Consider the following 54,721-nt stretch of genomic DNA (forward strand, 5'->3'; position numbering starts at 1 on the left):
TCGCGCTTCGACGGCGTGAAGTTCGGGCACCGCGCCAAGACCTACGGCAACCTGATCGACATGTACGAGAAGACCCGCGCCGAAGGCTTCGGCGCCGAGGTCAAGCGCCGGATCATGATCGGCAGCTACGTGCTCTCTCATGGCTACTACGACGCCTACTACCTGCAGGCGCAGAAGCTGCGCCGCATGATCGCCGACGACTTCCAGCAGGCCTTCCAGCACTGCGACCTGATCGCCGGCCCGGTCGCGCCGACGGTCGCCTGGAAGCAGGGCGAGGGCGCGGACGATCCGGTCAAGGCCTACCTCGCCGACATCTTCACCCTGCCGGGCTCGCTGGCCGGCCTGCCCGGCATGAGCGTGCCGGTGGGGCTGGGCGAGGGCGGCATGCCGGTGGGCCTGCAGCTGCTGGGCAACTACTTCAAGGAAGGCACGCTGCTGCACGCCGCGCACGCGCTGCAGCAGGCCACCGACTGGCATCGCCAGACCCCGGCCGGCGTGTAACGACAACGAGTCTGTGATGAGCAAGAACAGCCAACTGGTGCGGGGCTACGAGGTCGTGATCGGCCTGGAGAACCACGTCCAACTCTCGACCGTCTCGAAGATCTTCAGCGGATCGTCGACCGCCTTCGGCGCGGCCCCCAACACGCAGGCCAGCGCGGTGGACCTGGCACTGCCGGGCACGCTGCCGGTGCTCAACCGCGGCGCCGTCGAGCGCGCGATCCGCTTCGGCCTGGCCGTGGGCGCCAAGGTCGCGCCGCTGTCGATCTTCGCCCGCAAGAACTACTTCTATCCCGACCTGCCCAAGGGCTACCAGATCAGCCAGTACGAGATCCCGGTGGTCCAGGGCGGCCAGATCGAGTTCTTCGTCGGCAACGAGAAGAAGGTCGTCAAGCTGACGCGCGCCCACCTCGAGGAGGACGCCGGCAAGAGCCTGCATGAGGATTACCACGGCCAGTCGGGCATCGACCTGAACCGTGCCGGCACGCCGCTGCTGGAGATCGTGTCCGAGCCCGAGATGCGCTCCGGCGCCGAGGCCGTCGAGTACGCGAAGACGCTGCACGCGCTGGTGATGTGGCTGGGCATCTGCGACGGCAACATGCAGGAGGGCTCGTTCCGTTGCGACGTGAACGTGTCGGTGCGCAAGCCCGGCCAGCCCTTCGGCACCCGCCGCGAGATCAAGAACCTCAACAGCTTCCGCTACCTCGTGGACGCGGTGAACTACGAGGTCAACTGGCAGATCGACCAGATCGAGGATGGCCTGGAGATCCAGCAGGCGACGGTGCTCTACAACCCCGACACCGGCGAGACCCGCTCGATGCGCACCAAGGAGGATGCGGCCGACTATCGCTACTTCCCCGATCCGGACCTGCCGCCGCTGATGATCGGCGCCGACTGGGTCGAGCGGGTGCGCGGCGAGATGCCGGAGCTGCCGTCGGTGATGGCCGCGCGCTTCCAGGAGGTCGACGGCCTGCCGGCCTACGACGCGACGATGATGACGCAGAGCCTGGCGACGGCTCGCTTCTACGAGGCGGCGCGGGACGCCTGCGGCGCGCCCAAGCTGGTGGCCAACTGGGTGATGGGCGAGATCTCGCGGCGTCTCAACACCGAGGAGCGCGCCATCGACGACGCCCCGGTGACGCCGGCGCTGCTGGCCGCGCTGATCAAGCGCATCCAGGACGGCACCATCTCCAACAACGCGGCGAAGCAGGTCTTCGAGGCGCTGTGGACCGGCGAAGGCCGGGATGTCGATGCGCTCATCGAGGCCAAGGGCCTCAAGCAGATGAGCGACACCGGCGAGCTCGAACGCATCCTGGACGAGGTGCTGGCGGCCAACGCGAAGTCGGTCGAGGAATTCCGCGCCGGCAAGGAGAAGGCCTTCAACGCGCTGGTCGGCCAGGCGATGAAGGCGACCAAGGGCAAAGCCAATCCTTCGGCCGTCAACGAGCTGCTGAAGAAGAAGCTCGGCGCCTGATCAGGGCCCTGAAAGCACAACGCCGGTGGAGCGATCCACCGGCGTTCTCTTTTTTGGAGTCGCCGCTGTCAGCGACCGCTGGCGGACGGCGCCTGCGGCGCCGCTTTTTCCAGCGAGCCCGGCGCGGCGCCGGCCCACAGCCGTTTCAGGCGAGCCAGCTCCTCGTCATAGAACCTGTTCACGCGGCCGATCTCGGCTTTCTGGTTTTCGATCGATTCACGCTGTGCCGCCGCCGCGGCGTCGTTGGCCTCGAGCTGATGCTGCAGCTTGAACGGCACCCGCTTGCCCTTGTAGAACTCGGCCTCGTCGAGCAGCGGCTTGCGCTCGACGGCGAGCGCCTGCAGGCGTTTCTCGGACTGCCGCATCGCCTCGCGGATGTCGTCGAGCGCGGCCTCGCGGGCCTTCTGGTGCGCGGCCTGATCGGCGTAGCGCTGCAGCAGGTTGCGGTCACGCCGGATCGCGTCCTGCTGGGCGGCACGCTGGACTTCCTCGGCGCGTCGGCGTTGCTCCGCGGACGCCTGCTCCTCGGGTGACATCGCGGGCGGCAGCATCCGGCGCACCGAGCCGTCGGAATTCAGCACGCGCTGCTCGCGCGTCTGGCACTCGGGAATCGGCCGGTCGGAGGTCAGCCGGCGGCCGTCGGGCGTCGTGCAGGTGTAGATGGTCGGCGCCGGCGCCTTGGTCTGCGCCACGACCGGACTCGCCAGTCCGCAGCCCAGCATCAGGACGCTGGCGAGGGCCGCGGGCGCGGCCGGTCGGGACAGCAGGCGGCGTGAGATCGAAGGACGCATCAGACTCCGTAGCGATCGCGGTAGGCATGGACCGCCGCCGCATGCGCGGAGACGGCGGTACTGCTGGTCGTCTGCAGATACTGGAGCAGGTCCGACAGCCCTGCAATCGCGACCACCGGCAGCTTCAGCTGGTCGCGCACGTACTGTACCGCCGACCACGGCAGGTCCTGCCCGTTCTCGGCGGCCTTCTCCTGGCGGTCCAGCGCGATCGTCACGCCGCAGGGCGTGGCACCGGCCGCTTGGATCATCGAGATGGACTCGCGCACCGAGGTGCCGGCCGAGATCACGTCGTCGATGATCAGCACCCGGCCCTGCACCTTGGCGCCGACCAGCGTGCCGCCCTCGCCGTGGTCCTTGGCTTCCTTACGGTTGTAGGCGAAGGGCTTGTTGTGACCCAGCCGCGCCAGCTCGATCGCGACGGCCGCGGCCAGCGTGATGCCCTTGTAGGCGGGGCCGAAGATCATGTCGAACTCCAGGCCCGAGGCCAGCAGCCGCTGCGCATAGAACTGGGCCAGGCGACCGATCTTGAGGCCGTCGTCGAACAGGCCGGCGTTGAAGAAGTAGGGGCTGAGACGACCCGCCTTGGTCTTGAACTCACCGAAGCGCAGCACGCCGGTCTCCACGGCGAAGGCGACGAATTCCTGGGCCAGGGTGTCCTGGGGTGCGGCGGTGGTCATGGCGGGCGCGACGTCGAGACGTGACAGTGAAAGTGGGGCGGAATTGTAGGACGCGGGTTCGCGCGGCCTGGGGGCTTCACAGGACAGGCTGTCGCTGGAATCGAGGCCTACCAAGCAAAAAGAAGGCCCGCTCCGTCGCCGGAGCGGGCCTGCTTCTTGCAGGGCGGCCACGGCCGCCCCTTGAGGGGAACAGCGTCGGCCGATCAGAAGATCGCCTTGAACTGCACGCCGTAGGTCCGCGGGTCGTTGATGAAGCCCGTGTTGTTGTTGAAGTCGATCGCGCCGGTGATGCGGATCTGGTTCGTGATGTTGCGGACGAAGATCGCCGCCTCGTACTTGCCGTTGTTCCAGATGTAGCCGCCGCGCAGACCGCCTTCGGTCAGCGCCTTGCCGGTGAACTCCTTGGCCTCGTACAGGAAGAAGTTGACCTTCGAGCGGTAGGCCCAGTCGGTGTAGATGTAGAACTCGTTGCCGGCCGCGGTCGGGAACGCGTAGCGCGCGGTCAGGTTGGCGACCCACTTCGGCGCGTTCGGCAGCGGATTGCCGTCGATGCTGTAGTTGGTCGTCGAGCCCGCCACCAGCGGATCGGTCATCGTGCAACCGCCGCCGCAGGCCGGCAGCGACAGGCTCGGGTCCTTGATCTTGGTGTTGTTCAGGCTGCCGCCGACGGTGATCAGCAGCTGGTCAATCGGCAGCAGCTCCAGGTTGAGCTCGACGCCGTTGCCTTCGGCCTTCTTCGCATTCAGCAGGCGGTTGGCGTTGCTCTGGCCGCCGACGGCGGTCAGCTGCAGGTCCTTGACGGTGTAGGTGAAGGCGCTGGCCGACAGGCGCGCGCGACGATCCCAGAAGTCCGACTTCACGCCCACCTCGTAGGAGGTGACGTTCTCGGGCGTCGCCTGCGACTGGCCGGCGAAGCGCGAGGCGCCCTGCACCGACGACGCGCGGAAGCCGGTGGCCACGCGGGCATACAGGTTGGTTTCCTTGGTCAGCGCATAGGTGCCCGACACGTCCCAGTTCCACTTGGAGTCGCCGGTGTTGGCGGTGACGCCGGTGCTGGTGTTCAGGTCGGTGTAGCTGCTGGTGACCTTCACATCCTTCTTGTCATGGGTGAAGCGCAGGCCGCCGCGCAGCTGGAAGTCCTGCGTGACCGCGTAGTTCACCGAGCCGAACGCGGCCCATGCGGTGTTCTTCTGGTACGTGTCGACGTAGCCGGCGGCCGCGCCGGTGGAGGTCGTGTAGTCGGTGCTGCGAGCGGTGTAGCGCTCGTCGAAGAAGTACAGGCCGCCTTGCCAGCGCAGCGGGCCGGCCGCCGCGGACTCGACACGGAACTCCTGCGTGATCTGGCGATGGCCGCTCATCGAGCTGGAGGACTCGGCCGGGAAGCCCGCCTGGCCTTCCTGGGTGTACGGCTTGGTGCCGCCGTAGAGATAGCCGCCGTCCACATCGCCGCGGCTGAACGGGCGCACCGACTCGTAGCCGGTGATCGAGTACAGGTTGATCGCGCCCAGGCCCCACCGCAGGCGTGCGCTGCCGCCGGTGGCATGCAGGGTCTGCTCGTTGACGCCGTCGGTGTACGCCTTCTCGGGATCGAAGCCGTCGACCAGGTCGTTCGTGCCGGGCTTGATGATCGACGCGCGGAACAGGCGAGCGCTGCCCTTCAGGTCACGGCCGTGGAAGTTGAACAGCGCGCTGAAGTCCTTGTGCGGCTGGTACAGCGCCTGCAGGCGCACGGCGCGGTCGTCGTAGCCCTCGAGCTCGCCGGTCTTGCCGGTCGGGACCTGGTTCTTGACCCAGTCGTCGCGGTGCTGGATCTGCGCCGAGATGCGGGCGGCCCAGTCGCCGGTCAGCGGCACGTTGGCGGCGCCTTCCAGGCTCATCGTGCCGTAGTTGCCATAGGAGACGTTCAGGTAGCCCTCCTGGCGCTGCGACGGCTTCACCGAGTCGAACTTGACCACGCCGGCCGGCGTGTTGCGGCCGTAGAGCGTGCCCTGCGGACCGGCGACCACTTCGACGGCGGCCAAGTCGAAGGCGGGGAAGCCCTTCAGGATCGGGTTCTCCTGCACCACGTCGTCATAGACCAGCGAGACCGGCTGCGACGCGTTCAGGCGGAAGTCGGTGTTGCCGTAGCCGCGGATGTAGAAGCGCGGGAAGGCACGGCCGAACGAGGATTCGATGTTCAGGCTGGGCACGCGGCCCGACAGGAAGCGCACGTCCTGACCGCCGGAGTTCAGCACGTCCAGCTTCTCGCCGGAGATCTTGCTGACCGCGTTCGGCACTTCCTTGATGTTCTCGACCCGGCGCTCGGCGGTGATGGTCACCGTCTCCAGCTGGCCTTTCTCCTTGGCCGGCGCGTCGGTGGCTTCCTGGGCCAGCGCGGGCCAGGCGAGCAGGGCCAGCGACACGGCCGCGGCGGCCTCGCGCAGGGCCGGGACGGCAGCGCGCTGGGTGGCGAATCGATTCATGAATGGAACTCCGGGGGAAGGATGGGAAACCGGGGAGGCCGGCGGTGTCCCGACGCGTGCTCCGGGTTCACAGCTGGCAAAAATGTGGGCGCGGGGTAGCGCGGTGGACGCGAATCTAGCAAGTTCGTCATAAACACGTCACCCCACGCACCGCGATGGTGCGGTTTGTGTTGCCCAAACACTGCACCCGCTCGCGTGTCGCCCGAATGGGCGTCGACGGCGCACGGGGACCGCGCCATGTGGTGCAGCCCCTGAGGCTGCCGCGGCCCCGGTTCCGCCGCTGCTGCCATCTTTGGCGGGAGGCTTTGCGATACTGCCGCCCTCTTCCAGGGCCCCCTCCATGCGCTTCATCACCCTCAACCTCAATGGCATTCGCTCCGCCGCCACCAAGGGCGTCTTCGACTGGCTGCCGCCGCAGCAGGCCGACGTGGTCGGCGTCCAGGAGCTGAAGGCGCAGGCCGATGTCGTCGAATCGCAGTTCGCCGGCTACGACACCCTCAGCGGTCACTTCCATTACGCCCAGAAGAAGGGTTACTCCGGCGTGGGCCTCTATACGAAGGAGACGCCCAGCGACGTGATCGTCGGCTTCGGCAGCCCGGAGTTCGACCTGGAAGGTCGCTGGGTCGAGAAGCGCTTCGACAAGCCCGGCCGCAAGCTCAGCCTGATCAGTTGCTATTTCCCGAGCGGCTCCAGCGGCGAGGAACGCCAGGCGGCGAAGTTCCGCTTCCTCGCGGAGATGTACCCCTACCTGATGGCGCTGCGGGCCGAGCGCGAGTTCATCCTGGTGGCCGACGTCAACATCGCCCACAAGGAGATCGACCTCAAGAACTGGAAGGGCAACCAGAAGAACAGCGGCTTCCTGCCGGAGGAACGCGCCTGGATGACCAAGCTGCTCGAGCAGGACGTCGGGCTGGTCGACGTCTTCCGCGTCCTCAACGACAAGCCCGAGCAGTACACCTGGTGGAGCAACCGCGGCCAGGCCTGGGCGAAGAACGTGGGCTGGCGCCTGGACTACCACCTGGCCACGCCCGGCATGGCCCACCTGGCCACCCGCGAGGCGATCTACCTCGACCAGCGCTTCAGCGACCACGCACCGCTGACGATCGACTACGACTTCAAGATCTGAAGCTGGCGCATCTGGTCACGCCCCCTCCCCCTGCGGGGCGAGGGGATGAGAGACGGCCGACGCCGTCCCAAGGTGTCAATCCACCTTCGCGCCGGAAACCTTCACCACCTTCGCCCACTTGGCGGTCTCGCTCGCGATGAGCGCGGCGAACTCCGCGCTGGAGCCACCGCCCGGCACGGCGCCCTGTGAAGCCATCCGCTCCTTGATCGCCGGCGTCGCCAGCGCCTTCGCGGCCTCGCGCTGCACCCGGGCGACCTGGTCGGCCGGCTGGCTGATCGGCGCCAGCAAGCCGAACCAGGACGAGGCCTCGAAGGCCTTGAGCTCCGGCACGCCGCTCTCCGCGATGGTGGGCAGGTCGGGCAAGGCCTCGCTGCGGCGCGCGCTCGTGACCGCGAGTGCCTTGAGCTTGCCGGACCGGATGTGCGGCAGCGCCGAAGGCAGGTTGTCGAACATCAGGTCCATGTTCCCGCCCATCAGGTCCAGCAGCGCCGGGCCCGAGCCGCGATACGGGAAATGGATCATGTAGGTGCCGGTCAGGCTCTTGAACAGCTCGCCCGCGAGGTGGATCGACGTGCCGTTGCCGCTGGAGCACATGTTGAGCTTGCCCGGCTGGGCCTTGGCCACCCGCACCAGGTCGGCCACGGTCTGGATGCCGTATTTTTGCGCGTTGGCCGGATTCAGCACCAGCACATTGGGCACCGCGGCGACCAGCGTGACCGGCGCGAAATCCTTGACCGGGTCGAAGGGCATCTTCGGATAGAGCGAGGCATTGATCGCGTGCGTGCCCACGGTGCCCATCAGCAGCGTGTGCCCGTCGGTCGCATGCGCCACTTCGGCCGAGCCGGTGTTGCCGCCCGCGCCGGGCTTGTTCTCGATGATCACCGGCTGGCCGAGGGCCTTCTGCAGCTCCGGCGCCATCGCGCGCGCCAGCAGGTCGGTGGTGCCGGCCGGCGGGAAGGGCACGACGATGCGCAGCGGCCGCGAAGGCCAGGCCTGCTGCGCGCGGGCCAGGCCCGGCAGGCAGGCCGCGGAGGACAGCGCGAGCAACGCGCGACGGTTCAGGCTCATGGGGCGTCTCCTCGTGGTGATCTCGATGCAGGTCGTCGGGGGGCGATGCGATCTCGATGCGGCGTGGACGTCCGGCCCGCCTGGCTAGTGCGCCGCCTCCGGCGTCTCGGGCGGTTCCGGGCCCAGGAGGGTCTGCAGCTGCACGCGCTCGGAGCTGCAGGCGGCATCGAAGTCGGCCTCGATCTGGATCAGCGCCTGGGCGTCGCCGGCCTCGACGGTGACGATGCCGCGCGCGCGGTTGCGGCCCTGCGACTTGGCCGTGTAGAGCGCCATGTCCGCCCAGTTGACCGCCTGTTCCCAATGCAGGGCGAGCTGGGCCGGCGGCAGCGGGAAATGCGCGAAGCCGATCGAGCAGGTCACCCGCAGCGCGCCGGCCGCGGTCTGCACCGGCTGCTCGCCGACGATGAAGAGGATGCGCTCGGCCAGCAGCTGCAGCTGGTCCGGCGCGACATTGCGGGCGAAGACCAGGAACTCCTCGCCGCCCCAGCGCACGACCAGGTCCTCCGACCGCACCGCCTGCGCGATGCGCCGCGAGACCTCGACGATCACCGCGTCGCCCGCCGCATGGCCATGGCGGTCGTTGACATGCTTGAAGTGATCGATGTCGATCATCAGCAGTGCGCCGGTGAACATATCCTTGGCATGGCGGTCCATGACCGCGAGGAAGTGGCGCCGGTTGGCGAGGTCCGTCAGCGGGTCGCGCTCGCTCTGGGCCCGCAGCAGGCTCTGCTTGGCCTTGAGCTTGCGGTTGGCCTCGCGCACGCGCGCCAGCATCACGCCCATCAGGATCAGCGACAGCCCCAGCAACGCCGCCAGACCGACGCCGACATACTGCGCCAGCCGCCGGTTGCCGAGCTCGCGGTCCTTGAGCGTCTGCTCGCGGCGCAGCAGCTCCAGGTCGCGCTGCCTGGCCTCGCTGTCGTACTTGAGCCGCAGTTGCTGCAGCGAGGATTCGCGGTTGCGTCGCGCCGTCTCCGCGCTCAGCGCGCGCTCCTCGTGATAGAGCCGCAGGGCCTCCTTCCACTGTCCGACCTTCGCATAGGCCTCGCCGAGCTCGCGCAGCTGCAGCGCGCGCCGCACCGGATCGAAGTCGCCCTGCGCCAGCTCCAGCACCCGCGCGATCTCGCGCCGCGCCGGTTCGAACTGGCGCTGCAGGACCAGCGCGACCGACAGGTTGTGGCGCAGCGTGCGCTCGACCGTCTGGTCGTTGTAGGACTGCACCACCGGCAGCGCCAGCCGCGCGAGCTGCACCGCCTTGGCAGCCTGGTCGGTGTGGATGTAGGCGTCGAGCAGGTTGTTCTGCAGCAGCGCGACGTCACGCCGCCCGCCGGACTGCTGGGCAAGTCGCAGCGCCTCCTCCAGCGCGGCGAGCTGCTGGCTGCGGTCGCCGCGCCGGGACGCGACCATCGACTCGACCATCTTCGCCCGGCTCATCGCGGCCGCGTCGCCCTGCGCCGTCTGCCAGGCCTGCGCCATCCACTGCTGCGCGGTCGCCGTCTCGTCGCGGACCTGGCTGTTCACCGCGAGCGAGCCCATCATCACGCCGGCCGCGGTCGGGTCCTGCAGCGCCTGGGCCAGCGCCAGCGCGCGGCGCAGCGAGGTATCGGCGAAGGCGTACTCGCCGCGCGCGCCCTGCGCGCGCGCGATCAGCCGCAAGGCCTGCAGCGCGACGCGCGCATCGCAGTCCGCGGGCACCGTCTGCGCCGGTTGCGCTGGACACGGCGGCGCCAGCGCCTCGAGCGCCTGTCGCGCCATGTCGCCCGACCGGCCGGTCTGGCCCTGGCGGTCCTGCAACTCGGCCAGCAGCATGCGTGCCAGCGGCTGACCGCCGGGCCGCTGCTCCAGGTCCGACGCGATGCGACGCACCGTCTCCGGGTGGCCAGCGTAGACGGCATTGCGTCCGAGCGCGTAGTCGAGGTGCAGGCGCTGCCCGGCATGCGCCGGATCGGCGGCCAGCGCGCGCAGTTGCTGAGCGGCCTTCTCCGGCTCGTTGTAGCCGTAGCGGTCCAGCTGGGCGAGCTGCGCGTCCAGCGCGCGGTCCGGAATTGCCGCGCGCGCCGCCGTCCCGCCCAGCAGCGGGGCCAGCAGCGCGGCCAGCAGGAACGCGGCAACCGGCCGGGTCATGCGCGCCCCTCCTGCACCGGGCCGAGCAGACTGACCAGCTGCACCTGGCCCTGATGCCAGGCGGACTCGATGCGGCCCGCCAGCGCCAGCAACTGGTCGCGGTCGCGCGCCTGCATCGCCGCGACGCCGTAGGCCTTGTTGCGGCCATGGGCCTTGGCCATGTACATCACGGTGTCGACCAGGTCGATCGCCCGCTCCCATTCCAGCGTCAGGTCCTGAGGCGCCATCGGGAAACTGGCGAAGCCGATCGAGGCGCTGATCGGGATCCGAAGCGGCCCGTGGTCGACCGGCTGCCCGCCGATCTGGTCGAGCAGGCGCTGGCCGAGCTGGCGCGCGTCCTCGGTGGCTTCGGAGTTCACCAGGATCAGGAATTCCTCGCCGCCCCAGCGCACGACCAGGTCCTGCTCGCGCAGCACGCTGCTCAGGCGCCGCGCGACCTCGACCAGCACGGTGTCGCCGGCCGCATGGCCCCACTGGTCGTTGATGCGCTTGAAGTGGTCGATGTCGATCAGGAACAGGCTGCCGCGCAGACCGCCCTCGCGCGTGCGCTGCGCGATGGCCTGCTGGAAGTGCCGCCGGTTCGCCAGACCGGTCAGCGGGTCGCGCTCGCTCTGCACGCGCAGCGATTCGTTGGTCTGCGCAAGCGCGGCGTTGGTGCGGCGAATGCGGCGGTAGGCCAGCGCCAGCAAGGCGCCCGAGAGCAGCACGCAGCCACCGACCTCCGCCCACAGCTTCAGCTGCAGGTCGCGGGTGCGGATCTGCTCGGCCTTGAGGCTGTTGTCCTGGTTGAGCAGCCGGATCTCGCGCTGGCGCTGCTGATCCTCGAAGCGCGCCTGCGCCTCGAGCACCGCCTTGCGGGTCTCGTCGCGCAGCACCGCATCGAATTCCTTCCGGGCGCGGTGATAGGCGTCGACCGCGCCAGGCAGATCGTCGGCCTTCTCGAGGTAGCCGCCCAGCTCCAGCCAGGCCTCGGCGGTGTAGCTGCCGGCCTCGCGTTGCGCGTCCATCGTGATGGCTTGCAGCACATCGCGCTTGCCCTCGTCCAGCCGCTTCAGCCCGATCTTGGCGATGCCCATGTTGTGGCGCGCCAGGATCTCGGTCGAGATCTCGCCATCCTCGTGCGCCAGCGCCAGACTCTGCGTCGACAGCTCCAGCGCCCGGGCGTAGTTGCCGCTGCGCAGTTCGTAGTCGGCCAGGTTGCCCAGCGCCAGCGCCTGCAGGCCGGGCGCCTGCGCCTCGCGGGCGTACTGCAGCGCCTGCTCGCGGGCCTGCTGGCTCAGGCGCGGGTCCTCGTCCTGCGAGTGGACGATGCCCAGGATGGTGTGAACCGAGTACATCAGCACCGGGTCCGGGTCCTGCTGCGCGGCCTCGAGGGCCTCGCGCGCGGCGCGCAGCGCATGGTCGAACTGCTGGCTGCGGAAGTAGTTGAAGGCGAGCGTGGCGTCATTGGTGGCGGCACGCCAGCGCGAGCCCATCGCGCGCGCCTGCTCCAGCGCCTTCAGGCCACTCTCGACCGCCGCGTCGACCTCGCCGTAGTCGCCCTGCATGTAAGCGCGCAGCTCGGTCGCGCGCCACAGCATCCGGCGATCCGCCTTCGCCGCATCGATCTCGGCCAGGCCGCCGAGCAGGCGCACGCCGGCACCCAGCTCGCCATTGGCCTTCAGCCATTGCGCCCGCGCCAGCATCAAGGCCAGCGGGATCTGCGCGCGCACCGGCGAGGTCTCCGGCCAGGCCTTCAGCGCCTCCACCGCGGCCTCATGGCCGGTGCGGTCCCGCAGCTGGGCCAGCAGCGCGGCGCGTTGGCTCAGCGCCTCCAGTCGCTCGCTGCTGCCAGGCGCGGCGCGGGATTCGATCGCCTGCAGCTCACGCAGGTGCTCGCGCGGGTGCGCCGAGGCGATGCGCTCCTGCTGCTCGAGCTCCGCCTGCAGGGCCCGGTCCTGGACGCCGGCGGCCGAAGCCGCCGCGTCGCGGGTGTTGTCGGCGCTGCCCTGCGGTCCGCAGCCGCTCAGCAGCGGCATGGCGAGGCTCAGGGCCAGGGCGAGCACGGCGGCGCCTTCCAGCGCGCGCGCGCAGGGGCGTGCGCCGGGCCGGCCGGCCGCCGTCCTCGCCTGCTCCGTTGCTCGCAACACCCCAAGCATGCTCATCGTGCTGATGTCGAGTTGTAGGTCTGGTGACTTGAGCGCCGATCCCCTGGTTCGCGTGAAGCGTGCACGAGTTGACGCCCATGCACGCGACGCGGGGGTCAGTCGGTGCGGCCGCGCCTCAACAGCGCATGCAGCAGGATCGCGCCGAAGGTGGCAGTTCCGATGCCGCCCAGGGTAAACCCGCCCATCTTCAAGGTGAAGTCGCCGGTGCCGATCACCAGCGTGATCGCCGCCACCATCAGGTTGCGGGGATCGCGGAAGTCGACCTGGTGGTCGACCCAGATCCGGGCGCCGGCAATCGCGATCAGGCCGAACACGACGATGCTGACCCCGCCCATCACCGCCAGCGGGATGGCCTGGATCAACGCGCCGAACTTCGGCGAGAAGCCCAGCGCCAGCGCCATCAGCGCGGCGAAGACGAAGACGGCGGTCGAGTAGATGCGGGTCGCGGCCATGACGCCGATGTTCTCGGCATAGGTGGTGACGCCGGTGCCACCGACGGCGCCGCTGGCGATGGTCGCGAGGCCGTCACCGACGAAGGCGCGGCCCAGGAACGGCGACATGTCGCGGCCGGTCATCGCGCCGACCGCCTTCAGGTGGCCGAGGTTCTCGGCGACCAGGATGAGCGCCACCGGCGCGATCATCAACATCGCCGCGCCGTCGAAGACCGGCGCATGGAAACCCGGCAGGCCGAACCACGGCGCGGCCGCGACCCTGCTGAGGTCGATCGGCGTGCCCAGGCCGAAGCCGTTGGTCAGCAGCGCATAGATCAGGCTGGCCTGCACCAGGCCTGCCAGGATCAGCAGCCGCTGCAACATGCCGCGCGCATGCACCGCCACCAGCGCGACGCTGATGAAAGTCGCGGCCTGCATCCAGGCGTCGAAGGGCGTCGGCGCCATGTTCTTGATCGGGACCGCCGCCAGGTTCAGGCCGATCACCGCGACCACCGCGCCGGTGACCACCGGCGGCATCAGTCGCTCGACCCAGCCGCTGCCGGTGGCCGAGACGAGCAGGCCGATCGCGGTGTAAAGCAGGCCGCAGGCGACGATGCCGCCCAACGCCAGCGGCAGGTTGGGATTGGGACCGCTGCCGGCATAGCCGGTCGCGGCGATGACCACACCGATGAACGCGAAGCTCGAGCCGAGGTAGCTCGGCACCCGGCCGCCGGTCAGGAAGAAGAACAGCAGCGTGCCCACGCCGCTCATCAGCACGGCGACGTTGGGATCGAAGCCCATCAGCAGCGGCGCCAGCACGGTGGCGCCGAACATGGCGATCACATGTTGCAGGCCGAGGGCCGCGGTCTGCGGCCAGGACAGGCGTTCATCGGGGGCAATCGCCTTCTCGGGGCCGACGGTCACGGGCCGCCAGCGCATCAACCACGCCATGGACTTTCCTCAATGGGACAAGCCAGGGAGTGTAAGGAGGCCCCATGACATCGCCACTCCGGGCATATCCCGTGACTGGGCGGCCCGACGGAGGCTTGACGGGGTGGCGCGTGCCATGCACGCGCCGGCGCTCAGAACAGCACCATGTCGCGGTTGTGGCGCGGCAGCATGCGCAGCAGCCGGCGCCACGACACCCAGGCGCGCCACAACGCGCCGCCGGTCAGCAGGCTCAGGATCAACAGGATGGTCATGACGCAACTCCTTGGGGCTCGGGAACACGGAACAATTCGCACGATCGTGCGAAATTCAGGCGAAAGCGTGAAATGGGCATGGCGTGGCGTGGCTGTCAGCGGGACGCGTCGGAGGCCGATGCGGGCAGCGCCGTCAGCATCGGGGCCATCAGGCGTCGGTAGCTGGTCCAGGCCCGCTCGACCGCATCCGGTGTGCGCAGGAAGCGCACCTCCCGGACCAGCGCGGTGAAGAGGCCGTCAAGTTCGAAGATCAGTTGGTCGAGATCAGCGTCCTCGCGCAGTTGTCCCGCGTCCTGCGCCTGGACCAGCGTGCGGCGCAGCGTCGAGCGCCAGCGCCGGACGCCGTCGAGCAGGCGCTCTCGCATCGCGTCGTCGCGATCGTCGTATTCGAAGGCGCCGGCCACATACAGGCAGTTGCCGTGCGGTCCGCCGACGCGCCCCAGCCAGGCGCGCACCATGGCATCCATGCGGGGCAGGCCGCGCGGCTCGCGCAGCGCCGGCAGGATGACCTCCTGCTGGAAAGTCTTCTCGAAGGCATCCAGCACCGCGGCCTGCAGCGCCTCCCGCGAGCCGATGCGCGAGAAGACACCGCTCTTGGACAGGTTCAGCCGCTTGGCGACCTCGCCGATCGACAGGCTGTCCAGGCCGTCGAGGCGGGCCATCTCCAGCGCGACATCGACGATGGCGCTCTGCGTCAGTTCGCTGCGGGCGGTCTTGGCTTCCATGGCGCGCAAGTTAGCACGGTCGTGCGAAACCCGCCGGAGGCCGGGAATGCCACGGATGTCGGCCGGGTTATTCGTCGGGGTGGTCCGGCTCGGTGCGCCCGTCCTGGGGCGACACGCGTGGGGCGGCGACATCGGCGTCCGGCGCCGTGTCGTCCACCGCCTCATCCGGGCCTTCGGTCGCGCCGGCCGGAGGACGCCCGCGGCGCGGTGCCGGGGAAGGCGCCGGCTTGATGCCGCGTCGCTTGAGCGCCTCGCGCAGCAGCAGCTCGATCTGGGCATTGGACGAGCGCAGTTCGATCGCGGCCAGCCGCTCGATCTCCTCCCAGAGCGCGGGATCGAGGCGCAAGGGGAACTGCTTCTTGCCGGGACTGCCCATCGGTGAGTCGCTCCGTCGTCAGGGCGCTTGACGGCGACCGGAGCCGCGCGGCCCGGGTCGTCCGCGAGGCGACGCGGTCGCTGCCTCGGTCGATGCCGTCATGTGCATGCGCGCCTCGCCGCGATCAGTTGTAGAGCGTGCCCGCGTTCACGATGGGCTGCGTGTCCTTGTCGGAGCACAGCACCACCAGCAGGTTGGAGACCATCGCCGCCTTGCGCTCGTCGTCGAGCTGGACGATCTCCCGCTCGCTCAGGCCCTTGAGCGCCTCCTCGACCATGCTGACGGCGCCGTGCACGATCTTCTTGCGGGCGCTGATGATGGCCTCGGCCTGCTGCCGGCGCAGCATCACCTGCGCGATCTCGGGTGCGTAGGCCAGGTGGGTGAGCATCGCCGTCTCGACGCCGACCCCCGCCGGCTGCAGGCGCGCCTGCAGCTCCGAGATCATCGCGGCCATCACCTCGTCGGCGCCGGCGCGCAGGGTGATCTCGCGGCTGTCCAGGTCGTCGCCCTCGTCGTAGGCGAATTGCGATGCGACGTGGCGGATCGCCGCCTCGGCCTGGATGCTGACGTACTGCTCGAAATCGTCGACCTCGAACACGGCACGCGCCGTGTCCTCGACCCGCCAGACGATGGCGGCGCTGATCTCGACCGGGTTGCCGCGCTTGTCGTTCACCTTCAGCGTCGGCGCGTCGAGGTTGCGGGCGCGCAGCGACAGGCGGCGCTTCATCATGAACAGCGGGATCGTCCAACGCAGCCCCGATGTGCGGTCGGTGCCGATGTAGCGGCCGAACAGGGTCAGCACGCGGGCCTCGTTGGGCTGCTGGATGTACAGGCCGGCCAGCACGATGACGCCGCCCACCACCAGCGCCAGCTGCGGCAGGCCGACCGCGCCTTCGCCGAACGCGACGAAGCGCCAGATCGCGACGGCCAGCAGGCCCAGGCCGATCAGCAGCGCGGCATAGCCGTTGGCCGTGCCGGCGCGCCGCTCCAGCGGGGCCGGCGCGGCGCCACGGGCGGGCATGTTCTTCGGGACTGCGGTCGTGCTCATCACCAACTCCTCCAAAAAGGTGATATCACTTTATGCGCAACCGCCCGGGTCGCGCAAGGGTGGAGGTGGAACTCCCCCCAAGCGGGGGATCGGACGAAGGACCGGCCCGGAAAACAGAAAGCGCCCGCGATGAGGGGCGCTTTCGAGGGGGAGCGGGGGCGTCCGCAGGCGCGGCGTCCGCGGAGGCTCAGCCCTTGCGGGCCAGCGGCAGCAGGAAGTTGGCCACCGCGATGCAGCGCTGGCCCAGTTCTTCCTCGCTGACGCGCAGGCCGAAACCGGCCATCGCCGGCGAAGTCAGGAAGCGGCCGCCGATCGCGACGGTCGGCACGCCGTCGATGTTGTACTGGTCCTGCAGCTTCGTCGCCTGCTGGACGCGGGTCTGCACGGTGAAGGAGTTGTAGGTCTCCTTGAACTTGGCCGGATCCACGCCCAGCGGCGCCAGGAACTTGGCCATCGCGTCCACGTCGGTCAGGCTCTGGCCGCCGCGATGGATGGCATTGAAGATGGCCGGACGCACCTGCGCTTCCTTGCCCATCGCCTCGAGCGTGACGAACATCTGCTGGTGGATCTTGACGTTCGCGCGGAAGGCCACGTGGACCTTGCGGTACACCACGTCGGCGGGCAGCTGCTTGGCCCAGGCCTCGATCGTCGGCTCGAAGACGTAGCAGTGCGGGCAGCCGTACCAGAAGAACTCGATCACCTCGATCTTGCCGGGCGCCGAGCCGGGCACCGGCTTGGCCAGGCGCTGGTACTGGCGGCCTTCGATCGGGCCGCCCTGCGCCTGGGCGGGCGCGCCGCTCAGCAGCAGGCCACCGCCCGCGGCGGTCGACAGGGCCGTGAGGGTGTTGAATTCGCGACGCTTCATCTTCGATTCCTTGGTAGTTCCGCGACGACCGGCGCCGCAGCGGCCGGCCATCCTAGAAAGTCAAACTTAGGGTGGCATTAACCACCGCCCGGCGACTCAGCGCTGGATCGCGACGAGGTTGGCCTCGACGCCAGCCCCTTCGAGCTTCTTCTGCTGCGCTTCGGCCTCGTCGCGGGTGTCGAACGGTCCCAGGCGCACGCGGAACACCGTGCGGCCCGCCTGTTCACGTTCCATCACCTTGGCCGAGAAACCCTGGATGGCCAGCTTGGCGCGCTGCTGCTCGGCGTCCTCCATGCGCGTGTAGGCGCCGGCCTGGACGAAGAAGCTGCCGCGCGACCCGTCGGCGCGGGCACCGTCGGCGGTGCGGGTCTCGGCGGGACGCTGCTCGGGCTTGGCGGCCGGCGTGGGCGTCGTCTGGGCCTGCGGCTGCGCGGCGGGCGCGCGCTCGGCGGGGCGACCCTCGACGGCGGGCGCGGCCGTCGGACCGGCGGTGACCTGCGGCGCCTGGGCGGGCGGCGGCACGACCGCCGGCGTCACCACGCCCGACGCCGCCTTCGCGCCGGCACGGCCGGCCAGCGGTGCGTTCGGATCCCAGTTCCGGTTGCGTTCGGCTTCCTGGGCGTCCTGCTCCGCGGTGCGTTGCGGCAGCTTGTTGACGAACGGCACCGGTGCCTTCGTCACGTAGAGGGCCACGCCCAGCGCGATCCCCAGCCCCAGCAGCAGGCCCACGATCAGGCCCATGGCGAATCCGCCGCGCTGCTTTTGTTTGCTCATTGCTGCTCCTGCGAGTCACGTTCCATCGCGTCCGGGGCCGACACCCCCAGCACCGCCAGCGCGTTGCGCACCACCTGCCGCGTCGCGGCCAGCAGCGCCAGGCGCGCGCGCGTCAGGGCCGGGTCGTCGCCCAGCACGCGTTCGGCGCCATAGTAGCTGTGCAGCGCGCCCGACAGATCGCGCAGGTAGAACGCCACGTCGTGCGGGGCCAGGTCTTGCGCGGCCGAGGCCAGCATGCGCGGATAGTCCGCCAGCTTGAGCATCAGTGCGTACTCGGTCGGCGCGGTCAGCAGCGAGAGATCGGCCCCGGCCAGCGAGGCCTCGTCGTGGCCCTGCTCGACGCCCTTGCGCAGCACCGAGCAGATCCGCGCATGCGCGTACTGCACGTAGAACACGGGGTTCTCGTCGTTGGCCTTGAGCGCCAGGTCGACGTCGAAGACGAACTCGGTGTCGGCCTTGCGGCTGATCAGGAAGAAGCGCACCGCGTCGCGGCTGGTCCATTCGATCAGGTCGCGCAGCGTGACATAGCTGCCGGCGCGCTTGGAGATCTTGACCTCCTCGCCCCCCTTCATGACCGTGACCATCTTGTGCAGCACGTAGTCCGGGAAGCCCTCGGGGATGCCCACGCCGGTGGCTTGCAGGCCGCCGCGCACCCGGGCGATCGTGCCGTGGTGGTCGGTGCCCTGGATGTTGATGCACTTGGAGAAGCCGCGCTTGAACTTGTTCACGTGGTACGCGACGTCCGGCACGAAGTAGGTGTACGTGCCGTCGGACTTGCGCATCACGCGGTCCTTGTCGTCGCCGTACTCGGTCGAGCGCAGCCACAGCGCGCCGCCCTCCTCGTAGGTCTTGCCGTTGGCGACCATGCGCGCGACCGCCTCCTCGACCTGGCCGCCGGTGTACAGCGACGATTCGAGGAAGTAGTTGTCGAAGCGCAGTCCGAAGGCCTGCAGGTCCAGGTCCTGCTCGTGGCGCAGGAACGCGACGGCGAACTGGCGGATCGAATCGAGGTCCTCCGGATCGCCCGACGCGGTGAACTCGCGATCGTCGGCCTTGACCGTCTCCTTGCGCAGGAAGGCGTCGGCGATGTCCTGGATGTAGTCGCCGTTGTAGAAGTTCTTGCTCTCGGGATTCGCGGCGTCCGTCGGCCAGATCGGATCGCCCGGCTTGAAGCCCTGGGCGCGCAGCTGCGTGCTGCGCGCGAGGGTACCGATCTGCACGCCCGCGTCGTTGTAATAGAACTCGCGGCTGACATTCCAGCCCTGCGTCGCGAACAGCTGGCACAGCGAATCGCCGAGCGCCGCCTGGCGGGCATGGCCGACATGCAGCGGCCCGGTCGGGTTGGCGGACACGAACTCGACCAGCGCCGAGGTGTCGCGTCGGGGCTGGTGTCCGAAGCGCTCCGCCGCGGCGAAGACCTCGGTCACCACCGCCTGCTTGGCCACGGGCTTGAGGCGGATGTTGATGAAGCCGGGGCCGGCGATCTCCAGCGCGTCGACCCAGCGCTCGAAGGCCGGTTGCTCTTGCAATTGGGCGATCAGCGTCGTCGCCAGTTCGCGCGGGTTCTTCTTCAGCGCCTTGGACAGCTGCATCGCGGCCGTGCAGGCGAAATCGCCGTGAGAGGCTTGCTTGGGGGTCTCGAATGCGGCCACCGGCGCGGCGGCGACGAGGCCGGCGTCAACGGCCTCCTGGCTCAGGCCCTGGAGCACGGTGCCGAGGGCGGCGAGCAATTCCTGCTTGGCTTGGATCATGGCGTCGCATTTTAGGGGACCTCCCCCGTAAGAGACCGTACGCCCCCTTGCCGGCGCCCTCCTCGTGGGGCAGGATGCCCCTCCGATGAGCGCCCCCGTCGATCCACGCCCTGCCAGCTTTTCCGATTCGACGCTCGGCGGGCTGGCCGACCTGCCGGAGCAGATCGGCAAGTACCGCGTGCTGCGCCGGCTGGGCGAGGGCGCGACCAGCGACGTCTTCCTGGCGATGGACGACTTCAAGGGCCAGGAAGTCGCGATCAAGCGCATGCGCGCCTGGTCCGGCGGCGGCCCCGCCGAGGAGGACACGCTCAGCATCCGCTTCTTCGCCGCCGAGGCCGCGCTGGCGGGCCGGCTGCAGCATCCGAACGTGGTGCAGATCCTGGACGCGGTGCAGGACGGCGACCTGCCCTACCTGGTCATGGAGTACGTCCATGGCGTGACGCTCAAGCACTTCTGCCGCAACGACCGGTTGCTGCCGCTGGACCAGATCGTCGAGCTGGGATTCAAGTGCGCGATGGCGTTGTCCTACGTGTTCCGCCAAGGCGTCGTGCACCGTGACATCAAGCCCGCCAACCTGCTGGCGGTGCTCGACAGCCAGGGCCAGGTGACCGACGTGAAGGTCAGCGACTTCGGCAGCGCGCTCAACCTCAATGCGGACATGACGCAGGTGCACCGGGTCGGCTCGCTGGCCTACATGCCGCCGGAGCAGATCGAAGGCGGCGATGTGGGCGCGCAGGCGGACATCTATTCGCTGGGCGCGGTGCTGTACCACATGGTCTGCGGCCGCCCCCCCTTCGACGCGCCCAACCAGATGGCGCTGATGCACCAGATCTATCACCAGTCGCCGCAACCGCTGCTCGGCCAGCGCGGGGGCGTGACGCCGGAGCTGGACGCGGTCATCCAGAAGGCGCTGGCCAAGCATCCGCACGAGCGCCATGCCGACTGGGAGGCCTTCGGCCAGGCGCTGTCGGAGCTGGTGGCCAGGCAGCTGGTACCGCTGGCGCGCCTCAACGAGGTCAAGGATTCGGAACGCTTCAACCTGTTGCGCGACCTGGAGTTCTTCGCCGGCTTCGGCGACGTCGAGCTATGGGAAGTGGTGCGGCGCGCGCGATGGCGGCGTTATCCGCTCGACCACCTGCTGTTCAAGAAGGGCCAGGAAGGCAACACCTTCCACATCATCACGCAGGGCGAGGTCGAGGTCTGGCGCGACGGCGCGCTCGTCGCGACGCTGGGCACCGGCACCTCGGTCGGGGAGATGGCCTACCTCGCGCCGAACCCCGACCTGCGGCGCCACAGCACCGACATCCGGGTGACCCAACTTTGCACAACCGTGTCCTTCACGCCCGATTCGCTGGGCCAGCTCAGCCCCGAGTGCCAGCACCGCTTCGATCGCGCGTTCATCCAGGTCCTGGTCAGGCGACTCCATCTGGCGCATGAGGCGCTGGCGTCTCCGCGCCGGATCATGTGAGTCAGATGCCGACCGGTCCTTCCAGGCCGCCGCCGCATCCACGTCAACCGACCCGAGTCAGTGGGTCTCTTGACGGGCATCAATCGCTATTGAGAGCCGCTCGTGGGTGTGCTCCACTGCCCCCAGGTCCTTCCCCAAACCCCTGTAGCCCCGTAGGAGAGAGTGATGAAACGCCTGACCCCGACCTCGCTGTTCGCCGGCGCGCTGCTGGCGCTGGCCGCCCTGGGCGCGCACGCCGCGGACGACGCCAAGAAGGCGCCGTCCGAGAAGCAGCTCAAGCAGCAGCAGCTGATGAAGTCCTGCAATGCCGACGCCAAGGACAAGACCGGCGACGAGCGCAAGGCCTTCATGAGCAGTTGCCTCAAGGGCGAGACCGCGCCGGCCAAGACCGCGCAGCAGACCAAGATGACGACCTGCAACGCCGAGGCCAAGGGCAAGACCGGCGATGAGCGCAAAGCCTTCATGAAGGAATGCCTCTCGGCCAAGTGACGCAACGCCGCAGCGGGCGCTCCGCGGTGTTGCAAATCCTCGCCATAGCGCCGCTATGGCTGCGGTTTGCGCCTAGCGGAGCATCCCGCTGCAGCGTCGCGTCACTCGGCCGATTTCAGCGGGTTCGTTCCGTTGATATCGGCAGACAGCGGTACGTCATTTGGTCAGCACGCCGCGTGCGAGCATCACCGCCGCGATCGGGATCAGGATCAGCAAATGGGCCTGGATCATGACCAGGCGTCGGGTGGCACGCACGTCGGCATCGCTCGGCAGGCCGGCACCGCCATCCAACGCCTTGACCCAGCGACGGTAGGTCAGCGTCGGCTTGATCGAGATCAGGCCGATGACCAGGAACATGCCGAACTTGAAATGCAGCAGCGGCTGATGCCAGTACCAGCCCAGGCCCTTCATGCCCCACCAGGTGCGGGCCAGGCCGGTGAGCAGCACCGCAACGGCAGTCACGCCGTAGATCACGTCCAGTCGCGACAGGCGCCGCACCACCGCCGCGTTCATCCATTCGCTCCGGCATAGCGCCGCCTGGCTGGAGAGGAACACGACCAGGCTGAGGATCGCCACGATGTGCAGACCGGCGAGCAGGGCTTCGAGCGTCATGAGGTCTCCGGTGATCAGGGTTCCCAGGTGGCGGCGCGCGCCCAATGGTCGGCGCTGCCGTAGTGTTCCTTCAGGAAGTCTATCCAGAGCCTCACCCGCAGCGGCAGGTGCTTGCGCTGGGGCAGCACGGCGAAGATGCCGTTCGGCGGCGCCGCGAAGTCGTCAAGCACGCTGACCAGTTCGCCAGCACGGAGGGCGGCGGCCACCTCCCAGGTACTGCGCCAAGCCAGCCCGAGGCCCTGCCGACACCAGTCGTGCAGCACCTGGCCATCGCTGCAATCGAGCCGACCGCTCGGCCGCAGATGCTGCACCTGGCCGTCCACGCGGAAAGCCCAACCACGCGTCTGGCTGGCATCGGAACTCAAGGTCAGGCACTCGTGCCGCATCAGCTCGGACGGATGGCGCGGCGTGCCGGCGCGTCGCAGGTAGGACGGTGCTGCCACGCAGAGCCGGCGGTTGTCCGCCAGCCGCATGCTGATCAAGCTCGAATCGCTGAGGTCACCCACCCGCACGGCGCAGTCGAATCCCTCGTTGACGATGTCGACGACCCGGTCGCTGAGATTCAGCGAGAGGCTGACTTCTGGATGCCGTGCGAGAAAGGCCGGCACCAGCGGCGCGACATGACGACGACCGAAACCCGCCGGCGCGGTGATGCGCAGATGACCGCTGGCCTTCACGCCGCCGGCGCTGACGCTGGCCTCGGCGCTCGCGAACTCGACCAGCAGGCGTTGGCAGTCCTCCAGGAAGGCGGTGCCCTCATGCGTCAGGGTCAGCTTGCGGGTCGTGCGCAGCAGCAGCTTCACGCCCAGCCGCGCCTCCAGTGCGTCGAGGCGACGTCCCATCACCGCAGGCGCCACGCCTTCGGCTTGTGCCGCGGCCGTCAGGCTGCCCTTGGTCGCGACCAGCACGAAGGACTCGATCTGTTTGAGGCGGTCCATGGCCGTTGATTGTTGGACCGTTGCGCCGTCGCAAGCAATGAATGGAGACCCGATGCGTTGTTATTTGTGCAAAAAAGTCAGGGATCCCCGACCAGCATCGACATGAATCGACGGCCTGTGGCGGCCTAAAGTCGGTGCGTTCCGATCGGGGAGGACCGCGCACCGGCCCGTATCTTGCCCCGCCTTCCAGTCGCCGTTTCCTTCGCATCTTGGGAGCCGCCATGAGCGCACGCAGCCAACACCACCGCCTCCAGGTCGACACCGCCCTGGCCCGTTTCATCGAGACCGAGGCGCTGCCCGGCACCGGCATCGAGCCCGCCGCCTTCTGGCAGGGCTTCGACGCGCTGGCCCATGACCTGGCCCCCAGGAATGCCGACTTGCTGGCGGAGCGCGACCGATTGCAGGCCGAGCTCGACGGCTGGCACCGAGCCCACCCCGGGCCGATCCGCGACATGGCGGCGTATCAAGCCTTCCTCCAGCAGATCGGCTACCTGGTGCCCCTGCCGGCCGATCCGAAGGCAACGACCGCCGACGTGGACGCGGAGCTCGCAATCCAGGCCGGCCCCCAACTGGTCGTTCCGATCTTGAATGCGCGTTACGCGCTCAACGCGGCGAACGCGCGCTGGGGCTCGCTGTACGACGCGCTCTACGGCACCGACGTCATTCCCGAGACCGATGGCGCCGAACGAGCCGGCGGCTACAACCCGGCCCGCGGCGCCAAGGTCATCGCCTTCGCGCGCCAGGTGCTGGACCAGGCCGCGCCGCTGGCGGGCGCCTCGCACGCCGACGCCACCGGCTACCGCGTCAACGGCAGCGCGCTCGCCGTCGCCCTGAAGGACGGCCGCGACGTCGGACTGGCAGACCCGGCGCAGTTCGTCGGCTACCTGGGCGACGCCGCGTCGCCGACAGCCGTCCTGCTGCGCCATCACGGCCTGCACATCGAAGTGCAGATTGATCGCGCCTCGCCGATCGGCCAGACCGATGCCGCCGGCGTGTCCGATCTGCTGATGGAGTCGGCGCTGTCGACCATCCTCGACCTCGAAGACTCGATCGCCGCCGTCGATGCCGAGGACAAGCTGCTCGCCTACCGCAACTGGCTGGGAATTCTGCGGGGGTCTCTGACCGAGGAAGTCAGCAAGGGCGGTCGCAGCTTCGTGCGGCGCCTCAACCCGGACCGCGTCTACAAGGCGGCGGGCGGCGGCCAGGACGTCGTGTTGCCGGGCCGTTCGCTGCTGTTCGTGCGCAATGTCGGCCACCTGATGACCAATCCGGCCATCCTGCTCGACGGCGGGCGGGAGATCCCCGAGGGCATCATGGACGCCGTCATCACGACGCTGATCGCGTTGCATGACCTGAAGCAGTTGTCGGGCTCGGGCCTGCGCAACTCGCGCCGGGGCTCGATCTACATCGTCAAGCCCAAGATGCACGGACCGGCCGAGGTCGGCTTCGCCAATGAACTGTTCGGCCGCGTCGAGCAGTTGCTGGGCCTGCCGTCGTCGACGGTCAAGCTGGGCATCATGGACGAGGAGCGCCGCACCAGCGTCAACCTGGCTGCCTGCATCGCCGCGGCACCCAGCCGCGTCGCCTTCATCAACACCGGCTTCCTCGACCGCACCGGCGATGAGATGCACACCGCGATGCTGGCCGGCCCGATGCTGCGCAAAGGCGACATGAAGACCAGCGCCTGGATCCAGGCTTATGAGCGCAACAACGTGCTGGTCGGCCTCAGCGCCGGCTTGCGGGGTCGGGCGCAGATCGGCAAGGGCATGTGGGCGATGCCCGACCTGATGGCTGCGATGCTCGAGCAGAAGATCGCGCACCCGAAGGCGGGCGCCAATACCGCCTGGGTGCCCAGCCCGACCGCCGCGACGCTGCATGCGCTGCATTACCACCAGGTCAGCGTGGCGCAGGTGCAGCAGCAGATCGAGGCGGAAGCGCCTGGCGTCGATCGCGCCGAACTGCTTCAGCGTCTGCTGACCATTCCGGTGACGGACACGCCGAACTGGTCCGATGCCGAGAAGCAGCAGGAGCTCGACAACAACATCCAGGGCATCCTGGGCTACGTGGTGCGCTGGATCGACCAGGGGGTTGGCTGCTCCAAGGTGCCGGACATCAACGGCGTCGGCCTGATGGAAGACCGCGCCACGCTGCGCATTTCCAGTCAGCACGTGGCGAACTGGCTTTATCACGGCGTCGTCACCGAACAACAGGTTCGGGCGACATTCGAACGGATGGCGGCGGTCGTGGACCGACAGAACGCCGGGGATGCCCTCTACGAACCGATGGCCGGTCGCCCGCAAAGCATGGCCTACCAGGCGGCGCTGGACCTGGTGTTCCAGGGAAGGGAACAGCCGAGCGGTTATACCGAGCCACTGCTGCATGCGTGGCGGCAGAAGCGGAAGGCCGGCGCAGCCCGTTAAGGCGCACAACACCGGCGCAACGCCGTCATCTGCTCGAATTCGCCGCCATCGTGCGGTGTACGTCGACGCTGTAGAAGCGGCCCCCCGGGCCGCTTCGTTGTTTCGTGCATGTCACTTTTGCCGTTTTGGACGTACTTGCCTTCCAGAAAACGTGCGTGACTTTCGGCATCGTCAGCCGGTAGTTGTTCGCAACGCGTCTCGCAATGGCGGGATTCCCGTAGGGTGCACCCCCAGGGTCGCCGGAAACACCTGTTCCTTAAAGTTTCTTCACCTTCGCGCAGCATCTGGTCACATGGCAGCCGCCAGCGACAGGATGCTGCTTGTCATTTTTGCCATTTCCGGAACAGGCATGTCCCACTCTCTTCGCCAAGTCAGCCTGGCCGCAGCGATCCTCGCGGCCTCGATGGGCGCGCACGCACAGAACGCGCAGCCCCAACAGCTGGAACGCATCGAAATCACCGGCTCCGCCATCAAGCGGTCCATCGCCGACGAAGGCGCGTTGCCCATCTCGGTCATCAAGGCCGATGAACTGCGCCAGTCGGGCGTGACCAGCGTCGAGCAGATCATCGACCTGCTGGCATCCAGCCAGTCCAGCAGCACCGGCTCCAATTCGATCGGCTCCAGCACCGGTGGCGCTGCATACGCCAACCTGAGAGGCCTGGGCACCAACAAGACCCTGGTCCTGCTGAACGGCCGCCGCATGACGGCCTTCGCCTTCGGCGCCACCGCGGTCGACCTGAACTCGATCCCGTTCGCCGTGATCGACCGCGTCGAGGTGCTGCGCGACGGCGCCTCTGCCGTGTACGGCACGGACGCCATCGGCGGCGTCATCAACTTCATCACCAAGACCAGCTACCGCGGCGGCCAGATCGTGCTGGAGGCCACTCGTCCGCAGGAGGACGGCGGCAAGAGAGAAGGCGGATCGGTGACGATCGGCTTCGGTGACCTGGACAAGGACCGCATCAACTTCTGGGCCTCGTACGACCAGCGTCGCCAACAACGCGTGCGCGCACTGGACCGCGATTTCGCGCGGACCGGCATCATCCCGTCGCGCGGCGTGTCCGGAAGCTCGGGGACCACCTTCCCGGGCAACTTCACGCAAGGCAACTTCGGCGGCAATCCGACCGCTCCGGGCTGCCAACCGCCACTGTCGCTGGTGAGCCCGACCAACGCGGCGAACTGCATCTTCGACTTCAGCTCGACGATCGACATCATCCCGGACACCAAGCAGGACACGCTCGCCGGCCGCTTCACCTTCAAGCTCTCGGACGACCACCAGTTCTCGCTGGAAGGCAACCAGACCGTCAACGACAACATCTCGCGCGTCGCGCCGGATCCGGTGACCGGCATCACGATGCAGCCGAGCAATCCATTCTTCCCGAGCACCTATCCCGGCATCAACCTGACCCAGCCGATCAGCGTGGGCTGGCGCATGGTGCCGGCGGGTCCGAGAACCAACGGCGCCCATGCCGAGGCGCAGCGGGTCGTGGCCGACCTGTCCGGCGTGCTTGCAGGCTGGGATTACCGCGTCGGGGCCCTGTACTCGCGCAGCACTGCCCGTGACGCCGCCGTGGACGGCTATGTGAACGCTCCGTTCGTGCGGGCCCAAGTTGCCGCCGGCAATCTGAACCCGTTCGGGGAAGCGACTCCCGCGCAACTGGCCATCATCCAGCAGGCCAAGCGCGCTGGCGTCTTCGCCAATGCTCTGGGCACCACCAAGAGCGTCGATGCCCGCGTCAGCAAGGAGATCTTCGACCTGCCGGGCGGTCGCGCGGCGATCGCAGTGGCCGGTGAATTCCGCAAGGAGTTCTACAAGAACGACACCAACGACGCCGTCGTGCTGGCGATCCCGTCGGCCGGTCGTTCGCCCAACCACGTCGGCGGCAAGCGGGACGTGAAGGCGCTGGGCGTCGAACTGCTGCTGCCGGTGCACAAGATGGTCGAGGTCCAGCTGGCGCTGCGAACCGACGACTATTCCGACGCTGGTCGCACGACCAATCCGAAGATCGGCCTGCGCTTCCAGCCGATGAAGGAACTGGCGTTCCGTGGTTCGTACAACACCGGTTTCCGCGCCCCCGCGCTGGATGACCTGTACGCGCCCAAGTCGGTCACCTTCACCGCCGGCGCGAAGAACGACCCGGTGCTGTGCGACGCCAACGGCAACCCGATCGTCGCCCTGGGCGGCATCGGCAGCCGCGACTGCCGCCAGCAGCCGCAGGTGCAGAACGGCGGTGACGCCAACCTGCGTCCGGAAAAGTCGAAGACCTTCACGCTGGGCGCGGTGTTCGAGCCGACCAAGGCGCTGACCGTCGCGGTGGACTACTGGAACATCAAGCTGCGCGACCAGATCGACGTGCTGCCGGTGGACACGCTGCTGGCCAACTCGACCCGCTATGCCGACCGCATCGTCCGATGCAACCAGGTGCCGGTGGCCGAGCAGGCCAACCTGCAGCGCTGCTCCGGGCTGTGGGTGAACGGCCCGGCGATCGCATACCTGATCACGCACAACGAGAACATCGGTCGCATCAAGACGGATGGCCTGGACCTGAGCGCGGCCTACAGCCAGAGCCTGGGCGGCTGGGGCAACCTGTCGCTGGCATATGAAGGTACTTACGTCCACAAGTACGAGTACCAGACCAGCCCCGAGGACAAGTTCAAGAGCCGCCTCGCTTACTACAACGACGCGAGCGTGATCTTCCGCTGGAAGCACAACGTCTCTGCCGCGTGGGCCATGAACAACTGGGGTGCTCGCCTGTCGGTTCGCCACCAGTCGGGCTACCGCGACCAGAACGATGCGACCACCGTTGTGGGCGGCCCGTCGTTCTACGGCAATGTCGACTCGTACACGCTGGTCGACCTGTCGGGCACCTACAAGTTCAACAAGGCCACGTCGCTGACGCTGGGCGTGAAGAACCTGTTCGACACCGACCCGCCGTTCTCGAACCAGTCGACGCGTTCGCAGCGGGGCTTCGATCCGCGCTATTCGGATCCGCTGGGCCGTGCGTTCTTCGTGCGGGCTGCTTACGGGTTCTGATCGGGTTTTATGAAAATCCCCGGCCGCTCTGTGGCGGCCGGACGACAGCCTGTTGCCGAGTCGCAACGGGCTGGGCGCATAACGTTTCCGGCTTTGTCCCCTTGCGACAAGGCCGGCCTCACCCTGCCCCTCGCCGGAAGTCACCCGTGACGCCGGTCAGGGCGGGGTTTTTCGCTTGGCGGTGCCGCCCTCGTCGCAGGGGTCGCCTCTGGCTCAATTAGTAGGAACCCGCGCCGATCAGCAAAGACCGTTCATTGACACTCTTTTCACACGGCATTCACGCATTCGAAATGCCAGAACGCCGTCCAGTAACGTTTTGCGCGCCGCCACGAGCGCCGCCGCTCAACACTTTAGGAGTGTCTTTTGAACAACAAACTGAACGCGGTGAGCTTGGCAGTCGCCGCCACCCTCGCGGCCGCGTCGTCGGCAGCCCTGGCCCAGGCGCAAGAACAAGCCCAGTTGGAGCGGGTCGTCGTGACCGGCTCGGCGATCAAGCGCATCGCCGCCGAAGGCTCGCTGCCCGTGCAGACCGTCACCCGCGCCGAAATCGAGCGCAGCGGTGTGACCTCGGTCACCGAGCTGATGCAGAACCTGTCCTCCGTGCAGGGCGGCTTCACCGAAGGTGACACTGTCGGTGGCGGCGGTGGCGGTCTGGCCACCGTATCCATCCACAATCTCGGCGGCGACCGCACCCTGGTGCTGCTGAACGGCCGGCGCCTGATCGGCGAAGCCGGCGGCGCGGTGGACCTGAACATGATCCCGCTGTCGATCATCGAGCGCGTCGAAGTGCTGACCGACGGCGCCTCCGCGCTGTACGGCTCCGACGCCGTGGCTGGCGTGGTGAACTTCATCACTCGCACCAATTCGCAGCGCAAGAACATTTCCGCCTTCGTATCGGTGCCGACCGAAAGCGGCGGCAAGGAGCGCAGTGCGTCGATCTCCGGGGGCTTCGGCGACCTGGAATCCAACGGCTTCAACCTGCTGTTCGGCTTGTCCATGGACAAGCGGGACGCGCTGACGGCTAGCCAGCGGGACTTCTCGAAGACCGGCGTGATCAACTTCGGTCACGACGGAAAGAACTACCAGTTCTTCAACGGTTCTCCGTCGGCGATCCCGGGTAACGTCAACGTCCCGGTCCGCAACCCCGACGGCACGATCGGTTCCGAGCTGCGTAATGTGTACCTCGCTCAGAACGGCGAGTGCGCACCGCAGAATGTGCGCGTCGACGACTCCTGCTACTTCGACTACGCCGGCACCGTCCAGGCCTTCCCCGACCGCAAGCGCACCAACCTGTTCGGCTCGGGCTCGGTCAAGCTGGGCGAGCACACGCTGCGCGCGGACCTGCTGCTGGGCAAGACCAAGACGAGCGGCAAGATCGCCGCGGTCCCCGGCGCCGTCGCCGTCGATCCGAATGGCCCGTTCGCCGCGCAACTGGCAGCGGTCGGCTACACGCCGGCCTACCTGCAGTCGTTGGGCCTGGATCCGAACCGCATCGCGTCGGTGTCCTATCGCGCCTTCGACCTGGGCAATCGGACCAGCACCTTCGATCGCGACAACAAGGCCTTCTGGCTGTCGCTGGAAGGTCAACTGGCCGGCTGGGACTACTCCGCTACGGCGGGTTACCAGCGTGCGGAAGTGGAAGAGAGCAATTCCGGCTATCCGCTCGCCAAGGCCTTCGGCGCATTGCTGCGCTCCGGCGTCTACAACCCGTTCGTGCTTCCCGGCCAGCAATCCCAGGCCGCCAAGGACGCCGTGTCGCAGATCATGATCTCCGGCGCCTATGGCGTTGAAACCAGCACGCTGGCCAATGTGGACCTCCGGGCCTCCCGCGAGATCTTCAAGACGGCGGCCGGCGGAGCCTACCTGGCAGTCGGCGCCTCGTTCCAGCAGGACAAGGTCGAAGACAACCCGGGCAAGGTGGCCCGCGGCGAAGGCGGCCCGAATGGCGACGACCAGCGGTTCGGCGACAGCACCGTCGTGATCCCCTACGACGCCAAGCGCGACACGATGGGCGCCTTCGCCGAACTGATCGTCCCGGTGATGAAGAACCTGGAGGTGACCGGCAGCGTCCGCTACGACAACTACCGCAATGTCGACAGCGCGACCAATGGCAAGGTCTCGTTCAAGTTCACGCCGACGCCGGAACTGCTGTTCCGCGGTTCATTCGGAACGGGCTTCCGCGCTCCGACGCTGCGGCAGCTGTACCGTCCTCTGCAGGAGTTTGGCGTGACGGCGACGCCGTACGAGTGCAGTCCCGGCATGGCGGCGATGGCCGCCAGCCTGGGCGCTGCCTGCCAGCCTGGCGAGAAGCAATACAACGTGTTTACCGGCGGGGTGAAGACAGTCAAGCCGGAAGAGTCTAAGCAGGCCACGCTCGGCTTCCGCGTCGAACCGACGTCGTCCTTCTCGTTCGGCGCAGACTGGTGGTGGGTCGGTATCGACAAGACTTTCGGCTCGGTCGACGAGAACGAGGCCTTCAGCGATCCGCAGAAGTACTCCAATCTGTGGCTGGTCTACACCGATCCGGTTACGGGCGAAAAGTTCCTGGCCTACAACGCCAGCACGACCAACCTCGGCAAGTCGTACAGCTCCGGCATCGACTTCGACGTCACTGGCCGCGTCAACACGCCGTTCGGCCGCCTGACCTCTAACCTGCGCGCGACCTACATGCTGGATCGCAAGGTGCAGCTGCTCGCCAACGGCGAGTACTTCTCCGATGTGGCTGAAAACCACGCCGCGCTGGGCACGGTCACCTTCCGTTGGAAGGGCCAATGGTCCAACACGCTGCAGACCGGCAACTGGGCGCACACGGCCAACATCAACTTCCAGTCGGGCTACAAGGACTTCCCGACCTTCGTGACCGATCGCGATGATCCGAACCCGGCGACCAACGAGCATCTGGTCCGCCTGAAGGTGAAGCCGTACGCGACGCTGGATTGGCAGACGGCATACACCTGGAACAAGCAGCTGACCCTGGCCCTGGGCGTGAAGAATGTCTTCGATAAGCAGCCCCCGCTGTCGCTGCGTGCCAATGGCGGCCACATGCTGGGCTTCGACTATCGCTACTACAGCCCGATGGGCCGCACCATCCAGGCGCGCGCGAGCTACGACTTCTAATCCGGCAGGCGATTCGCCGCTTGCGGCGAGCTCCGAACCGCACACAAGGGACCCCTTTAGGGGTCCCTTTTTTATGGCACTGCCATACGCACCGACGCATTGGCAACTGGTACGGAACCAAATAGAAGGTGAAGTAATGTTGCCATTGCCGCGTCGATAGCGCCAAGTCATTGAATCACAATGGCTTTCTTATAGTCAGAGAATTCGATTTCACATTGCGCGTTGCTATTTTCATACGAGCCTTCTCACCTTCTTCACGCAATACAAACGTGGTATCAACGCTTCGTGCGAAATTCAGTCGTTTTGCGTCTCTTCAGATATCCGACATTTCTGTGAGAGTAAATGCCGCGTAAATGCGAAAACTGTGGCGCAGGCACGACCGAAAAGTCATCCGAGATTAAGGAAAAACCCGCAAAGAATGCAGGTTCGACAGGTCGCCGTCAGGATTCGGTGCGCTTTACGAACAGCCGCCTATGACCTATGGGGATTACTCAGCACACTTTTGCACAGGCCTCGCGATGCGAGGCCGTTTCAATTCCAGCTCGCCGCACCCACAAGGAGGGCGGGCGCTCTCCCCTAGAGGTGCATATGTACAAGCTGAACGCGGTGAGCCTGGCAGTCGCCGCCACCATTGCGGCCGCGTCCTTTCCGGCGCTGGCCCAGGAACAACAAGACCAGAGCCAGCTCGAGCGGGTCGTCGTCACGGGGTCCGCGATCAAGCGGCTCGACGCCGAATCGTCCGTGCCGGTGACGACCTTCAAGATGAGCGACATCCGTCAGCAGGGCCTGACGACGGTGGAACAGATCCTGAGCACCCTCACGGCCAGCCAGAGCAGCCTGGGCACCAGCCAGGCGGTCGGCTCGTCGACCGGCGGCGCCTCCTTCGCCGACCTGCGCGGCATCGGTGCAAACAAGACGCTGGTGCTCCTGAATGGCCGCCGGATCGCCAACAACGCCTTCGACGGCTCGGCGCCCGACCTGAACATGATCCCGCTGGCGGCCATCGAGCGCATCGAGGTGCTGCGGGACGGTGCCTCCTCGCTGTACGGCACGGATGCGATCGGCGGCGTCATCAACTTCATCACCCGCTCCGACTACCAGGGCGGCACCGTGACGCTGGGCTTCGATTCGCCGCAGCACGCCGGCGGCAAGACCCGCAACGCCAATGCCGGCTTCGGCTACGGCGACCTGGACAAGCAGGGCTTCAACCTGTTCGGCTTCGTCGACCTGCAGAAGCAGGACCCGATCGGCGGCACACAGCGTGACTACAACACGCGCTTCGTGGGCGGCAAGTCCGGCTCCACCCTGCCGGCCAACTACTACCAGGACGGCAGCACGATCTACAACCCGGCCGCCCCGACCTGCGCCAGCGGCATTTTCCTTGTGCCGAACGCGGACCAGACCTCCTGCACGATGTCGACCTCGCGCTATGTGGACTACGTGCCCGAGAGCCAGCGCGCCTCTGCGATGCTGAAGGGCAGCTTCAAGCTCAACAACGACCACACCTTCGGCGCCGAGTACTTCATCACCCGCTCCGAGGTGAAGACGCGCATCGCCCCCGTGCCGTACGGCTTCCTCGTGCAGAACCGCCTCCGTCCGGACGGCTCCGCGAACCCGTTCTATCCGACCAATCCCGCGCTGAGCTCGACCTATGACGGCGACGGGTATGCCGGCCAGACCATGACCGACGGCGGCGCGACGATCCAGCCGGGCTACATCACGCTGAAGTGGCGTGACGCCCCGAACGGGCCGCGTGGCGACAAGAACACCAACACGCAGCAGCGCCTGGTGCTGTCGTTGGACGGCACACTGGCGGGCTGGGACTACTCGGCCGGCCTGAGCTACAACCAGAACAAGGTCACCGAGGACCTGATCAGCGGCTATTCCGACGGCAACAAGATCACCGAAGGCATCCTGACCGGCATCATCAACCCATTCGGCGACCAGGATGCGGCCGGCACGGCCTACCTCCAAGGCGCCAACGCGCTCGGTCGACTCATGATCGGCAAGGGCCGCACGACCAACCTCGACGCGCATGCTAGCCGTGAACTGGGCGACTGGCTGGGTGCCGGCCGCGCCGCCGCCCTGGCGCTGGGCGCGGAGTTCCGCCAGGAGAAGTTCACGCAGGACGCGCAGGACGCGTATGCGCAGACCGTAGTCGCCTCGACCGGCATCGACCCCAACATCTACAGCTCCGGCAAGCGCGACGTCTACGCCGTCTACGGCGAACTGAACGTGCCGCTGCTCAAGACGCTGGACGTCACCGCCGCGATCCGCTACGACAAGTACAACGACTTCGGCAGCACGACCAATCCGAAGTTCAGCTTCCGCTTCCAGCCGTCCAAGGAAGTGCTGATCCGCGGCTCCTACTCGACCGGCTTCCGCGCCCCGTCGCTGTATGACCTGCACGCTGCGCCGACGTACACGAACTCCAGCACGGTCAACGACCCGCTGCTGTGCGCCAACGGCGGCACGACGATCAACCTGTGCGATGCCCAGTTCATGGTCCGCAACGGCGGCAACGACCAGCTCAAGCCGGAAAAGAGCAAGAGCGCGTCGCTGGGCTTCCAGTTCGCGCCGCTCAATGACCTGAGTTTCGGCGTCGACTTCTGGTGGCTGCGTGTGAAGAACCTGATCGGCGTGATCGGCGATGCTTCGCTGTTCGACCCGAACAACCTGGACAAGTTCGGCCAGTTCTATCACCGCAACTCGCAGGGCCGCCTCTCGGTCGACGGGTCGCAGTGCCCGGGCACCGATTGCGGCTATGTGGACGTGCGCCAACTCAACCTGGGTGGCAACAACACCAATGGCTTCGACCTGAACGCGAACTACCGTTTGCGCTTCGCCGGCGCCGGCAACATCGTCCTTGGCCTGAACAGCACCTACGTGACGAAGTACGAGTACCAGGACCTGCAGGATGGGCCGTGGAATCAGAACGTCGGCGTCTACTCCGGTGCCGGCCCGGTCTTCCGCTGGCAGCACACCATGTCGGCCGTCTGGTCCTATGACAAGTTCACCGTCGGCCTGACTGGTCACTACAAGTCCGGCTACATCGACGTGACACCGACCAACCATGTGGGCAGCTACACGACGGCAGACCTGTATGCCTCCTGGCGTCCGATCAAGAGCGCCTCGTTGACGCTGGGCGTGCGCAACATCGCGGACCGCGATCCTCCGCTGACCTTCCAGACCCAGGTTTTCCAGGCAGGTTACGACCCGCGCTACACGGACCCAACCGGCCGCACCTTCTACGTCCGCGGTTCCTACGACTTCTGATTGACAGGAAATCCGACACAATCCGAGGGCCCCATCCGGGGCCCTTTTTCTTTGTCCGGATCCGTTCTCCGCCGTCTCCGTTCACGTATGTCCGAATTCCTATCCACTCCGCCGTCGCAGTGCCAGGTCCTCATCATCGGCGCCGGCCCCGCCGGCAGCGCCACGGCGCGCTGGCTGGCCCGGGCGGGCGTGGACGTGGTCTTCGCCGACCAGCAGCCGCTGGGTCGCGACAAGGTCTGCGGCGACGGCCTGATTCCCGACGCGCACCATGCGCTCGATCGGCTGGGCCTGCTGGACCGGGTGATGGCCAAGGCGCAGCGCTCGGCACACGTGGGCTGTGTCGGACCGCGCGGCGGCCGCATCGACGTCCCCGGTCACCTCGCCGTGCTGCCGCGCAAGCAGCTCGACGAGATCCTCAACCTCGGCGCGCAGGAGGCCGGCGCGCGCTTCCTGGCGCCGGCGCGCTTCGAGGCGGCGCTCGAGGACGCCCAAGGCCGGGTGCGCGGCGCCCGCTTCTCGATCGACGGCCAGCCGCACGAGATCGCCGCGGACTGGGTGATCCTGGCCACCGGCGCCGTGCCGAAGGCGCTGACCGCCGCCGGCATGTGCGAGCGCCACACGCCCAGCGGCGTCGCGCTGCGCGGCTATGTCCGCGCGCCGTCGATGGTCGGCGAGATCAAGGCGCTGGAGGTCGTCTGGTGCAAGCCGGTGCAGCCGGGCTACGGCTGGATCTTCCCGGCGCCCGACGGCAGCTTCAACATCGGCGTGGGCGTGACCGACAGCCATCAGGACCTGGCCGGCAAGGGCCAGAAGAAAGACGTCAACCTGCGCGCCATCTTCGACGCCTTCGTCGCGCATTACCCGCCCGCCAGGCGGCTGATGGCCGAAGGCGAACTGATCGGCGAGCTCAAGGGCGCGCCGCTGCGCTGCACGCTCAAGGGCGCGCGCTGGACCCGCCCCGGCCTGCTGGTGACCGGCGAGGCGGCGGGCTCGACCTACTCCTTCACCGGCGAGGGCATCGGCAAGGCGATGGAGACCGGCCTGCTCGCCGCCGAGGCGATCCTCGCGCACCGCGGCACCGCCGACGGCTTCGATGCCCAGGTGCGCGCCCAGTACGAGCAGGGCCTGCGCGCGCTGCAGCCCAAGTACGACCTGTACGAGCGCGGCAACCGCGTCAACCGTTTCCCGTGGCTGGCCGACCTGCTGATCTGGCGGGCCAAGAAGAGCCCGCGCCTGCTGCAGCGCATGAGCGGCGTGCTCAACGAGACCAGCAACCCCGGCAACCTGGTCAGCCTGAAGGGGATCACGCGGCTGTTCCTCGAATGAGCGCCGCGACCTGAGCCTGGAGAGACCGCGATGTGCCAGCTGATGGGCATGAACGCCCGCCGACCCACCGACGTCATGTTCAGCTTCGCCGGACTCGCGACGCGGGCCCATGAGCACAAGGACGGCTTCGGCATCGCCTTCTTCGAGGGCCGCGGCCTGCGGCACTTCGTCGATCACCACAGCGCGCGAGTGTCGCCGCTGGCCGAGCTGGTCAAGACCTACCCGATCCGCAGCGACGTCGTCATCGCGCACATCCGCAAGGCGACGCAGGGCGTGGTCTCGCTGGAGAACACCCATCCGTTCGTGCGCGAGCTCTGGGGCCGCTACTGGGTGTTCGCGCACAACGGCGACCTGAAGGGCTTCGCGCCGCGGCTGCATGCCGCCTTCAAGCCGGTCGGGCAGACCGACAGCGAGCAGGCCTTCTGCTGGCTGATGCAGGAGCTGGCGAAGGCCCACGCCAACATGCCGGCCATCGAGGAACTGAACCACACGCTGCGCGAGCTGCTGCCCCAGCTCAATCGCCACGGCACCTTCAACATGCTGCTGTCCAACGGCCAGGCGCTGTGGGCCCACGGCTCGACCCGGCTGCATTACCTGCTGCGCCGGCCGCCGTTCGGTCACGTGACGCTGCAGGACGAGGACCTGAGCGTCGACCTGGCCGCCAAGACCACCGAGGACGACCGCATCGCCATCGTCGCCACCGAACCGCTGACGCGCGGCGAGACCTGGGTGCCGATCGAGCCGGGAACGCTGAAGGTCTTCCTGGGCGGCGAACCGCTCTGCTGAGCCCGGATTGCGGGCCAGTCGTCCCCGCCAACCGCCATTCGCCGCATCCGGCGGTGTGTCCCCCACCCCTGGCCTAGACTCGCCCCATGACCTCGCCCAGCGCTCCCGCCGAAGCCGCCGCCGCCACCGCCGTGCCGGCCAAGCCCGCTGTCGATGCCGGCGCCGGGGTCCGCTTCGACTGGGCCTACTGGCTGTTCCCCGGCCCGCGCCGCCGCTTCTCCCCCGCCGAGATCGAGCGCTCCGGCCTGAAAGGCTGGTCCAGCGGCATCGATTGCTACGTGATGAGCAACGTGCTGGTGCTGGGACTGGTCTTCTACACGATGCTCCCGCGGCATCTGGCGCATGTGATCCTGTTCGGCGGCCTGGCGATGGCGTCGCTGGGCCTGGGCGTCGCGCGCTGGCTGTGGCGCCAGCCGACCCGCACCCGCTTCAACGGCGCCACGCTGGCGCTCAGCGTGCTGATGGTGCTGATCACGCTGGTGATGGTGAAGCTGGGCTTCCGCGACGAGGCGCGCGACCTGCTGCCCTTCGCCGCCGGCGGGATGACGCTGACGGTGTCGTCATGGTGGTTCCTGACGCTGTACCGCACGCAGCAGCTGGGTGCACGGCTCGCCGAGCTCGACGCCCAGGACGAACGCATCGCGATGGCGCAGCGGCTGGCGACGGCGCAGATCCAGCCGCATTTCCTCTTCAACACGCTGGCCTCGCTGCAGCACTGGGTGGACACCCGTGACGACCGCGCCGGCCCGATGCTGCGCTCGCTGACGCGCTACCTGCGCGCGACGCTGCCGATGTTCGAGCAGGACCGGTTGCCGCTCGAGCAGGAACTGCAGATCGTGCGCAGCTATCTGGACATCATGCAGGCGCGGCTGGGGCAACGGCTGAGCTGGTCGCTGGACACGGACGCCGGCGCCAGCGCCGTGATCGCCGGCGCCAGCCTGCCGCCGGGGACGCTGCTGACGCTGGCGGAGAACGCGATCACCCACGGCATCGAGCCGAGCCTGCGTGGCGGCCACATCGCCGTGCGGGTGAAGGCGGCGGACGGCCGGCTGCGGCTGGAGGTGCAGGACGGCGGCCAGGGCCTGACGCCGGGCGCCTGCGACGGCCTCGGGCTGGCCAACACGCGGGAGCGGCTGCAGGCGCAGTTCGGCGCCGAGGCCCGGCTGGGCCTGGAGCCCGCGCCGGACCAGGCGCCCGGCTGCCTGGCCTGGGTCGAGGTTCCGGCCGCCTGAGCGCGGCCCGCGACAGGGCGCACCGGCCTTGCGGCGGGGCGACGACACATCGAGGGGAGAGACAGACATGACGAAGATCCGCACGCTGATCGCGGACGACGAGGAAGGCCCGCGCGAGCAGCTGCGCGCGGCGCTGGCGCGACTGGCGCCTGAGCTGGAGATCGTGGCCGCCAGCGTCAACGGCTGCGACGCCTGGGACGATTGCCTCGAGCATGAGCCGCAGCTGTGCTTCCTCGACATCCGGATGCCCGGCATGTCCGGCCTGGAGGTGGCGCAGCGCCTGGCGCAGCTGGCGGAGCCGCCGCGGGTCGTCTTCGTCACCGCCTACGGGGATCACGCGCTGTCGGCCTTCGAAGCGGGCGCGGTCGACTACGTGCTCAAGCCGGTGGAGGACGCTCGCCTGGAGCAGTGCCTGCAGCGCCTGCGCCAGCGCCAAACCCAGGGCACCGTCGCGGATGCGGACGGCAGGAACGGCGAGTCGGCGGACCCGGCCGCCCTGCCCGCGATGCCGGCCGCGACGCTCGAATTGCTGCGCCAGCTGCTGCCGGCCCAGCGCCCCGCGATGCGACCCATCCAGGCCAGCCAGGGCCGCGAGATCCAGCTGATCTCGCCCGACGACATCCTGTTCTTCCAGAGCGACAGCCGCTACACCCGGGTGGTCCACCGCGATGGCGAGGCCTGGATCCGCACCGCGCTCAAGGAACTGCTGGGCGATCTCGATCCATCGGTGTTCTGGCAGGTGCACCGCTCGGTGCTGGTCAACAGCCGCTTCATCGCCAGCGCGACGCGCGTGGACGAGAACACGATGCAGCTGTCGCTGAAGGGCTGCGCGGAGAAGCTGCCGGTGTCGCGGCAGTTCCAGGGGCTGTTCAAGGGACAGTGACACCGGTCGGCGCCGAGCACGGGCGCGGTCGAGGTACAACGCAGCTTCTTCCACGAGGCCGCTGGCCTGACGGAGTCCCGAGCATGCGGAATGGCCACACGACCCCGCTCAGGCGCGAGCGCCCACGCGGACCCTGGAGCGACGCCGCGCGCGCTGCCCTGCTGCTGGTGATCGCGGGCCTGGGCGCCACCCCGGCGCATGCGCGCGTGACGCGCATCGTGGTCGACGAGGTGACGCCGCTGATCGGCGAGCAGCGCGGCTACGAGCGGCTGCGCGGTCGCGCCTTCGGCGAGTTGGACCCGGCCGACCCGCGCAATGCCGTGATCACCGACCTGCGCCTGGGCGCGGACCCTGACGGCAAGGTGCGTTACGAGACCAACTGGGTGATCACCCGACCGGTCGGCCGCAAGGCGGCGAGCGGTTTCCTCTGGCACGACGTGCCCAACCGCGGCGGCGAAGTCCGGCTGCAGCCCGGCGAGCTGGCCGCCGGCGACATCGGCCTGCGCAGCGGCTGGCAGGCCGACAACGCCGGCAGCACCGGTGTGCCACGCTGGCGTCCCGAGGCCGCGCGCCACCACTATGTCCGCGTGCCCATCGCCCGCGTCGATGGCATGCCGGTGACCGGTACCGTCATGGCGCGCATCGTCAACCGCCGCGGCCCGGACTCGCAGCCCTTGCTGGTGCAAGGCAACCCGGTGCCTTACCTGCCGGTCTCCCTCGACACGTCGCGCGCCACCTTGACGATCCACACGAAGGAGACGGTCGACGGCCGCATCACCACGGCCGGCGCGGTCGACCCGAAGGACTGGGCCTTCGCCCGCTGCGACGCCGAGCACCCGTTCCCCGGCAAGCCGGTCGACATCGATCCCTCGCGCGCGCCGGACAACCTGCCGATCCATGTCTGCCTGCGCGACGGCTTCCAGGCGGACCGCGTCTACCAGCTGACCTACACCGCGGGCAACGCGTATGTGCTGGGCGTCGGGATGGCGGCGTTCCGGGATGTCGGCGCCTTCTTCCGCCATGAGAAGGCGGACGACACCGGCACGCCCAATCCGATCGCCGGGCAGGTTCGAGGCAGCGCGATCCGCGGCGTCTCGCAATCGGGGAACATGGTCCGGCAGTTCCTCTTCATGGGCCTGAACCAGGACGAGGCCGGCCGGCAGGTCCATGACGGCGCCTGGGCGATCATTGCGGGCCGCCGCGTCGCGGCCAATGCCCGCTGGGGACAACCCGATGGGGTGCTCGAGCTCTATCAGATGGGCAGCGAAGGCCCCCAATGGTGGGTCGACTGGCCGGACCGCGTCCGTGAGCTTCCCGCCAAAGGCTTGCTGACGCGCTGCACCGCCAGCAAGACCTGCCCCAAGGTCATGGAGCATTTCGGCGCCGCTGAGGTTTATGCGCTGAAGCTCTCGCTGGAGTGGGTGGGATCGTCGGCCGATGTCGACATCCCGCTGGCGCCGGAGGTGCGCCGGTACTACGTCGCCGGCAGCCCGCATGGCGGCGGAGCGGGCGGCTTCCGGCACCCCGGAGGGACGACGCCGTTCAGCTGTCCGGGCAACCAGTTCGGACAGGCGACGCTGGCACCGAATCCGGTGCCGCATCGAGAGCTGCGCAATCTGCTGAGCGCGGCGATGCGCGACTGGGTGCTCAAGGGAACGCCGCCGCCACCGAGCCGATATCCGACGTTGGCGCGCGGCGAGCTGGTCGATCCGACGCGCGAGGCCATGGGCTTTCCGGCTGGCGTGCCAGGTATTCCGGACAGCGTCTTCAGGCCGGAGAACTTCGTGTTCCCTGTCTTCGATTACGACTGGGGACCGGACTTCGATCGCGTCGAGGCCGCTGGTGTCCCGGATCGGGTTCCGCCTGCGATCCGCCGGGTATTGCCGGCGAAGGTGCCGCGGGTCGATGCCGACGGCAACGAGGTCGGTGGCGTGCCGACCGTGCTGACGATGGCACCGCTGGGGACCTACCTCGGATGGAACATCACCGCCAACGGCATCCACGCCGGCCAGGTGTGCAACTACGCCGGTGGCTACGTGCCCTTCGCACGCACCCGTGCCGAGCGCGAGGCCAACGGCGATCCGCGCTTGTCGTTGGAGGAGCGCTACCGCGATCACGCCGGCTATGTCGCCGCCGTGCGGAAAGCCGCCGACCGCGCGCTGGCACAAGGCTTCCTGCTGAAGGCCGATCATGAGCGGCTATTGAAGGAGGCGGTGGCCAGCGACGTGCTGCGCTGACCCCGGATACGTCTTCCAGCAATTCGAGTCGTCCACCCACCGCAACCCCGGTGAAGTGGCATCAACGGCACAGCAATAGGCCGTATCAAGCCTTCGCTCCCTGAATGAACACTGGTCAGGCAGGCAATTCCGCCTGTCTTTCAATGCCAATTCAGGAGCAGACATGACCGAGCTTGAACCTCATGAAATCGACATGGTCTACGGCGGTGACCACTGGGGGTACGAAGCATCCGAAGACTGGGCGGCGATGGCCCGCAGCTACTCGTACGGCTCGGCCGGCTTCTGGGGGCCCTCATACCCGTCCTGTACCAGCAACGTCCAGGTGCAGACGCGCTCCGAGACCACGACCGGAGGCACTGGCGTCAGCATCAGCTTGTCCGGCACCTTTCCCTATGTCGGCGTCAACCTCACCCCCAAGGAGGTGACGACGCACACGGCCAGCGTCACCCGGACCGTCAACTGCACGTATTGATGAGGGCCATGACACGTCGCTGTGGGGCGCGTCACCCGATCAGGGTGGCCGCCCTTCTGCATCTGCTGGTCCGCTGCATGCTGTCGGCCGCATCGACGGCGGCTGCGATGCCCACGCAGACGGTCTGCGAGGCGTCCATCCTCGAGACCCCGACGTTGGTGGCATTCGAAGGTTGCATCGACCAGCAAAGCGCCAGACTCCTCGTTCGAGCGCTTGAACGCCACCCGTCGTCACCGTTGCTGGTGAAGTCCAGTGGCGGAGACGCCAGCGCCGCGATCGAAGCCGCGGCAGTGATGGCGCTGCTGCAAACCCGCCTGATCATCCGGGGCCAATGCCTCTCCGCCTGTGCCAACTACTGGTTGCCCGCCGCGGTGTCCGTCCTTGTGGAGGAAGGCAGCGTCATCGGCTTCCATGGCGATGTCCGGACCATCGCCCGGCATGATCCGCTGCCACCTTCATTTGGGCTTGATGCGCGGCAGGGCATGGCCCGGTTGGTGGAGCAGGAAGCGACATTGGGCAAGGCGATTCCGAGGGTGGAGGACCTGCATGCATTGCAGGCCATTCGCAGGAGCGGCGATTCTCTCCGCGTTCACCTGCGAGGCCGTTGGCAATCCTGCCCGGGGCTTCAGCTACCGGCGATCTGGGCCCCCACAGTGAACGCGCTGCGGGCCCTGGGATTCGTGAGCCGCATCATTCCTCACGATCCCGACTTCGAGCCACGGATCACCGCCGGCCATGATGAGCACGCGATGAGTGCCGGCAACGACGAGGGCGACCCCACTGCTCGATGCCTATGCACCGAAGCTCCGTGACCCGCAGGCCCCCTCTGCGAGCGCCTGCCTCGCCAGCGCGCGACGCCGGCCTGGCATTGACGGCGGAGCGCGATCTCCCCCGCCAGCACGATGTACCGCTGGCCACGTGGCTAGACGCGCAACGCTCCCGTCCAATCATCCCGCCGCACGTGGACCGGTACGGTCGCCTCTCCCTGAACCCTTCCTCCAGCACGATGCCGCTTGACCGCGCCGAAGAGATCGTGGGACTCGCTTGGCGACACCGATACATCGAAAGCCTGGACCACTTCGCGCGGCTTGGTCGTGCGCTGCAGGCGATCGCGTGCAGCGCCAGGCATGCACGATCTCCGATGGGCCGCATGCTCGGCCTCGTGCGTACCGCCACGAGCTTGGGACGCCTTTGCGTGCTGCAGCACCGAGACGGCGAGATCGCAGGGTTCTTCTTTGAAGTCCTGCGCCTCGCAGGCCTGCCCGACCCGATGGCCTTCGACATCGTCACCGGGCCGCGGCGCGAGGCCGCCGTGTTCGCAGTCAGGGCTGCCATCGAGGACGCGCAGCGGGTTCGCCTGGATCTGCTCGAGCCGGCGCCGATGGGGCAGGTGGACTGGCCAATGGCCAAGCTTTGGAAGCGCGAACCGCCCGACAGCCTTCGATTGCTCCGCCGCTTCCTTCAACCCCTGATCGGCCGTGCTTTGCGCGAGGACTGCCAGCAGACACATGGCCGCTTGTCGCGGACTCGATCGGAGCTCTTCAAGCCACACCTCCGCCAATCCATCTTCCAGGCGATCGACCGCGAGAACGACGGGCGCCTCGGCGCGACAGCGTCGTTCGTTCAGGCCTTCGTTGATGGCCACATCGCTCGCGGCCGGCGTGAACGGGCGGCCGCTGCAGCGGACCCCATGCGCGTCATCGCCTCGTTCGGCGGCAGTGCTCGCTGAACAGCCTTCGACCGCCGGCCCTCATCTCCGTCTCGCGGGAAGGGGGCCAGCGGGGAAGACGCTCGAAGCGCAGGCTCCTCAGCGGGCTGCGGCTTGCGGCGCGGGAGCCTCGGCCTCGATGCCGCCGGCCAGCGCCTTGTAGACGCCCACCAGCGAGGTCGCCGCCGCCGTCTGCGACTGCGCCAGCTGGTTGCGTGCGCTCAGCAGTTCCCGTTCGGCGTCGAGCACGGCGAGGAAATCGCTGATGCCGACCTTGAAGCGCTCCCGGGCGATGTTGGCGGCGCGCTCCGCCGAGACGGCCGCGTCGAACAGCGCCTGCGCCTGCTGCTGGCTGCGGTTGTAGGTCACCAGCGCGCCTTCGGTCTCCTCCAGCGCGGCGAGCACGGTGCGCTCGTAGCTGGCGAAGGCCGCCTCGTTCCGCGCGTCCGCCGCCGCGATCTGCGCGCGAATGCGGCCGAAGTCGAGCAGGTTCCAGACCAGTTGCGCGCCGAGGTTGTAGGCGTAGGCGGGACCGTCGTTGAGGTCGCCGATGCGCGAGGCGTTCTGGCCGATCGTGCCGCCCAGCGTGATGCGCGGGAACATCGCCGAGCGCGCCACGCCGACCCGCGCCGCCGCCGCAGCCGCCTGGGCTTCCGCGGCGCGGACATCCGGCCGGCGGCGCAGCAGGTCCTCGGGCGTGCCGATGCGGTCCAGCGCGATCGTCTTCAGCCCCGGCAGCGGCTTGACGTCGGACAGCTCCACATCCAGCGCCGTCGGCGGCTGGCCGGTCAGCACCGCCAGGCGATAACGGGTGCGGGCCAGTGCCATCTCCAGCGCCGGAATCGTCGCGGCCGTGCTCTGGACCAGCGCGCGGGCGCGCTCGGTGTCGAAGCCGGTGCCGCGGCCCGCCTCCTGGCGCCCGGACACCAGCTTCAGCGCGCCCTGCTGCGTGTCCAGCGACTGCTGGGCCACCCGCAGTTGCTCCTGCAGGCCACGCAGCTCGAAGTAGTTGCGCGCCACTTCCGCCGCGACGCTGACTTGCGCCGAACGCAGCCCCGCCTCGCCGGCGAGCAGGTCGGCCGCCGCGGCCCGGCGTTCGTCGGAGAGGCGGCCGAACAGATCGGCTTCCCAGCGCACGTCGAAGCCGACCGAGAACGCGTTGTTGGTCTGCGGGTTGCCTTGATAGTCCGGCGCCCGCACCCGCGCCGCGCCCGCGTTCAGGTCCACCGTCGGGAACAGCTGCGCATCGGCGAAACGCGACAGCGCGCGGGCCTCGCGCAGGTTGGCCGAAGCGATGCGCAGGTCGGTGTTGGCCTGCAGCGCGCGCTGCACCAGCCCGTCGAGCCCGGCGTCATTGAAGCCCTGCCAGAAGCGTCCTGCCGGCGCCTGTGCCAGCGTGCCGGCATCGCCCTGCGGCGCGTTGGCGAAGCCGGAAGCCAGCGGCACCTCGGACTGCCGGGGCGCCGGCGCCGTCGAGCAGCCGGTCAGCGCGACCGTGGCGGCCGCCGCGGCGGCCATCAGAGAGACTCGGAAGAACATCATGCGTGCCCCTTCGGCGAAGTGCCCTTGGGCGGGTCGGCGTCGTCGACGCCCGGATGGAACGGGTGCGCGGCCGCATCGATCTGGTGGCGCAGCTCGACCGCATGGGCGCGCTGCTTCTCGGTGCCCTTGCGCAGCAGCGCGTAGAACACCGGCGTCAGGAAGATGCCGAACAGCGTCACGCCCACCATGCCGGAGAACACCGCGATGCCCATCGCGCGGCGCATTTCGCTGCCCGCGCCGGTGCCCAGGATCAGCGGAATGACGCCGGCGCAGAACGCGATCGAGGTCATCAGGATCGGGCGCAACCGCATGCGGCAGGCATGGATGATCGCGTCGCTCAGCGCTTCCCCGCGTTCCTCCAGCTCCTTGGCGAACTCGACGATCAGGATCGCGTTCTTGCAGGCCAGGCCGACCAGCACCACCAACGCCACCTGGGTGAAGATGTTGAGGTCCCCCGCCTGCATGAACGGCGGGAAGTGCGACAGCCACACGCCGAACAGGGCCGACAGGATGCACATCGGCACGATCAGGATGATCGCCAGCGGCAGCGTCCAGCTTTCATACTGCGCCGCCAGCACCAGCACCACCAGCAGCACCGAGATCGCCAGCACCGCCGCCATCGTCGGGACCGAGAAGCTGCCCGCCTTGATGTCGCGGGTGAGCCGGTCCTGGTAGGTCAGCTCGGTCCACTCGTAGGTCATGCCGCGCGGCAGGTTCTTCAGGCGCTGTTCCATCTCCGCCTCGGCCTGGCCGCTGGAGAAGCCCGGCTTGGCGGCGCCGTTGATGTCGGCGCTCGGGAAGCCGTTGTAGCGCGTCACGCGCGTCGGGCCGAAGGTCGGATCGACGTTCATCAGCGCGCCCAGCGGCACCATCTCGTTCTTCTCGTTGCGGGTCTTCAGGTCGGTGATCGCGCTGGCATTGGCGCGGAACGGCGCGTCCGCCTGCACGATGACCTGGTAGGTCTTGCCGAAGCGGCTGAAGTCGTTGACGTACAGCGAGCCCAGGTTGATCTGCAGCGTGTCGTAGATGTCCTGCAAGCGCACGCCCATCTGCTTGGCCTTGGTCCGGTCGACGTGGGCGAACAGCTGCGGGACGTTGATGTCGTAGGTCGAGTAGGGCGTGCCGATGCCGCTCTTCTGGTCGCCGTAGATCGGGCCCAGCGTGCCCCAGATGGCGCCATACAGCGCCTGCTCGCCCAGGCCCGAACGGTCCTGGACCTGCACCTTGAAGCCGCCCGCGTTGCCCAGGCCGTCCACCGCCGGCGGCGGCACGACGAACATGCGAGCGCCCTGGATCTGCTGGATGGCGCCGTTGACCTTGCCCAGGATCGCGTCCTTGGACAGGTCGGCGCTGGTGCGTTTCTCGAAGTCGTCCAGGCCGAAGAACACGATGCCTTCGTTGGGCGCGGCCGAGAAGCCCGCGATCGACAGGCCCGGGAAGGCGATCGAGTCGCGGATGCCCGGCACCTTCAGCGCGATGTCGCTCATGCGCCGGATGACCTCGTCGGTGCGGTCCAGCGTGGCGCCGGCCGGCAGCTGCGCGATGCCGATCAGGTACTGCTTGTCCGGCGCCGGCACGAAGCCCGACGGAATGCGGGTGAACAGCAGCGCGGTCAGTCCCAGCAGCACCGCGTAGACGATCAGCGCGGCCGACTTGCGACGCAGGATGCCGGTGACGCCGCGGCTGTAGCCCTCGCTGCGGCGCTGGAAGAAGCAGTTGAACCAGTGGAAGAACCGGCCGAACAGCTTGTCCATCACCTTCATGATGGGGTCCTTGGGCGCGTCGTGCGGACGCAGCAGCAAGGCCGCCATCGCGGGCGACAGGGTCAGCGAGTTGAACGCCGAGATCACCGTCGAGATCGCGATCGTGACCGCGAACTGGCGATAGAACTGGCCCGACAGGCCCGGGACGAAGGTCAGCGGGATGAACACCGCGCACAGCACCAGCGCGATCGCGATGATGGGCCCGGAAACCTCCTGCATCGCCTTGATCGTCGCGTCGTGCGGCGTGAGGCCGTCCTCCAGGTTGCGCTCGACGTTCTCGACCACCACGATCGCGTCGTCGACCACGATACCGATCGCCAGCACCAGGCCGAACAGCGTCAGCGTATTGATCGAGTAGCCCAGCAGCAGCAGCACCGCGAAGGTGCCCACGATGGACACCGGCACCGCCAGCAGCGGGATGATCGATGCGCGCCAGGTCTGCAGGAAGATGATCACCACCAGCACGACCAGCAGCACCGCTTCGATCAGGGTGTGGATGACCTTCTCGATCGAGGTCGCGACGAAGCGCGTCGGGTCGTAGACGATGTCGTAGCTGACGCCGGCCGGGAAGTTGGCCTTCAGCCGTTCCATCGTGGCGCGGACGTCCTTGGAGATGTTCAGCGCGTTGGATTGCGGGGCCTGGAAGATGCCGATGCCGACCGCTTCCTTGTTGTTGAGCAGGCTTCGCAGCGCGTAGGTGCCCGGGCCCATCTCGACGCGGCCCACGTCGCGCACTCGCACCAGGCCGCCGGTGGCGGTGTCGGTGCGGATGATGACGTCGGCGAACTCCTCCTCGGTGACGAGGCGCCCTTGCGTGTTGATCTGCAGCTGGAAGTCGGTGCCCTTGGGGGCCGGCGGAGCGCCGACGACGCCGGCCGCGACCTGCGTGTTCTGCTCACGGATCGCGTTGGTGACGTCGGTGGCGGTGAGGCCGCGGCCGGCGAGCTTGGCCGGGTCCAGCCAGATGCGCATGGCGTAGTCGCCGGAGCCGAACACCTGCACCGAGCCCATGCCCTGCACGCGCAGCAGCTCGTCGCGCACCTGCAGCTGCGCGTAATTGCGCAGGTAGAGCGCGTCGCGCGAGTTGTCCGGGCTGACCATGTGGACGACCATGGTCAGGTTGGGGCTGGACTTCTCGGTCGTCACGCCGATCTGCCGGACGATGTCGGGCAGTCGCGGCAGCGCGCGGTTGATGCGGTTCTGGACCGCGGTTTCCGCTGCTTCGGGATTGGTGCCGATCTTGAAGGTGACCGTCAGCGTCATGCCGCCGTCGGCGGTGGCCTGGCTGTCGAAGTACAGGACGTTTTCCAGGCCGTTGATCTGTTCCTCGAGCGGCGTGGCGACCGTCTCGGAGATCACGCGCGGGTTGGCGCCGGGGAACTGGGCGCGCACGACGACCTGCGGCGGCGCGACCTCGGGGTACTCGGAGATGGGCAGCCGGAAGATCGCCAGCAGGCCCACCAGGAAGATGAAGATCGAGAGGACCGACGCGAAGCGCGGCCGCTCGATGAAGAAGCGGGAGATATCCATGAACGACCTCGCGCCGGGTTACTTCGACGCGGCCGGGGCGGCGGAGGCGGCGCCTTGCGGCGGGGCGACCGTGCGGCCCTTGTCGTCGAGCTTGGCCTGCTGCGGCGTGACCGGCGCGCCGGGCATCGCATGCTGGAGGCCGTCGATGATCACCAGCTCGCCGGGCTTGATGCCCTGGACCGCGCGATAGCCGTCGAACTGGGCGCCGACGACCACCGGCCGGGGTGCCACGATGTTGTTGGGACCGACCACCATGACCACCTTGTTGGCCTGGTCGGTGCCGATGGCACGGTCGGGGATCAGCGTCGCGGTGTAGCTGCCGGTGCCTTCGAGCTTGACGCGGGCGAACAGGCCGGGCGTGAAGGCGCCGTCCTTGTTGTCGAAGACCGCGCGGCCGCGAATGGTGGCGGTGGCCGGATTCAGGCGGTTGTCGACGAAGTCCATGCGGCCCTCGTGCGGATAGCCCTGCTCGTTGGCCAGGCCCAGGTGCACCTTGCTGGCCTGCTCGCGCTTGGCGCCGCCGGCGCGGGCCGCGGCGGCGTACTTGAGGAAGGTCGCCTCGCTGGCGTCGAAGTAGGCGTAGACCTTGTCGCTGGAGACCACCGTGGTGAGCACGGGCTCACCCACGTTGACCAGGTTGCCCGGCGTGACGTTGGCGCGCGAGCTGCGGCCGGTGACCGGCGCGCGGACCTGGGTGAACTCCAGGTTCAGCCGGGCCTGGGTCACCGCGGCCTCGGCGGCGCGGATGTTGGCGTCGTTGTTGCGGACGGCGGCCTTGAGCTGGTCGATCTCCTGCTGGCTGACGCCCTGGATGGCGACCAGCTTCTCGGCCCGGCCGAGGTCCGACTTGGACAGGTCGGCGGCGGTGCGCGCGGCGGCGAGCTGAGCCTCGGCGCGAGCGACTTCGGCCTGGAAGGGACGGGGATCGATGGTGAAGAGCGGTTCGCCCTTCTTGACCACCTGGCCCTCGCGGAAGTGCACCTTGTCGAGCGTGCCGGCGACGCGGGCGCGGATCTCGACGGTGTCGGGCGCTTCCAGGCGCGCGGTGAACTCATCGAAGTCCTGGACTTCGCGCGAGATCGCCGGGGCGACCGTCACGGGCGGTGGGCCGCCATGCTGTTGTTGTTGATCCTGTTGTTGTCCGCAGGCGGTCAGCAGCAGCGCCACGAAGGCGCCGGCGACGGCATTGCGATGGAAAGACGGTCCGACCATGCATCACTCCCGAAAACGCCCGCGGCATCTGTTGCACCGCAGCGTGCGGCGGAATGTAAGCGGTCAGTCAATGACCGCAAAGTGCCGAGGGCAATACCTGTCCCTAGGCCCTAGGACTTATTGAGACGTCATTGACTGCCTGGGCAAGGTTGTGCGTAAGTCTCGTGGGAGCGGCTGTCGGAAAACGTCAGGAGGATTGGGCAAGGACGCCGGACTCTCTCTGAAGAGAGCCCGCTCGCGCGCTCCCGCAGCGGCGCGAAATTCCCAGGGATTGAAGCGACGAGCGTTCCAAACGAGTGCGACCGGGCGTTCCGGACATCCCAAAAATGAACCGACCCGGTGCATCGCGGGCTCCTCCGCCGGCATGACGCCCCTGTACGAAGGCATAGGGGCAAGGACGCAAAGAGATGGTCCGACAGGCCGGCGCCCTGGTCGCCCCGCCACCGCCGCAGGCACCGGCGTGGGCGTGGGCGAGGCATGGACAAGCTCCTTCTCAGGACAGCCTCTTGGCCGTTCGCTTGGCCTCCTGAATCGCCGTCTGAAGCCGACGGCGCAGTGCTTCATTCGTGAGGTCCAGGCGCCCTCGACGAGGGTGGTGGGGCGATTGCCGGGTGCCGGTGCGAACCATTCGTCGTCGAAAGGCAGCGCATGCCGATTCACGAGGTCGAATTTGGTCGGCTTCACAAGACCTGTCTTCGCGCTCGGCTCGACCACGAATTCCCCGGGGAAGAGCATGTTGGTGCGGCGGGAGGTCGCGTAAGCCACCACGACCACGCTGCCCTTCGGCTCGTCGACGGCCTCCTCCACCTGAAGCACGAGTGCGGGCCGCTCCTTGGGTCCGGGCACTCCGACGCGTTCCGGAAACCGGCACTGAACGATGTCGCCCGACTTCGGCCGCGGCGTCCAGTACATGTGGCCTCACAGCAAGGTGTCCAGCACCTTCCCGCGCCGCCGGGGTTCTGCCTTGGCGATCGCCTCGTGATGTTTCTTCGTGAGCGGCATGAACTTCTCCAATTCCTGTTCGTTGAAAACCTCGTCCCTCAAGCGCGCGAGCGCGAAGAGGACGGTCTGGGTCTCGTTGAAACCGAGCTTCTTGGCCATCGCTCGCAAGGCGTCTCTCGACACCGTCGTGAGCGTGTCCTCCTTGAAGTTGAGCTTCAGCGCTTGTTGATTGGTGGCGGCTGGCATGAGGGCTCCGCAGGTTAAAGGGGTACGGGATGCATAAACAATAGCCAATCCTTATGTATCGCACAAGCTGCGGCTGGCGGGCCCGGCAATAAAAAACCCGGGCAAGCCCGGGTTCTTCGATCGATGAGCCCGCGAGGGCTCTTGGCGATGCGGTCAGTGCACGCCGTGCATCAGCTTCTTCATCCACGGGCTCAGCAGCATCAGCAGCACGCCGGCGGCGGCGGGGATGATGGTGAAGATCAGGAAGAAGGTGGACATCGAATAGGTCGACGAGATCGCGTCGATGTACGAGCCGGTCGCGCCCGCGATCTTGTTGGCGATCGCCGCGTTGACGAACCAGACGCCGAACATCAGGCCCAGCAGCCGCGCCGGCGCCAGCTTCGAGATGTAGGACAGCCCCACCGGCGACAGGCACAGCTCGCCCATCGTGTGCAGCAGGTAGGCCAGCGTCAGGAAGATCATGCTCACCTGCGCCGTCTTCGCGCCGGCCGGGATGCCCGACGCGCCGTACGACAGCGCCGCGAAGCCCAGGCCCAGCAGCACCAGGCCGACGCCGAACTTCACCGGGCCGCTCGGGTTCCAGTGGCGCTCCCACATCTTGCTGAACATCGGCGCCAGGATCACCAGGAAGAAGGAATTCAGCACCCCGAACCAGGTGGCCGGAATCTCCGATTGCTCCATCTGGAACTCACGCCCCAGCATCCACAGCGACAGGCCCCAGATCAGCGCCAAGGCCACCACCAGCAGGCCGTTGGAGAGCGCGTACTTGCCCTCCGTGCTGCGCGAGAGCTTGATCAGCAGCCAGCTCAGGATCGCCACTGGGATCAAGGTCATCAGCGAATTGACGATCTTGAACACCAGCCCGCTCGTGCCGACCAGGGCGCGGTCGGTGTAGTCGGCCGCGAAGATCGTCATCGATCCGCCGGCCTGCTCGAAGGCGAACCAGAAGAAGATGGTGAAGAACGAGAACACGCCGATCGCGATCAGGCGGTCACGCACGATGTGCGCCGGCGTGTCGTCGAGCGGCTCGCTCGCGTCCACCATCGGCGCGTCCTTGCTCGGCGCGCTGCCGATGTCGCCGAAGATGCCCTGGCCGAACCAGAACTGCAGCGCGCCCAGGATCATGAAAACCGCCGCCAGGCCGAAGCCGTAGTGCCAGCCGATCTTCTCGCCGATGTAGCCGCACAGCGAGATGCCGAAGAACGCACCCGCGTTCACGCCCATGTAGAACAGCGTGTAGCCGCCATCGCGCTGGCCCTCGTTGTCCTTGGTGTAGAGCTGGCCGACGATCGCCGAGATGTTCGGCTTGAACAGGCCGGTGCCCAGGATCACCAGCCCCAGGCCGACATAGAACGTCGCCTTCGTGTCGAAGAACAGCGCGATGTGGCCGGCCGCGATGATGAAGCCGCCCAGCACCACCGAGCGCCGCGTGCCCAGCATCCGGTCCGCGATGTAGCCGCCGATGATCGGCGTCAGGTAGACCAGCATCGTGTACCAGCCGTAGAGGCTGGTGGCCTCCTCGCGGGTCCAGCCCCAGCCGCCCTTGGTCGTGGCCGAGATCAGGTACAGCACGAGCAGCGCGCGCATGCCGTAGTAGGAGAACCGTTCCCACATCTCGGTGAAGAACAGGACGAACAGGCTGTTGGGCTGGCCGAGGATGGTCTGCCGCGCTCCGGGAGTTTGAATTGTGTTCAAACGACGCTCCGTGATGGATCGGTGACCCGGCGCTCCGGGTCACGGGAAGTCGCGTTCCAGGGATCAGAACGCGTTTGCCGCTGGTCCAGGCCCCGGACCGATCGATCCCTTGGGGCCCGCCAGCGGCAGGCGCGCCATTGTCAGCGAAAGGTCAGCTTCAACCGCCGCCTCGGGATTAGGGCTCACCCTAGGTCGCGCGCCGCTTTCCCTGGGGCCTTCGCACGACCTCCACGGCCCGTTCACCCCGCACCGACGGCTCAGGGGCGCCCCTCGCGCAGCAGGCGCAGGCCATTGAGCACCACCAGCAGGCTCGCGCCCGCGTCGGCCAGCACCGCCAGCCACAGCGAGCCGATGCCCGCCAGCGTCAGCGCCGCCACGACCGCCTTCAATCCCAGCGCCACCGCGATGTTCTGCTTGAGCACCGTCGCTACCCGCTCGGACAGGCCGATCAGTTCCGGCAGCTTGCGCAGGTCGTCCTGCATCAGCGCGATGTCGGCGGTCTCCAGCGCGGTCGCGCTGCCGGCGGCCCCCATGGCGATGGCGATGTCCGCCCGCGCCAGCGCCGGTGCATCGTTGACGCCGTCACCGACCATCCCGACCGGCCCCTGCGAGCCGGCCAGCGCCGCGATCGCGTCGAGCTTGTCCTGCGGCAGCAGCGGCGCCCGCACCGCGTCCTCGGGCAGTCCGAGCCGGCCTGCCATCGCGACCGCGCTGGCGCGTTGGTCGCCGCTGAGCATCGTCAGCGCCAGGCCGCGACCGCGCAGCGCGCGCAGCACTTCGGCGGCCTCGGGCCGCGGCGTGTCCGACAGCGCCAGCAGCGCCAAGGTCTGCGTGCCGCGCATCAGCCAGACCAGCGTGTGGCCTTGCGCCTGCAGCGAGCGTGCCGCGGATCGGGCCTCGTCGTCGACGGCGCCGCGCTGCTCGGCCAGCCGCTCGTTGCCGAGGGCGAAGCCCTGGCCCTCCAGTTGCGCGGTCAAGCCCAGCCCAGGCAGGTTGCGCAGATGCTCGACCGGCGCCAGCGCGGTGCCTAGCCGCTCTGCGTGTGCCGCGACGATGGCCTGCGCCAGCGGATGCGCGCTCCCGGCGTCGAGCCGCGCAGCGAGATGCAGCGCCTGGTCGGCACTCACCGACGGGTACAGCGGCTGCACCGCCGCCAGCTGCGGCCGGCCTTCGGTCAGCGTGCCGGTCTTGTCGAAGGCCAGCGTCTTCAGCTGCCGGGCGCGCTCGAGGTAGAGCCCGCCCTTGATCAGGATGCCCCTTCGGGCGGCCGCCGCCAGACCGCTGACCACGGTGACCGGCGTCGAGATCACCAGCGCGCACGGGCAGGCGATCACCAGCAGCACCAAGCCCTTGTAGATCCAGTCGCTCCAGGCGCCGAGGCCCAGCAGCGGCGGCAGCACCGCCAGCGCAACCGCCACCAGCACCACTGCCGGCGTGTAGACGCGGGCGAAGCGGTCGATGAAGGCCTGTGTCGGCGCACGCTGCGACTGCGCCTGCTGTACCGCGGCGGCCATGCGGTCGAGCAGCGTGTGGCCCTTGTCCGCCGTCACCGTCATCTCCAGCAGGCCGTCGCCGTTGATGCTGCCGGCCAGCAGCGTGTCGCCGGGCGCCTTGTCGACCGGCATCGCCTCGCCGGTCAGCGCGGCTTCGTTCAGGCTGGATCGTCCGGTGAGCAGCCGGCCATCCAGCGGCACCCGCTCGCCCGGCGGTACGCGCACGCGCGCGCCGATCGCCACCTGCGCCGCCGGCACCGTGGCCCAGCGTCCGTCCTCGCCCTGGACCTGCGCCGTCTCCGGCGCCAGCTGCGTCAGTGCGCGGATCGCGTCGCGGGCGCGGGCCAGGCTGAGGCTCTCCATCATCTCGGACAGGCCGAACAGCCACACCACCATCGCCGCCTCCGGCCATTGGCCGAGCACGATGGCACCGATCACGGCCAAGCTCATCAGCAGGTGGATGTTGAGCGTCACGCTCTTCAGCGCGATCCAGCCCTTGCGCAGCGTCGGCAGGCCGCCGATCAGCATCGTCGCCACCGCCAGCGCAATCACCGGCGGGCCGGATTCGTCGAAGCCGGCGAAGGCCAGCGTCTCCGCCGCGATCGCGACGCTGATCCGGCTGGCGGTGCCGATGGTGGGCGAGCGGCCCGCGCCGTGGCGCTCGATCGTCGGGCCATCGCTCAGTTCCCTGCCGCGGCGGGCAGCAGCAGCGTCAGGCGGCCGCTGTAGCCCTGCGGACCGGATTGCAGCTCGGCCTCTTG

Annotated in this window: 39 protein-coding genes (1 of these 39 running past the window's edge); 17 read left to right on the forward strand and 22 right to left on the reverse strand. The window is 68.2% G+C overall.

Translation table 11 applies throughout. The annotated features are described in order from the left end of the window. Together gatA and gatB are read left to right on the forward strand one after the other, a co-directional pair. Positions 1-501: the end of an Asp-tRNA(Asn)/Glu-tRNA(Gln) amidotransferase subunit GatA gene (gene gatA, locus CS062_RS06795; protein WP_099860682.1), read on the forward strand. 990 nt of this gene lie to the left of the window's left edge; the window shows 501 of its 1,491 coding nt (coding positions 991-1,491); its start codon lies off the left edge, out of view; its stop codon occupies positions 499-501. Between the two features lie 16 nt (positions 502-517). Beyond that, positions 518-1,972: an Asp-tRNA(Asn)/Glu-tRNA(Gln) amidotransferase subunit GatB gene (gatB, locus tag CS062_RS06800; protein ID WP_099860683.1), complete on the forward strand. Its 1,455-nt coding sequence runs from the start codon at positions 518-520 to the stop codon at positions 1,970-1,972. Between the two features lie 68 nt (positions 1,973-2,040). On the opposite strand, the gene CS062_RS06805 is transcribed toward gatB, so the two are convergent. The 3 genes from CS062_RS06805 to CS062_RS06815 all read right to left on the reverse strand — a co-directional run bounded on the left by CS062_RS06805 (position 2,041) and on the right by CS062_RS06815 (position 5,902). Beyond that, positions 2,041-2,763 carry a hypothetical protein gene (locus CS062_RS06805; RefSeq protein WP_099860684.1) on the reverse strand — a complete coding sequence of 241 codons (723 nt, stop codon included), beginning with the start codon at positions 2,761-2,763 and terminating at the stop codon, positions 2,041-2,043. Continuing rightward, positions 2,763-3,440, reverse strand: coding sequence for an orotate phosphoribosyltransferase (gene pyrE, locus CS062_RS06810; RefSeq protein WP_099860685.1), 678 nt, complete (start codon positions 3,438-3,440; stop codon positions 2,763-2,765). The genes CS062_RS06805 and pyrE overlap by 1 nt, the downstream gene beginning before the upstream one ends. 203 nt (positions 3,441-3,643) lie before the next feature. Then, positions 3,644-5,902 carry a TonB-dependent receptor gene (locus tag CS062_RS06815; RefSeq protein WP_099860686.1) on the reverse strand — a complete coding sequence of 753 codons (2,259 nt, stop codon included), beginning with the start codon at positions 5,900-5,902 and terminating at the stop codon, positions 3,644-3,646. Between the two features lie 340 nt (positions 5,903-6,242). Here CS062_RS06815 and CS062_RS06820 point away from each other — a divergent pair, with 340 nt between their 5' ends. Next, entirely contained in the window at positions 6,243-7,028 is a 786-nt protein-coding gene (locus tag CS062_RS06820; RefSeq protein WP_099860687.1) for an exodeoxyribonuclease III, read from the forward strand. Positions 7,029-7,103: 75 nt separating this feature from the next. Here CS062_RS06820 and CS062_RS06825 read toward each other — a convergent pair whose 3' ends face one another. The 10 genes from CS062_RS06825 to argS all read right to left on the reverse strand — a co-directional run bounded on the left by CS062_RS06825 (position 7,104) and on the right by argS (position 19,539). Continuing rightward, complete coding sequence (locus CS062_RS06825; RefSeq protein WP_099860688.1) at positions 7,104-8,096, reverse strand: Bug family tripartite tricarboxylate transporter substrate binding protein; 993 nt, start codon at positions 8,094-8,096, stop codon at positions 7,104-7,106. 84 nt (positions 8,097-8,180) lie between these two features. Continuing rightward, entirely contained in the window at positions 8,181-10,220 is a 2,040-nt protein-coding gene (locus CS062_RS06830) for a GGDEF domain-containing protein (RefSeq protein ID WP_099860689.1), read from the reverse strand. Further along, positions 10,217-12,265 (reverse strand): GGDEF domain-containing protein, encoded by a 2,049-nt coding sequence (locus CS062_RS06835; protein ID WP_099860690.1) that lies wholly within the window; start codon positions 12,263-12,265, stop codon positions 10,217-10,219. Before CS062_RS06835 ends, CS062_RS06830 begins: the two co-directional genes overlap by 4 nt. A 197-nt stretch (positions 12,266-12,462) precedes the next feature. Then, positions 12,463-13,749 carry a solute carrier family 23 protein gene (locus tag CS062_RS06840; RefSeq protein WP_099860691.1) on the reverse strand — a complete coding sequence of 429 codons (1,287 nt, stop codon included), beginning with the start codon at positions 13,747-13,749 and terminating at the stop codon, positions 12,463-12,465. A gap of 346 nt (positions 13,750-14,095) precedes the next feature. Continuing rightward, positions 14,096-14,725 carry a TetR/AcrR family transcriptional regulator gene (locus CS062_RS06845; RefSeq protein WP_099860692.1) on the reverse strand — a complete coding sequence of 210 codons (630 nt, stop codon included), beginning with the start codon at positions 14,723-14,725 and terminating at the stop codon, positions 14,096-14,098. 67 nt (positions 14,726-14,792) lie between these two features. Beyond that, positions 14,793-15,101 (reverse strand): type II toxin-antitoxin system antitoxin, encoded by a 309-nt coding sequence (locus CS062_RS26595; RefSeq protein WP_199174187.1) that lies wholly within the window; start codon positions 15,099-15,101, stop codon positions 14,793-14,795. Positions 15,102-15,225: 124 nt separating this feature from the next. After that, entirely contained in the window at positions 15,226-16,149 is a 924-nt protein-coding gene (locus CS062_RS06855; protein WP_233217949.1) for an SPFH domain-containing protein, read from the reverse strand. 187 nt (positions 16,150-16,336) lie between these two features. Then, positions 16,337-17,014: a thiol:disulfide interchange protein DsbA/DsbL gene (locus CS062_RS06860; protein WP_158238690.1), complete on the reverse strand. Its 678-nt coding sequence runs from the start codon at positions 17,012-17,014 to the stop codon at positions 16,337-16,339. A 96-nt stretch (positions 17,015-17,110) separates the two neighbouring features. Further along, a complete protein-coding gene (locus CS062_RS06865) occupies positions 17,111-17,788 on the reverse strand; it encodes an SPOR domain-containing protein (protein ID WP_099860695.1) in 678 nt (225 codons plus the stop codon). Then, complete coding sequence (gene argS, locus CS062_RS06870) at positions 17,785-19,539, reverse strand: arginine--tRNA ligase (RefSeq protein ID WP_099860696.1); 1,755 nt, start codon at positions 19,537-19,539, stop codon at positions 17,785-17,787. The genes CS062_RS06865 and argS overlap by 4 nt, the downstream gene beginning before the upstream one ends. A gap of 85 nt (positions 19,540-19,624) precedes the next feature. Between argS and CS062_RS06875 the strand changes: the two genes are divergently transcribed. Together CS062_RS06875 and CS062_RS06880 are read left to right on the forward strand one after the other, a co-directional pair. Beyond that, positions 19,625-21,007, forward strand: a complete 1,383-nt coding sequence (locus CS062_RS06875) for a serine/threonine-protein kinase (protein WP_099860698.1) — start codon at positions 19,625-19,627, stop codon at positions 21,005-21,007. A gap of 165 nt (positions 21,008-21,172) precedes the next feature. Further along, positions 21,173-21,496: a PsiF family protein gene (locus tag CS062_RS06880; protein WP_099860700.1), complete on the forward strand. Its 324-nt coding sequence runs from the start codon at positions 21,173-21,175 to the stop codon at positions 21,494-21,496. A 156-nt stretch (positions 21,497-21,652) separates the two neighbouring features. Here the strand turns inward: CS062_RS06880 and CS062_RS06885 are convergent, their stop codons facing one another. Together CS062_RS06885 and CS062_RS06890 are read right to left on the reverse strand one after the other, a co-directional pair. Further along, complete coding sequence (locus tag CS062_RS06885; protein ID WP_099860740.1) at positions 21,653-22,108, reverse strand: DUF2214 family protein; 456 nt, start codon at positions 22,106-22,108, stop codon at positions 21,653-21,655. A 14-nt stretch (positions 22,109-22,122) separates the two neighbouring features. Further along, positions 22,123-23,046, reverse strand: a complete 924-nt coding sequence (locus tag CS062_RS06890) for a LysR family transcriptional regulator (protein ID WP_099860701.1) — start codon at positions 23,044-23,046, stop codon at positions 22,123-22,125. Positions 23,047-23,267: 221 nt separating this feature from the next. Between CS062_RS06890 and CS062_RS06895 the strand changes: the two genes are divergently transcribed. From CS062_RS06895 to CS062_RS06950, 12 genes are all read left to right on the forward strand, one after another. After that, the gene (locus CS062_RS06895; protein WP_099860703.1) at positions 23,268-25,466 is read left to right on the forward strand and encodes a malate synthase G; all 2,199 of its coding nucleotides are present in this window, start codon (positions 23,268-23,270) and stop codon (positions 25,464-25,466) included. Between the two features lie 349 nt (positions 25,467-25,815). Further along, positions 25,816-28,500 (forward strand): TonB-dependent receptor, encoded by a 2,685-nt coding sequence (locus CS062_RS06900; RefSeq protein WP_158238691.1) that lies wholly within the window; start codon positions 25,816-25,818, stop codon positions 28,498-28,500. A gap of 363 nt (positions 28,501-28,863) precedes the next feature. Further along, positions 28,864-31,617 carry a TonB-dependent receptor gene (locus CS062_RS06905; RefSeq protein WP_099860707.1) on the forward strand — a complete coding sequence of 918 codons (2,754 nt, stop codon included), beginning with the start codon at positions 28,864-28,866 and terminating at the stop codon, positions 31,615-31,617. A 588-nt stretch (positions 31,618-32,205) separates the two neighbouring features. Beyond that, entirely contained in the window at positions 32,206-34,893 is a 2,688-nt protein-coding gene (locus CS062_RS06910; RefSeq protein ID WP_158238692.1) for a TonB-dependent receptor, read from the forward strand. Positions 34,894-34,980: 87 nt separating this feature from the next. After that, complete coding sequence (locus CS062_RS06915; protein WP_099860710.1) at positions 34,981-36,219, forward strand: geranylgeranyl reductase family protein; 1,239 nt, start codon at positions 34,981-34,983, stop codon at positions 36,217-36,219. 30 nt (positions 36,220-36,249) lie between these two features. Beyond that, on the forward strand, positions 36,250-37,005 hold the full coding sequence (locus tag CS062_RS06920) for a class II glutamine amidotransferase (RefSeq protein ID WP_099860712.1): 756 nt from the start codon (positions 36,250-36,252) through the stop codon (positions 37,003-37,005). An 86-nt stretch (positions 37,006-37,091) separates the two neighbouring features. Then, complete coding sequence (locus tag CS062_RS06925) at positions 37,092-38,237, forward strand: sensor histidine kinase (RefSeq protein ID WP_099860714.1); 1,146 nt, start codon at positions 37,092-37,094, stop codon at positions 38,235-38,237. Between the two features lie 67 nt (positions 38,238-38,304). Further along, on the forward strand, positions 38,305-39,120 hold the full coding sequence (locus CS062_RS06930; RefSeq protein WP_099860715.1) for a LytR/AlgR family response regulator transcription factor: 816 nt from the start codon (positions 38,305-38,307) through the stop codon (positions 39,118-39,120). Between the two features lie 83 nt (positions 39,121-39,203). Further along, complete coding sequence (locus CS062_RS06935) at positions 39,204-41,357, forward strand: alpha/beta hydrolase domain-containing protein (RefSeq protein WP_233217950.1); 2,154 nt, start codon at positions 39,204-39,206, stop codon at positions 41,355-41,357. Between the two features lie 163 nt (positions 41,358-41,520). Beyond that, positions 41,521-41,829, forward strand: a complete 309-nt coding sequence (locus CS062_RS06940) for a hypothetical protein (RefSeq protein ID WP_099860717.1) — start codon at positions 41,521-41,523, stop codon at positions 41,827-41,829. 44 nt (positions 41,830-41,873) lie between these two features. Continuing rightward, on the forward strand, positions 41,874-42,641 hold the full coding sequence (locus tag CS062_RS06945) for a hypothetical protein (protein ID WP_143742269.1): 768 nt from the start codon (positions 41,874-41,876) through the stop codon (positions 42,639-42,641). Positions 42,642-42,835: 194 nt separating this feature from the next. Beyond that, the gene (locus tag CS062_RS06950; RefSeq protein ID WP_143742270.1) at positions 42,836-43,558 is read left to right on the forward strand and encodes a hypothetical protein; all 723 of its coding nucleotides are present in this window, start codon (positions 42,836-42,838) and stop codon (positions 43,556-43,558) included. A gap of 78 nt (positions 43,559-43,636) precedes the next feature. Here the strand turns inward: CS062_RS06950 and CS062_RS06955 are convergent, their stop codons facing one another. The 7 genes from CS062_RS06955 to CS062_RS06980 all read right to left on the reverse strand — a co-directional run. After that, positions 43,637-45,079 (reverse strand): efflux transporter outer membrane subunit, encoded by a 1,443-nt coding sequence (locus CS062_RS06955; RefSeq protein WP_099860722.1) that lies wholly within the window; start codon positions 45,077-45,079, stop codon positions 43,637-43,639. Next, positions 45,076-48,372, reverse strand: a complete 3,297-nt coding sequence (locus CS062_RS06960; RefSeq protein ID WP_099860724.1) for an efflux RND transporter permease subunit — start codon at positions 48,370-48,372, stop codon at positions 45,076-45,078. The genes CS062_RS06955 and CS062_RS06960 overlap by 4 nt, the downstream gene beginning before the upstream one ends. 18 nt (positions 48,373-48,390) lie before the next feature. After that, a complete protein-coding gene (locus CS062_RS06965; protein ID WP_099860725.1) occupies positions 48,391-49,584 on the reverse strand; it encodes an efflux RND transporter periplasmic adaptor subunit in 1,194 nt (397 codons plus the stop codon). Positions 49,585-49,701: 117 nt separating this feature from the next. Next, positions 49,702-50,496: a type II toxin-antitoxin system PemK/MazF family toxin gene (locus CS062_RS27365; RefSeq protein ID WP_143742271.1), complete on the reverse strand. Its 795-nt coding sequence runs from the start codon at positions 50,494-50,496 to the stop codon at positions 49,702-49,704. Positions 50,497-50,502: 6 nt separating this feature from the next. Beyond that, positions 50,503-50,772: a hypothetical protein gene (locus tag CS062_RS06970; protein ID WP_099860727.1), complete on the reverse strand. Its 270-nt coding sequence runs from the start codon at positions 50,770-50,772 to the stop codon at positions 50,503-50,505. Between the two features lie 153 nt (positions 50,773-50,925). After that, a complete protein-coding gene (locus CS062_RS06975; RefSeq protein WP_199174185.1) occupies positions 50,926-52,467 on the reverse strand; it encodes a peptide MFS transporter in 1,542 nt (513 codons plus the stop codon). Positions 52,468-52,724: 257 nt separating this feature from the next. Next, on the reverse strand, positions 52,725-54,721 hold a 1,997-nt coding region (locus tag CS062_RS06980; protein ID WP_143742272.1), incomplete at its 5' end, for a heavy metal translocating P-type ATPase.

The organism is Roseateles chitinivorans (genome assembly GCF_002761755.1).
In the GTDB taxonomy this organism is placed as follows: Bacteria; Pseudomonadota; Gammaproteobacteria; order Burkholderiales; family Burkholderiaceae_C; genus Roseateles; species Roseateles chitinivorans.

Excerpts from the sequence above, each read along its gene's own strand:
- gatB (WP_099860683.1), top strand. The coding sequence starts at position 518 with ATGAGCAAGAACAGCCAACTGGTGCGGGGCTACGAGGTCGTGATCGGC.
- CS062_RS06805 (WP_099860684.1), bottom strand. The coding sequence starts at position 2,763 with ATGCGTCCTTCGATCTCACGCCGCCTGCTGTCCCGACCGGCCGCGCCC.
- pyrE (WP_099860685.1), bottom strand. The coding sequence starts at position 3,440 with ATGACCACCGCCGCACCCCAGGACACCCTGGCCCAGGAATTCGTCGCC.
- CS062_RS06815 (WP_099860686.1), bottom strand. The coding sequence starts at position 5,902 with ATGAATCGATTCGCCACCCAGCGCGCTGCCGTCCCGGCCCTGCGCGAG.
- CS062_RS06820 (WP_099860687.1), top strand. The coding sequence starts at position 6,243 with ATGCGCTTCATCACCCTCAACCTCAATGGCATTCGCTCCGCCGCCACC.
- CS062_RS06825 (WP_099860688.1), bottom strand. The coding sequence starts at position 8,096 with ATGAGCCTGAACCGTCGCGCGTTGCTCGCGCTGTCCTCCGCGGCCTGC.
- CS062_RS06830 (WP_099860689.1), bottom strand. The coding sequence starts at position 10,220 with ATGACCCGGCCGGTTGCCGCGTTCCTGCTGGCCGCGCTGCTGGCCCCG.
- CS062_RS06840 (WP_099860691.1), bottom strand. The coding sequence starts at position 13,749 with ATGGCGTGGTTGATGCGCTGGCGGCCCGTGACCGTCGGCCCCGAGAAG.
- CS062_RS06845 (WP_099860692.1), bottom strand. The coding sequence starts at position 14,725 with ATGGAAGCCAAGACCGCCCGCAGCGAACTGACGCAGAGCGCCATCGTC.
- CS062_RS26595 (WP_199174187.1), bottom strand. The coding sequence starts at position 15,101 with ATGGGCAGTCCCGGCAAGAAGCAGTTCCCCTTGCGCCTCGATCCCGCG.
- CS062_RS06855 (WP_233217949.1), bottom strand. The coding sequence starts at position 16,149 with ATGAGCACGACCGCAGTCCCGAAGAACATGCCCGCCCGTGGCGCCGCG.
- CS062_RS06860 (WP_158238690.1), bottom strand. The coding sequence starts at position 17,014 with ATGAAGCGTCGCGAATTCAACACCCTCACGGCCCTGTCGACCGCCGCG.
- CS062_RS06865 (WP_099860695.1), bottom strand. The coding sequence starts at position 17,788 with ATGAGCAAACAAAAGCAGCGCGGCGGATTCGCCATGGGCCTGATCGTG.
- argS (WP_099860696.1), bottom strand. The coding sequence starts at position 19,539 with ATGATCCAAGCCAAGCAGGAATTGCTCGCCGCCCTCGGCACCGTGCTC.
- CS062_RS06875 (WP_099860698.1), top strand. The coding sequence starts at position 19,625 with ATGAGCGCCCCCGTCGATCCACGCCCTGCCAGCTTTTCCGATTCGACG.
- CS062_RS06880 (WP_099860700.1), top strand. The coding sequence starts at position 21,173 with ATGAAACGCCTGACCCCGACCTCGCTGTTCGCCGGCGCGCTGCTGGCG.
- CS062_RS06885 (WP_099860740.1), bottom strand. The coding sequence starts at position 22,108 with ATGACGCTCGAAGCCCTGCTCGCCGGTCTGCACATCGTGGCGATCCTC.
- CS062_RS06890 (WP_099860701.1), bottom strand. The coding sequence starts at position 23,046 with ATGGACCGCCTCAAACAGATCGAGTCCTTCGTGCTGGTCGCGACCAAG.
- CS062_RS06895 (WP_099860703.1), top strand. The coding sequence starts at position 23,268 with ATGAGCGCACGCAGCCAACACCACCGCCTCCAGGTCGACACCGCCCTG.
- CS062_RS06900 (WP_158238691.1), top strand. The coding sequence starts at position 25,816 with ATGTCCCACTCTCTTCGCCAAGTCAGCCTGGCCGCAGCGATCCTCGCG.
- CS062_RS06910 (WP_158238692.1), top strand. The coding sequence starts at position 32,206 with ATGTACAAGCTGAACGCGGTGAGCCTGGCAGTCGCCGCCACCATTGCG.
- CS062_RS06915 (WP_099860710.1), top strand. The coding sequence starts at position 34,981 with ATGTCCGAATTCCTATCCACTCCGCCGTCGCAGTGCCAGGTCCTCATC.
- CS062_RS06920 (WP_099860712.1), top strand. The coding sequence starts at position 36,250 with ATGTGCCAGCTGATGGGCATGAACGCCCGCCGACCCACCGACGTCATG.
- CS062_RS06925 (WP_099860714.1), top strand. The coding sequence starts at position 37,092 with ATGACCTCGCCCAGCGCTCCCGCCGAAGCCGCCGCCGCCACCGCCGTG.
- CS062_RS06930 (WP_099860715.1), top strand. The coding sequence starts at position 38,305 with ATGACGAAGATCCGCACGCTGATCGCGGACGACGAGGAAGGCCCGCGC.
- CS062_RS06935 (WP_233217950.1), top strand. The coding sequence starts at position 39,204 with ATGCGGAATGGCCACACGACCCCGCTCAGGCGCGAGCGCCCACGCGGA.
- CS062_RS06940 (WP_099860717.1), top strand. The coding sequence starts at position 41,521 with ATGACCGAGCTTGAACCTCATGAAATCGACATGGTCTACGGCGGTGAC.
- CS062_RS06950 (WP_143742270.1), top strand. The coding sequence starts at position 42,836 with ATGCCGCTTGACCGCGCCGAAGAGATCGTGGGACTCGCTTGGCGACAC.
- CS062_RS06955 (WP_099860722.1), bottom strand. The coding sequence starts at position 45,079 with ATGATGTTCTTCCGAGTCTCTCTGATGGCCGCCGCGGCGGCCGCCACG.
- CS062_RS06960 (WP_099860724.1), bottom strand. The coding sequence starts at position 48,372 with ATGGATATCTCCCGCTTCTTCATCGAGCGGCCGCGCTTCGCGTCGGTC.
- CS062_RS06965 (WP_099860725.1), bottom strand. The coding sequence starts at position 49,584 with ATGGTCGGACCGTCTTTCCATCGCAATGCCGTCGCCGGCGCCTTCGTG.
- CS062_RS27365 (WP_143742271.1), bottom strand. The coding sequence starts at position 50,496 with ATGTACTGGACGCCGCGGCCGAAGTCGGGCGACATCGTTCAGTGCCGG.
- CS062_RS06970 (WP_099860727.1), bottom strand. The coding sequence starts at position 50,772 with ATGCCAGCCGCCACCAATCAACAAGCGCTGAAGCTCAACTTCAAGGAG.